Annotated in this window: 54 protein-coding genes and 3 pseudogenes (1 of these 57 running past the window's edge); 35 read left to right on the forward strand and 22 right to left on the reverse strand. The window is 38.5% G+C overall.

The window, feature by feature from the left end; all coding sequences use genetic code 11:
• Positions 1–155 precede the first annotated feature (155 nt).
• Entirely contained in the window at positions 156–1,154 is a 999-nt protein-coding gene (gene cysK / locus ACTJJG_RS11775) for a cysteine synthase A (protein WP_005065649.1), read from the forward strand.
• Positions 1,155–1,209: 55 nt separating this feature from the next.
• Here the strand turns inward: cysK and ACTJJG_RS11780 are convergent, their stop codons facing one another.
• The 4 genes from ACTJJG_RS11780 to ACTJJG_RS11795 form a co-directional block, all read right to left on the reverse strand.
• Positions 1,210–1,818, reverse strand: coding sequence for a lytic transglycosylase domain-containing protein (locus ACTJJG_RS11780; protein WP_080630986.1), 609 nt, complete (start codon positions 1,816–1,818; stop codon positions 1,210–1,212).
• A 280-nt stretch (positions 1,819–2,098) separates the two neighbouring features.
• A complete protein-coding gene (locus tag ACTJJG_RS11785; RefSeq protein ID WP_005065652.1) occupies positions 2,099–2,332 on the reverse strand; it encodes a DUF2798 domain-containing protein in 234 nt (77 codons plus the stop codon).
• A 4-nt stretch (positions 2,333–2,336) separates the two neighbouring features.
• Entirely contained in the window at positions 2,337–2,903 is a 567-nt protein-coding gene (locus ACTJJG_RS11790; protein ID WP_005065655.1) for a flavodoxin family protein, read from the reverse strand.
• An 18-nt stretch (positions 2,904–2,921) separates the two neighbouring features.
• Complete coding sequence (locus ACTJJG_RS11795; RefSeq protein ID WP_005065657.1) at positions 2,922–3,407, reverse strand: DUF2938 domain-containing protein; 486 nt, start codon at positions 3,405–3,407, stop codon at positions 2,922–2,924.
• 81 nt (positions 3,408–3,488) lie between these two features.
• On the opposite strand from ACTJJG_RS11795, the gene ACTJJG_RS11800 reads away from it, so the two are divergent.
• The 4 genes from ACTJJG_RS11800 to ACTJJG_RS11815 all read left to right on the forward strand — a co-directional run bounded on the left by ACTJJG_RS11800 (position 3,489) and on the right by ACTJJG_RS11815 (position 8,708).
• Positions 3,489–3,893 carry a helix-turn-helix domain-containing protein gene (locus ACTJJG_RS11800; protein ID WP_005065659.1) on the forward strand — a complete coding sequence of 135 codons (405 nt, stop codon included), beginning with the start codon at positions 3,489–3,491 and terminating at the stop codon, positions 3,891–3,893.
• Between the two features lie 150 nt (positions 3,894–4,043).
• Entirely contained in the window at positions 4,044–5,303 is a 1,260-nt protein-coding gene (locus ACTJJG_RS11805) for an esterase-like activity of phytase family protein (protein ID WP_025469756.1), read from the forward strand.
• A 211-nt stretch (positions 5,304–5,514) separates the two neighbouring features.
• Positions 5,515–7,893: a YgiQ family radical SAM protein gene (locus tag ACTJJG_RS11810; RefSeq protein WP_005065662.1), complete on the forward strand. Its 2,379-nt coding sequence runs from the start codon at positions 5,515–5,517 to the stop codon at positions 7,891–7,893.
• Positions 7,894–8,207: 314 nt separating this feature from the next.
• Positions 8,208–8,708 carry a DUF2726 domain-containing protein gene (locus ACTJJG_RS11815; RefSeq protein WP_002121669.1) on the forward strand — a complete coding sequence of 167 codons (501 nt, stop codon included), beginning with the start codon at positions 8,208–8,210 and terminating at the stop codon, positions 8,706–8,708.
• 147 nt (positions 8,709–8,855) lie between these two features.
• Here the strand turns inward: ACTJJG_RS11815 and ACTJJG_RS11820 are convergent, their stop codons facing one another.
• Entirely contained in the window at positions 8,856–9,209 is a 354-nt protein-coding gene (locus ACTJJG_RS11820) for a RidA family protein (RefSeq protein ID WP_002121652.1), read from the reverse strand.
• Between the two features lie 193 nt (positions 9,210–9,402).
• On the opposite strand from ACTJJG_RS11820, the gene ACTJJG_RS11825 reads away from it, so the two are divergent.
• Complete coding sequence (locus ACTJJG_RS11825; RefSeq protein WP_002121660.1) at positions 9,403–9,519, forward strand: hypothetical protein; 117 nt, start codon at positions 9,403–9,405, stop codon at positions 9,517–9,519.
• 4 nt (positions 9,520–9,523) lie between these two features.
• Here ACTJJG_RS11825 and dinB read toward each other — a convergent pair whose 3' ends face one another.
• The 4 genes from dinB to ACTJJG_RS11845 form a co-directional block, all read right to left on the reverse strand.
• Positions 9,524–10,579, reverse strand: a complete 1,056-nt coding sequence (gene dinB / locus ACTJJG_RS11830; protein ID WP_032070650.1) for a DNA polymerase IV — start codon at positions 10,577–10,579, stop codon at positions 9,524–9,526.
• Position 10,580: 1 nt separating this feature from the next.
• On the reverse strand, positions 10,581–11,339 hold the full coding sequence (locus ACTJJG_RS11835) for a glycoside hydrolase family 25 protein (RefSeq protein ID WP_016802737.1): 759 nt from the start codon (positions 11,337–11,339) through the stop codon (positions 10,581–10,583).
• 76 nt (positions 11,340–11,415) lie between these two features.
• Positions 11,416–12,807, reverse strand: a complete 1,392-nt coding sequence (gene mdtD, locus ACTJJG_RS11840; protein WP_032070649.1) for a multidrug transporter subunit MdtD — start codon at positions 12,805–12,807, stop codon at positions 11,416–11,418.
• Between the two features lie 171 nt (positions 12,808–12,978).
• Positions 12,979–13,602: a TIGR00730 family Rossman fold protein gene (locus tag ACTJJG_RS11845; protein WP_002062375.1), complete on the reverse strand. Its 624-nt coding sequence runs from the start codon at positions 13,600–13,602 to the stop codon at positions 12,979–12,981.
• 326 nt (positions 13,603–13,928) lie between these two features.
• On the opposite strand from ACTJJG_RS11845, the gene ACTJJG_RS11850 reads away from it, so the two are divergent.
• The 6 genes from ACTJJG_RS11850 (at position 13,929) to ACTJJG_RS11875 (ending at position 22,498) form a co-directional block, all read left to right on the forward strand.
• Positions 13,929–15,518 carry a TerC family protein gene (locus ACTJJG_RS11850; RefSeq protein WP_032070648.1) on the forward strand — a complete coding sequence of 530 codons (1,590 nt, stop codon included), beginning with the start codon at positions 13,929–13,931 and terminating at the stop codon, positions 15,516–15,518.
• A 72-nt stretch (positions 15,519–15,590) separates the two neighbouring features.
• Positions 15,591–16,058 carry a YchJ family protein gene (locus ACTJJG_RS11855; RefSeq protein WP_005065674.1) on the forward strand — a complete coding sequence of 156 codons (468 nt, stop codon included), beginning with the start codon at positions 15,591–15,593 and terminating at the stop codon, positions 16,056–16,058.
• Positions 16,059–16,103: 45 nt separating this feature from the next.
• The gene (locus tag ACTJJG_RS11860; protein ID WP_002121256.1) at positions 16,104–16,748 is read left to right on the forward strand and encodes a trimeric intracellular cation channel family protein; all 645 of its coding nucleotides are present in this window, start codon (positions 16,104–16,106) and stop codon (positions 16,746–16,748) included.
• 82 nt (positions 16,749–16,830) lie between these two features.
• Positions 16,831–18,150: a niacin transporter NiaP gene (niaP, locus tag ACTJJG_RS11865; RefSeq protein WP_005065676.1), complete on the forward strand. Its 1,320-nt coding sequence runs from the start codon at positions 16,831–16,833 to the stop codon at positions 18,148–18,150.
• Between the two features lie 151 nt (positions 18,151–18,301).
• Positions 18,302–20,521 carry a DNA topoisomerase IV subunit A gene (gene parC, locus ACTJJG_RS11870; RefSeq protein ID WP_005065677.1) on the forward strand — a complete coding sequence of 740 codons (2,220 nt, stop codon included), beginning with the start codon at positions 18,302–18,304 and terminating at the stop codon, positions 20,519–20,521.
• Between the two features lie 297 nt (positions 20,522–20,818).
• Positions 20,819–22,498 (forward strand): long-chain-fatty-acid--CoA ligase, encoded by a 1,680-nt coding sequence (locus ACTJJG_RS11875; RefSeq protein ID WP_002121274.1) that lies wholly within the window; start codon positions 20,819–20,821, stop codon positions 22,496–22,498.
• Between the two features lie 40 nt (positions 22,499–22,538).
• On the opposite strand, the gene ACTJJG_RS11880 is transcribed toward ACTJJG_RS11875, so the two are convergent.
• Positions 22,539–22,931, reverse strand: coding sequence for a hypothetical protein (locus ACTJJG_RS11880; protein ID WP_005065679.1), 393 nt, complete (start codon positions 22,929–22,931; stop codon positions 22,539–22,541).
• A 106-nt stretch (positions 22,932–23,037) separates the two neighbouring features.
• On the opposite strand from ACTJJG_RS11880, the gene ACTJJG_RS11885 reads away from it, so the two are divergent.
• Together ACTJJG_RS11885 and ppa are read left to right on the forward strand one after the other, a co-directional pair.
• Entirely contained in the window at positions 23,038–23,436 is a 399-nt protein-coding gene (locus ACTJJG_RS11885) for an MAPEG family protein (protein ID WP_005065682.1), read from the forward strand.
• Positions 23,437–23,563: 127 nt separating this feature from the next.
• Positions 23,564–24,088 (forward strand): inorganic diphosphatase, encoded by a 525-nt coding sequence (gene ppa, locus ACTJJG_RS11890; RefSeq protein WP_002121243.1) that lies wholly within the window; start codon positions 23,564–23,566, stop codon positions 24,086–24,088.
• Positions 24,089–24,194: 106 nt separating this feature from the next.
• Here the strand turns inward: ppa and ACTJJG_RS11895 are convergent, their stop codons facing one another.
• The gene (locus tag ACTJJG_RS11895) at positions 24,195–25,481 is read right to left on the reverse strand and encodes an OprD family outer membrane porin (RefSeq protein WP_002121245.1); all 1,287 of its coding nucleotides are present in this window, start codon (positions 25,479–25,481) and stop codon (positions 24,195–24,197) included.
• Between the two features lie 736 nt (positions 25,482–26,217).
• On the opposite strand from ACTJJG_RS11895, the gene ACTJJG_RS11900 reads away from it, so the two are divergent.
• Together ACTJJG_RS11900 and ACTJJG_RS11905 are read left to right on the forward strand one after the other, a co-directional pair.
• A complete protein-coding gene (locus ACTJJG_RS11900; protein ID WP_002121272.1) occupies positions 26,218–26,406 on the forward strand; it encodes a hypothetical protein in 189 nt (62 codons plus the stop codon).
• 38 nt (positions 26,407–26,444) lie between these two features.
• Positions 26,445–27,257, forward strand: a complete 813-nt coding sequence (locus ACTJJG_RS11905) for a TorF family putative porin (protein ID WP_002121202.1) — start codon at positions 26,445–26,447, stop codon at positions 27,255–27,257.
• A gap of 41 nt (positions 27,258–27,298) precedes the next feature.
• On the opposite strand, the gene ACTJJG_RS11910 is transcribed toward ACTJJG_RS11905, so the two are convergent.
• Both ACTJJG_RS11910 and ACTJJG_RS11915 read right to left on the reverse strand, forming a co-directional pair.
• The gene (locus ACTJJG_RS11910; protein ID WP_005065685.1) at positions 27,299–28,177 is read right to left on the reverse strand and encodes a dihydrodipicolinate synthase family protein; all 879 of its coding nucleotides are present in this window, start codon (positions 28,175–28,177) and stop codon (positions 27,299–27,301) included.
• Between the two features lie 15 nt (positions 28,178–28,192).
• A complete protein-coding gene (locus tag ACTJJG_RS11915) occupies positions 28,193–28,969 on the reverse strand; it encodes an aldolase (protein ID WP_005065687.1) in 777 nt (258 codons plus the stop codon).
• 111 nt (positions 28,970–29,080) lie between these two features.
• On the opposite strand from ACTJJG_RS11915, the gene pdxR reads away from it, so the two are divergent.
• Positions 29,081–30,514, forward strand: a complete 1,434-nt coding sequence (gene pdxR, locus ACTJJG_RS11920; protein ID WP_005065689.1) for a MocR-like pyridoxine biosynthesis transcription factor PdxR — start codon at positions 29,081–29,083, stop codon at positions 30,512–30,514.
• A 24-nt stretch (positions 30,515–30,538) separates the two neighbouring features.
• Here pdxR and ACTJJG_RS11925 read toward each other — a convergent pair whose 3' ends face one another.
• Complete coding sequence (locus ACTJJG_RS11925; protein ID WP_005065691.1) at positions 30,539–31,084, reverse strand: NADPH-dependent FMN reductase; 546 nt, start codon at positions 31,082–31,084, stop codon at positions 30,539–30,541.
• A 103-nt stretch (positions 31,085–31,187) separates the two neighbouring features.
• A pseudogene (locus tag ACTJJG_RS11930) lies at positions 31,188–31,838 on the reverse strand (ATP-binding protein); the annotation flags it as partial.
• 114 nt (positions 31,839–31,952) lie between these two features.
• Between ACTJJG_RS11930 and ACTJJG_RS11935 the strand changes: the two are divergent.
• The 6 genes from ACTJJG_RS11935 to ACTJJG_RS11960 all read left to right on the forward strand — a co-directional run bounded on the left by ACTJJG_RS11935 (position 31,953) and on the right by ACTJJG_RS11960 (position 38,635).
• Entirely contained in the window at positions 31,953–32,648 is a 696-nt protein-coding gene (locus tag ACTJJG_RS11935; protein ID WP_032047828.1) for a heteromeric transposase endonuclease subunit TnsA, read from the forward strand.
• Positions 32,645–34,534 (forward strand): Mu transposase C-terminal domain-containing protein, encoded by a 1,890-nt coding sequence (locus ACTJJG_RS11940; protein ID WP_032047827.1) that lies wholly within the window; start codon positions 32,645–32,647, stop codon positions 34,532–34,534. Before ACTJJG_RS11935 ends, ACTJJG_RS11940 begins: the two co-directional genes overlap by 4 nt.
• Entirely contained in the window at positions 34,531–35,382 is an 852-nt protein-coding gene (locus ACTJJG_RS11945; protein ID WP_000073961.1) for a TniB family NTP-binding protein, read from the forward strand. Before ACTJJG_RS11940 ends, ACTJJG_RS11945 begins: the two co-directional genes overlap by 4 nt.
• A 19-nt stretch (positions 35,383–35,401) precedes the next feature.
• A complete protein-coding gene (locus ACTJJG_RS11950) occupies positions 35,402–36,493 on the forward strand; it encodes a TniQ family protein (RefSeq protein ID WP_000622362.1) in 1,092 nt (363 codons plus the stop codon).
• A 19-nt stretch (positions 36,494–36,512) separates the two neighbouring features.
• Positions 36,513–37,928: a hypothetical protein gene (locus ACTJJG_RS11955; RefSeq protein ID WP_004777765.1), complete on the forward strand. Its 1,416-nt coding sequence runs from the start codon at positions 36,513–36,515 to the stop codon at positions 37,926–37,928.
• 68 nt (positions 37,929–37,996) lie between these two features.
• The gene (locus ACTJJG_RS11960) at positions 37,997–38,635 is read left to right on the forward strand and encodes a Cap15 family CBASS effector (protein ID WP_000530048.1); all 639 of its coding nucleotides are present in this window, start codon (positions 37,997–37,999) and stop codon (positions 38,633–38,635) included.
• Here ACTJJG_RS11960 and ACTJJG_RS11965 read toward each other — a convergent pair.
• Positions 38,624–39,727 carry a hypothetical protein gene (locus tag ACTJJG_RS11965; RefSeq protein ID WP_001289337.1) on the reverse strand — a complete coding sequence of 368 codons (1,104 nt, stop codon included), beginning with the start codon at positions 39,725–39,727 and terminating at the stop codon, positions 38,624–38,626. The two genes, ACTJJG_RS11960 and ACTJJG_RS11965, sit on opposite strands and share 12 nt — an antisense overlap.
• A 574-nt stretch (positions 39,728–40,301) precedes the next feature.
• Here ACTJJG_RS11965 and copM point away from each other — a divergent pair.
• From copM to ACTJJG_RS12020, 11 genes are all read left to right on the forward strand, one after another.
• Positions 40,302–40,895 carry a CopM family metallochaperone gene (copM, locus tag ACTJJG_RS11970; RefSeq protein WP_131229822.1) on the forward strand — a complete coding sequence of 198 codons (594 nt, stop codon included), beginning with the start codon at positions 40,302–40,304 and terminating at the stop codon, positions 40,893–40,895.
• Between the two features lie 90 nt (positions 40,896–40,985).
• Positions 40,986–41,327: an ISC system 2Fe-2S type ferredoxin gene (fdx, locus tag ACTJJG_RS11975; RefSeq protein ID WP_023188003.1), complete on the forward strand. Its 342-nt coding sequence runs from the start codon at positions 40,986–40,988 to the stop codon at positions 41,325–41,327.
• 84 nt (positions 41,328–41,411) lie between these two features.
• Positions 41,412–41,855 (forward strand): hypothetical protein, encoded by a 444-nt coding sequence (locus ACTJJG_RS11980; protein ID WP_023188002.1) that lies wholly within the window; start codon positions 41,412–41,414, stop codon positions 41,853–41,855.
• A 49-nt stretch (positions 41,856–41,904) separates the two neighbouring features.
• The gene (locus ACTJJG_RS11985) at positions 41,905–43,104 is read left to right on the forward strand and encodes a TolC family protein (protein WP_440608947.1); all 1,200 of its coding nucleotides are present in this window, start codon (positions 41,905–41,907) and stop codon (positions 43,102–43,104) included.
• Positions 43,105–43,114: 10 nt separating this feature from the next.
• Positions 43,115–44,584, forward strand: coding sequence for an efflux RND transporter periplasmic adaptor subunit (locus ACTJJG_RS11990; RefSeq protein WP_078390278.1), 1,470 nt, complete (start codon positions 43,115–43,117; stop codon positions 44,582–44,584).
• 17 nt (positions 44,585–44,601) lie between these two features.
• The gene (locus ACTJJG_RS11995; protein WP_440608948.1) at positions 44,602–47,736 is read left to right on the forward strand and encodes an efflux RND transporter permease subunit; all 3,135 of its coding nucleotides are present in this window, start codon (positions 44,602–44,604) and stop codon (positions 47,734–47,736) included.
• Between the two features lie 12 nt (positions 47,737–47,748).
• On the forward strand, positions 47,749–48,081 hold the full coding sequence (locus ACTJJG_RS12000; RefSeq protein WP_023187998.1) for a hypothetical protein: 333 nt from the start codon (positions 47,749–47,751) through the stop codon (positions 48,079–48,081).
• Between the two features lie 40 nt (positions 48,082–48,121).
• Complete coding sequence (locus ACTJJG_RS12005; protein WP_023270952.1) at positions 48,122–48,835, forward strand: HupE/UreJ family protein; 714 nt, start codon at positions 48,122–48,124, stop codon at positions 48,833–48,835.
• A gap of 10 nt (positions 48,836–48,845) precedes the next feature.
• Positions 48,846–49,535, forward strand: coding sequence for a hypothetical protein (locus tag ACTJJG_RS12010; protein WP_023187996.1), 690 nt, complete (start codon positions 48,846–48,848; stop codon positions 49,533–49,535).
• A 76-nt stretch (positions 49,536–49,611) separates the two neighbouring features.
• Complete coding sequence (locus ACTJJG_RS12015) at positions 49,612–50,919, forward strand: MFS transporter (protein ID WP_023187995.1); 1,308 nt, start codon at positions 49,612–49,614, stop codon at positions 50,917–50,919.
• A gap of 94 nt (positions 50,920–51,013) precedes the next feature.
• The gene (locus tag ACTJJG_RS12020; RefSeq protein WP_023187994.1) at positions 51,014–51,202 is read left to right on the forward strand and encodes a heavy-metal-associated domain-containing protein; all 189 of its coding nucleotides are present in this window, start codon (positions 51,014–51,016) and stop codon (positions 51,200–51,202) included.
• Between the two features lie 64 nt (positions 51,203–51,266).
• Here the strand turns inward: ACTJJG_RS12020 and ACTJJG_RS12025 are convergent, their stop codons facing one another.
• The 3 genes and pseudogenes from ACTJJG_RS12025 to ACTJJG_RS12035 all read right to left on the reverse strand — a co-directional run bounded on the left by ACTJJG_RS12025 (position 51,267) and on the right by ACTJJG_RS12035 (position 52,755).
• On the reverse strand, positions 51,267–51,695 hold the full coding sequence (locus ACTJJG_RS12025; protein ID WP_228136303.1) for an EamA family transporter: 429 nt from the start codon (positions 51,693–51,695) through the stop codon (positions 51,267–51,269).
• Positions 51,696–51,743: 48 nt separating this feature from the next.
• A pseudogene (locus ACTJJG_RS12030) lies at positions 51,744–52,139 on the reverse strand (DMT family transporter); the annotation flags it as partial.
• Between the two features lie 25 nt (positions 52,140–52,164).
• Positions 52,165–52,755, reverse strand: a complete 591-nt coding sequence (locus ACTJJG_RS12035; RefSeq protein ID WP_023187992.1) for a pyridoxamine 5'-phosphate oxidase family protein — start codon at positions 52,753–52,755, stop codon at positions 52,165–52,167.
• 167 nt (positions 52,756–52,922) lie between these two features.
• Here ACTJJG_RS12035 and ACTJJG_RS12040 point away from each other — a divergent pair.
• Positions 52,923–53,795, forward strand: a pseudogene (locus ACTJJG_RS12040) (LysR substrate-binding domain-containing protein).
• 55 nt (positions 53,796–53,850) lie between these two features.
• Here the strand turns inward: ACTJJG_RS12040 and ACTJJG_RS12045 are convergent.
• The 3 genes from ACTJJG_RS12045 to ACTJJG_RS12055 all read right to left on the reverse strand — a co-directional run.
• Positions 53,851–55,443 (reverse strand): hypothetical protein, encoded by a 1,593-nt coding sequence (locus tag ACTJJG_RS12045; RefSeq protein WP_023187991.1) that lies wholly within the window; start codon positions 55,441–55,443, stop codon positions 53,851–53,853.
• A gap of 133 nt (positions 55,444–55,576) precedes the next feature.
• Entirely contained in the window at positions 55,577–56,035 is a 459-nt protein-coding gene (gene cueR / locus ACTJJG_RS12050; protein WP_023187990.1) for a Cu(I)-responsive transcriptional regulator, read from the reverse strand.
• Positions 56,036–56,045: 10 nt separating this feature from the next.
• Positions 56,046–57,671, reverse strand: partial view of a heavy metal translocating P-type ATPase gene (locus ACTJJG_RS12055; RefSeq protein ID WP_023187989.1) — the 3' portion only. The gene runs 861 nt beyond the window's last position; 1,626 of the gene's 2,487 nt are visible here — the last part of the coding sequence; the start codon falls outside the window, past its right edge — the gene reads right to left on this strand; the stop codon is at positions 56,046–56,048.

The following is a 57,671-nucleotide window of genomic DNA, read 5'->3' on the forward strand; positions in this document are numbered from 1 at the left end:
GTTACCCATGTGAGAGTAAGTCATCGCCAGCTCATTATTCTAAACACCCCCGTTCCAATGAATGGGGGTGTTTTTTTATTGGGGGAATTTGTATCGTCAATTCTTTATATGATTATAATGGAAGAAATTCATATCAAGTCTAATAAGGATATAACATGTCTACCGATCAACAATTCCCAACACCCAATAATTTAGGTATTGCAGTTTATACAAATAATGCAGAAGCTATTGGTAATACTCCTTTAGTTCGCATCAACCGTTTAATTAAAACTGGTGCAACTGTATTAGCGAAAGTAGAAAGTCGTAATCCTGCCTTTTCTGTGAAATGCCGTATTGGGGCTGCACTTATTGCAGATGCAGAAAAAAGAGGTGTGTTGAAAGAAGGCATGCATATAGTTGAACCAACTAGTGGTAATACAGGGATTGCATTGGCTTTTGTTGCGGCAGCGAAGGGGTATGCAATTACTTTGACTATGCCAGCCAGCATGAGTCTTGAACGTAGAAAAGTATTAAAAGCTTTAGGTGCTAATTTAGTTCTAACTGAACCGGCGAAAGGGATGAAAGGGGCGGTTGATGAAGCGGTACGATTAGCAACTGAACAGCCAGATGTTTATTTTTTGCCACAACAATTTGAAAATCCAGCCAATCCACAAATTCATGTGGACACAACTGGCCCAGAAATTTGGCAAGCAACAGGTGGGCAGGTTGATATTTTAGTTGCTGGCGTAGGTACTGGAGGTACGATAACGGGTATTTCTCGTTATTTTGAACAGGTCCAAAATAAGCCATTGTACTCAGTAGCAGTTGAACCTGCTGAGTCTCCAATTATTACTCAAACTAAAAATGGTGAAAGTATTACGCCTGCACCCCATAAAATTCAGGGGATTGGTGCAAACTTTATTCCAAAAAATCTTGATTTAGATTTGGTTGATGAAGTCTTACCAGTGAGTAGTGAAGAAGCAATTCAATGGGCGAGAAACTGTGCAACTCAAGAAGGTATTTTGGTAGGTATCTCAAGTGGAGCTGCCTTGGCTGCTGCAGCTAAAATTGCAGAGCGTCGTGAAAATGCTGGTAAAACAATAGTTGTTATTCTTCCTGATAGCGGAGAACGTTATTTATCTTCTGTTTTATTTGAAGGTTTATTTGACGAATAAAATTAACTATGTAAAAAAGCCCATTAATAGATGGGCTTTTTTATTTGATCTGAATTTATAATGCACTTTTTAAATTTTTCTGATGACGTTTCACAGATCGAGCATATTTTTTTGCTTTGTGTCGTGTCCAGAAGCTTCGCTCATATCCAGTCGGTCCCACATTATAATAAGCTGTTGCTTTGAACCAACTATCAGCTGACTGATAATAGTGATTTAAGATATAAGCCCCACATTGGATATTAGTAGTTTCATCATACAAATTCCCAGCACAAGTTTGTTGCCAATAACTCGGAATAATTTGAGTTAAACCGACAGCACCAGTAGGAGAGCGAGCATTACTATTGTAACTAGACTCTTGCCTGATGACTGCTGCGAGTAAAAGAGGGGGGACATTATATTGGTCAGCACTTTGAATAATCATTGGAGATAGCCGATTGGCTGTACTCGCTGGAACAGAATAAGCTTTTTGTAAGCCAGACGAGAGTTTATTGGAGCGCCAAGAAAATGAGCCACTGTTAGGTCCTAAGCTTGTACACCCTGTCATTATTGTCATCAATGCAATAATAAAAAATTTGAAGCTAAGGCGGTGTAATTCTGATGGTTCAAAATGATCTTGAGCTAAAGATGAGGTAAGCAAAATACAAAACCAATAATCAAATTTCAAATAAAATGATGGTATTCAGCCGTACTTATCGGATCAATATAAGTTCTGTTGCTCAGCACATCTATAAAGTAAGAATTTTGTATAATTAAAATGAAAAAACCCCGACATCCTGTCGAGGTTTCTTCGTATTCAGCTTTATGTAGTTAACTCCTGTCAACTACCGCTTCCTGCGTTCTTATTCTTCTTCAATGAGACATCCTGTCTCTCTATGATTTATATACTATGAAAAAATACTAAAGCTGAATATCCGCAAATCACCGCAAGTTTTGTACGTTTTAACTTACAGTCGTTTTTTTTCAACTTTCTTAGATATGATGTCGACTAATTTCTGGGCTATAGGAGCACAAATCAATACACTTGGGAAAGCTAATATCCATGCAATGATCCAAGCCGATAACCATAATGAAACGAAGTGATGATTTAGCCCTACAGCCTTGAAAGTTGAAATACCTGAAACTATAAAAGACATCATTCCTGATAAAATTAAGAGGAATAAAAGTTTCTGTGCTTTCATGGCCTTATATTCCTTGATAAGCATTTAAGGTCAATGCAAAATTTTCTCCAAATTGTTGAGCAGTTTTAATATCTCCTTCATCAAAACCATCTGCATTACTGCCATGTTCAGCTTGAGCCATTAAGCCTGACCATGAACCGAGACGGTTGGCTGCTTGCGTATAAGGAATGCCTTTGTGCTGTTCAGGCATGATTGGATTACCGACCCATAACATGCCGTGTTGCATACAAAAGGTGAAAATCGAAATTAACGTCGATTGTTTATCACCAGCAGGAAGGGAGGAAACGGTAAATCCAGCCGCTAATTTTCCTTTAAAACTTTGTTTTTTCCATAATGGACCAGTTGCATCCATGAGTTGTTTTAATTTGGAAGATACACCACCTAAATAAGTGGGGGATCCCCAAATTAAGCCGTCATATTGGATGAGAATTTCTGGGCTGTTGATAATATCTTCAGTATTGAGTAAATCTGCTTTCATATTTTTATGGCTCAAAATACCAGTTTGAATTTGCTGAGCAATAAATTGGGTGTGGCCTTGGCGGCTATGGTAAATGATGGCAATAGTTTTCATGAGTAGTCTCCTCTTTATTTAAATTTGAAATAGTTTTGCAGTGAGATATAAGCCACAACCAAAAACAATATGGTTCATCAAACTTTTTAGACAGTTTAAAAAAGGATGAGGTGTTTTTGATGAAGCAAAGCCACCACCCATCGCAGGTTGCATAATAAAAAATGGAATGAGGACGGTGACTACACCAAATAGAAGTGCTGAATAAAACTGAGGTTGGCTAAGCCAAGTTGAACCAATAATGAAAAGAAAACTCAATGCAAAGATAATCCCAACACTATAGTGAGCAATCCAACCCAATAAATACTCATGCTTAATTGAGGGGCTTTTTGCAATAGATTGATGAATAAGTTTCCCTTGAAATATCCAACCAACCCAGCGACCGAGGAAGGCAAAATTTAAGGTCGGAATTTTGAATATCTTTAATATGAACAGCCAGATATCCATAAATATAGTTGCACCAATACCAAGACATAAAGCTTGAAAGAACAACGTAGAGGTATTCATTTTTACACCTTGCTTTTATACGTATGAAACGTGATAAATTTATTGTGCAAGTTCAAGTTCACTTGAAGTCAAGAGGTTATTATGGATATTGGTGAAGTTTCTAAGAAGGCAAAAGTCACAACTGCAACGCTACGCTTTTATGAAGAGAAAGGACTAATTAAATCGATAGGGCGGCAAGGCTTACGTCGACAATATGGCAAGAAGGTAATTGATCAATTGGCATTAATCTCTTTAGGTCGCGCTGCGGGTTTTTCTTTAAATGAGATCGCTGCAATGTTTGGACAAGATGGTAAGCCTGAGCTTGATCGGCAAAAATTAAAAGATAAAGCTGAACAATTAGAGCAAATGGCAAAACGATTGCATTTTATCAGCCAAGGATTAGAACATGCTGCTGTATGTCCTGCTGAAAATCATATGGAATGTCCAACTTTCCAAAAATTTTTAAAAGCAGCAATTGCTGGAGAATATCAGCCAACAAAACTTTAATCAGTTTTCAGCAAAGAAGTCGAATTTTTAAGGTTGTATTAAATAGTTAGTCTTGTCATATTTTTGCCATAAAGATTTCATCTTTTTGAAGTAAAAATTTCATATAAGCTTGATTAAATTTGCTTAATTTTTTACCAAATGTATAAAACCATGAGCAAAAAAACATTAGCGGTATTATTATGCTGTGCCAGTTTAGGATTGGCGGCATGTAATGATGATAACGACCACGAACAAACTTCACCTACTGAAAACGTTACCGAACCAACCTTAATTTCTTTTGCTAAGTTACCTGTAGAAACTTATGCTGCTGGTCCAGACTCTGGCGCATATGTGAAAGGTGCAAATGGAATTTATCCTCCATTTAAAGGTCAACCTGTACAAGGCTTTTCTGCTGCATTAAAAAATGAAGATGGCAGTTATATGGCAATGGCCGATAACGGTTTTGGCACTCAAGATAATTCATCAGACTTTTTACTTCGTATTTATAAAATAAAGCCTGATTTCAAAACTAAAGCTAAAGGCACGAGCCAAGTTACTGTACAAAGCTTTATCCAACTGCGTGATCCGAATAAATTAATTCCATTTAATATCATCAATGGTAATACACCTGAGCGTTTATTAACGGGTGCTGATTTTGACCCAGAGTCGATGCAGCGTACTAGTGACGGGACCTACTGGATTGGAGATGAATTTGGTCCATATTTACTCCATTTCTCAGCAGATGGCGTGTTATTAGATGCACCGATTGCTCTGCCAAATCCGTTAAATCCGACTCAAGAATTACGTTCACCACAAAATCAGTTTAATAAAGCACAAATTAATTTTGTAGAACCTCTAGTTCAACAAAGTGGCGGTTTTGAAGGAATGGCGATTTCGCCAGATGGGCAGTATCTTTACCCTCTTATAGAAAAGCCAATTAAATCAATTCGAGAAACGGAAAGACAATTATTGATTTCTCAATTTGATGTGAAGAAAAAAGCGTATACAGGAAAATATTATTGGTTCCAGTTAGACAGTAAGGCAACCAATATTGGGGATTTCCAACTCTTTAATAATAATGAGGGTATTATTATTGAACGTGATGCCACGCAGAATAATTTAGGAGGTTATAAAAAATTAATTCGTATTAAATTAAATGAGTCAGGCCAGCTAGTCAGCCGCGAAGACTTAGTCGATTTAATTAAAATTGCTAACCAGAATATGTTGTATGGCACAGCTAGAGCAGGGGATATTGGTACGGGACAGGTTTTTGCTTTTCCATTTGAAACCATTGAAGATGTGATTATTGAAAATGGCACAACGCTGACGGTTTTCAATGATAATAACTTCCCTGGTTCGACAGGACGTAACGCAAAACTGGCTGACGATAACGAGATTATTCAGATCCGTTTGCCAAAAGCTTTGTTCTAAGTTCTATAAATAAAAATTAAAACTGCGGCGGATTTTGGTCCGCCGTATTTATTCCAAGAAAAAATATTGAATAAACTTTAATCAAATTAATTTCTATATTGTTGTTTTCGCATGTTTTATAAACAGGGAAAATGAATGAAATTCATGTTAAAATGATCGGCTTTCATCTTTAGATGTCTCTCCTTCATCTGCTAGCCGAGATTCGCAAGCCATGTCTACTGCCTACACCATGCAGACTGCGCCCAAAGCGCTGTTTGATTACGACAAATATTGGGCGTCGTGTTTTGAACCCGCACCATTTTTGCCGATGTCACGAGAAGAAATGGACCAACTCGGCTGGGATGCGTGTGACTTTATTTTAGTCTGTGGTGATGCTTATATTGACCATCCATCATTTGTATCAGGTGTGATTGGACGTGTGCTTGAGGCACAAGGTTTCCGTGTCGGAATTATTGCGCAGCCAGACTGGACCAATGTTGAAAGCTTCCGAGTTTTAGGTAAGCCAACAATTGCTTGGGGTGTAACCGCAGGTAATATGGATTCGATGATTAACCGTTATACGGCAGATCGTAAAATCCGTTCGGATGATGCATATTCTCCAAATAATGAACCAAATAAACGTCCAGACCGCGCAGCAACAGTTTATTGCCAACGTTGTCGAGAAGCATTCCCTGATGTACCTGTGTTATTAGGTGGTATTGAAGGCAGTTTACGCCGTATCGCACACTACGATTATTGGTCAGATAAAGTCCGTCGTTCGATTTTGATGGACTCAAAAGCTGATTTGCTGATGTATGGTAATGGTGAGCGCGCCATTATTGATGTAATGCATCGTTTGGCTAAAGGTGAGAAAATCCACGAGATTACAGATGTTCGTGGTACGGCATTTATTATTAATAAACATAACAAAGCATCAAAAGCAAAGTTTGTTGAAGTTGCGAGTAATGATGTAGATACGGTTGGGCGTGTTGATCCAATTATTAACCCATATGTCATGACAGAAGATATTGATGGCTGTGAGGTTGAAAAAGAAAAGGGTAACTCTTTAGCTCAGTATCAAAATTTCCAAAAAGAGATTGTTGCAAATCCGATTGTGCGTGAAGGCGACAAACTTGATGACGACACTCAAATCGTTCAATTAAAGCCGGCACCGTCAAAAGCGATTAAACACAAATTGCCACCACGAGAGTTGGCGGTTATTCGCTTGCCTTCTTTTGAAGAAGTGGCAAATGATCAAGTGCTTTATGCGCATGCAAACCGTATTTTGCACCTTGAAACTAATCCAGGTAATGCTCGTGCACTCGTTCAACGCCATGGTGAACGAGATGTGTGGATTAACCCGCCTCCAATTCCTCTAACTACAGAGGAAATGGATTATGTGTTTGATTTACCTTATGCACGTTTGCCACATCCTACTTATGGTGATGCTCGTTTCCCTGCATTTGATATGATCAAATTCTCGGTCAACATTATGCGTGGCTGTTTTGGCGGCTGTACATTCTGTTCAATTACAGAACATGAAGGGCGTATTATTCAAAACCGTTCGGAAGACTCGATCTTACGTGAGATTGAAAAAATCCGTGATACTGCACCAAACTTCACCGGTATTATTTCAGATTTAGGTGGCCCAACAGCAAACATGTACCGTTTGCACTGTAAAGATCCTGAAATTGAGAAAAACTGTCGTAAACCTTCTTGTGTATATCCGGGTGTTTGTCAAAACTTGCATACGGATCATGCACCTTTAGTGCAGCTTTATCGTAAAGCGCGTGCCATTAAAGGTGTAAAGAAGATTCTGATTGGTTCAGGTTTACGTTATGACCTTGCGGTACTCAACCCTGAATATGTCAAAGAATTAGTACAGCACCACGTAGGTGGTTATTTAAAAATTGCTCCTGAACATACCGAGCAAGGCCCGTTATCTAAAATGATGAAACCGGGTATTGGTACGTATGATCGTTTCAAACAAATGTTTGACCGTTTCAGTAAAGAAGCAGGAAAAGAGCAATATTTAATTCCTTACTTTATTGCAGCACATCCGGGTACTTCAGATTATGACATGATGCATCTTGCAATTTGGTTGAAAAAGAATGGTTTCCGTGCCGATCAGGTACAGACTTTCTATCCATCGCCAATGGCAACTGCAACAACCATGTATTATTCGGGCAAAAACCCACTTGCTAAAGTCGCTCGCTATACTGAAAAAGTTGATATTGTAAAAGGTGAAAAACGCCGTCGTCTGCATAAAGCATTCTTGCGTTATCATGATCCAAACAACTGGCCATTACTTCGTGAGGCCCTAAAAGAGATGGGTCGCGCAGATTTAATTGGTAATTCGAAGCAGCATTTAATTCCGACTTATCAGCCAAAAGGCACAGAAGGGGAATATAAGTCTGCTCGCAAGAAAAATTCGTCTACAGCAGGTGATTCGGTTAAACGAAATAACCAGCAAACGAATAATCATTCGAATCAAAAGCGTCCACAAAAAGGACAGGTTCTAACGCAACATAATGGTTTACCTCCCCGTGAAACAGGAGAAAAAAGACCGTTTGGCGGGAAAAGTAAACCTAAATCTAAAGTTCGTGGATAATGATAAAACAGGCTCTTAAATAGAGCCTGTTTTGTTTTTTATAACTCTATTTAAATCGTATAATGAGATTTTTGAGGATTTAAAGTACAAAAAACGTAACGAATAATGATAAATAGCCAAAATCTGACGAGCTGCACTTGATTGTTATTGATTCTATGATTATAAATAATGTGAGGGTGGCTAAATTTAAGCCAAGCTTGATAACTACAAGTGAAATTACTAAGTGAACCTTTTAAAAAACGGCTGTGTCGTTATCAATTAAAACAAAGTGTGATCTAGCAAAATCATTATAAAAAACTTAAAGGATTAGGCCCATGTATTATTTAATCACGATCTTATTATTATTTCTGGTTGTTGTTATGGCAGTGAAAAGTCTGTCACGAAGGCATCAACATGATAGTGCTTTAAAGCGCCGTGCAGTGTTAACTAGCCATGAGCAAATGACCTTAACCAGACTACAAACTGTTTTGCCCAAATTTACCGTATTAGCGCATGTATCTTTTGATGCACTTCTAACAACAAAATACGCGCATACACGTCGTAAATATCAAAATATGTCAGCTGATTTTGTTGTGCTTGATCAAAATTATCAGGTAATTGTAGTCGTTGTTCTAGGGGAAAACGGTTTACGCCGAGCGCATCAACAATATGAGCGTCGCCTATTACAATTGGCTGGCTATCGTGTGCTTCATTATAGTAGTGTGCCTGATTATCATGACTTAAGAAGAGACTTATTGAGTCCTGAATCAGAATTAGCAACTTTGCATGCGACACCCCAGCTAGAAAGAATGTCAAACGCTTTTGTGAAGCCTTAAAAATTCGACATTAGCAGAATTGATTTGAGAGCTCATTTAAGAAGATTTGAATAAAATGCTGAAATTCAAAATTTTAAAATTATTAAAAAATTGAGCAATATCACCCAAGATATTGCTCAATTTTACATAGATTTATAATTATAAAAATTATGGAAGTACCGCAACAACCGTCATTTCTACAAGTACATCTGGTGCATAGAGTTTTGATTCTACACATGTACGTGCTGGTGGGTTCCCTTCGCTAATCCATGCATCCCAAACCGCATTCATAGCTGCATAATCTTTTTCAATATCTTTTAGGAAAATCATGACAGAAAGGATATGGGTTTTATCTGTTCCAGCTTCTGCTAATAGACGATCAATATTATCTAAAGTTTGTTGAGTCTGCCCTGTGACATCTGCGCTTGTATCATCGGCGAGTTGCCCAGCTAGGTGTACTAAATTACCTGAAATCGCAACTTCGCAATAGCGTGAAGTAACGTGTAAACGCTTTACCGTCATAAAAATGCTCTAAAGTGGCTTTATTTAATAGTTTTGATTTTATGAAGAGTTGCTAGGTCGGTGCAAGCAAGTAGAAAAGAATTTCAGTAGATTATTGTGAGGAAGGGATATCTAAGCCATGTATCAGAAGAGCCCTGCAATATTCGGATTTGGTCGTCACGCCAATCACAGGACGATATGCCGAAAGTAAAGGTTGCTTTGGCATGTTGCAAATACATGGGTAATGAATATGCGTGGATTAGGTTACTCTAAAGTTTCAGTAAAAGGGAGTCTATTTTGTTTAAAAGTTGCTCTTTTGAGTGAAAAGTAGTCAATTACCAGAGGTTAAGCTGGAAGTCATCCGCTTGGGTTTGTAATTGATAAACGCCTATACCAATCAGGCGAAACTGGAAATGTTCGGGTATCTGCATTTCATTTAACAATAAAAATAAAACTTGGATTAGGTCCTGTAGCGACTGGATCGGCCTTTTAAAGCTTTTACTATGTTGTAGAGTCTGAAAATTCTTGAGTTTAAGTTTGATATTGACACCACGTGCATTAAGCTGTTTTTTCTCTAGTGTTTGCCACACTTTTTCGGCTAATCCCTGCCAATAGGGCTGACATTGAGCCAAAGTAAAATCACTGTCAAAAGTTGTCTCTTTCGAAATTTGTTGGCGAGCTCTTTCAGCTTGAACAGGTCTATGGTCAATGCCCTGAGCATATAGATAGAGTTGTTGTCCATATTTACCGAAGTGGTGAACCAAAACAGCTTCTTCAATTTTCTGTAAATCACCTAACGTATATAGCTGAAGCTGTTGTAATTTTTCCTGAGTGACTTTACCCACGCCTGGAATCTTTTTAAGCGGAAGGTCTTGAATAAAAGTAGCAACTTGCGAAGGTTTGATTACACATAAGCCATTAGGTTTGTTCCAATCCGAAGCAATTTTTGCCAAAAACTTATTTGGTGCCACACCAGCTGATGCGGTCAATCCGGTTAATCTAAAAATATCTTCCCGAATATGCATGGCAACTTCAGTTGCACTCGCAATCTGTTTTAGGTTTTCAGTGACATCTAAATAAGCTTCATCTAAAGATAAAGGTTCAATAAGTAGTGTATATTGCTGAAAGATTGAGTGAATTTGAGCGGAAACCGTACGGTATTTTTCAAAATTTGGTTCAATAATGACAACTTGAGGACATAGTTTTCTTGCCTGACTCATCGATATGGCAGAACGCAAACCAAATTCACGGGCAGGATAGGAGGCAGCAGCAATCACAGCTCGCGGATGATGCGAAGAAATAACGACGGGAAGATGCTTTAGATCAGGACGCTCTCGCAATTCGACCGATGCATAGAAGGCATCCATATCGATATGAATGATTTTGCGCATATTATTGTGCTTTCACGATGCCTTGCTGCTGTAAAAAATGATGCCATTCTTTGACTGAACCCTCATAAACATTTAAGTCTACTGGTTTTGTCATGCCTTCAATTTTACCTTGATTACTATGCTGCCAAAAGAGCCATTTTCTTTTGTCTTTTAGCTCAGGTTTTCCTTCGTAATCTCTGACCCAAAGTGGTGTATTAGGGAAACTTCCTATTAATACAATGTGGTAAAAAGTTTTGGAAATATAAAAGATAGGCTGTTTGCCATAGTGCTGTTTTAAGCGGGCATGCATGATGCCTATTTCTTTAAGTAATTGTTCTTTGGTGTGAGCATTAATACAGTTACCGTCATATTCTAGGTCGATAACAGGAGGAAGGGCATCGGCTTTGTTGGGTACAGTCGCAATAAAGTTATCCGCTTGCGTTTTACCATCACGGCATAGACGATAAAAGTGATAAGCGCCTACATGAAAACCATGTTCACGTGCCTTGAGCCAGTTTTCCTGAAATTTTGAATCTTTGTAATCGCCGCCTTCAGTCGCTTTTAAATAGACGAATTGGAATTTTTCCGGTGATATTTTTTTCCAGTTAATATCACCTTGATGATGAGAAACATCGAACCCTTGCACCGGATAATCCTGCGCAACAGCTTTTTGTTGATAGAACAGACCAAAATAAGCTAAGACTCCCATAACACAAGCTAAGCCAATTCCGATTAGAGTATTGTGCCGTGATGTGAAAAAAGTTTTAGCCAGTTTGCTCATTCAAAACTCGTTAAAATTTGAAGTCGACATCATAGCGTGATTCGCGAGCGAGAAACCATGCTAAAAATGCAACCGCTTATACAGACGTATCCTTTGGAATTTGCCAGAAAATAAAAGCAGTAATGACATTGATACAACCGAGACAAATGAGAGTGACATGAAACGCTGTTGTCACGTGGTCTGCACCATAATAATTAGTAAAAATATTAATGAGGGTACCTGCCAGTGCTACACCAATACTCATTGATAGCATCATGATCATTGATAGGAAACTATTACCGCTACTTGCATCTTGTTGAGGCAAGTCTTTCAAGGTTAATGTATTCATGCCAACAAATTGCAGTGAATTTAATGTGCCAAATAAGAAAAAGTGCAAGGCTCTAAACCAAGTTGGAGTATCGACGGTCATGATTGCAAAAGAGGCAATACATAGCCCAACTAATGTTGTGTTGATGAGTAAAAAACGTCGATAGCCAATTTTTTGAATAATAGGCCTGACAATTGGCTTTGAAAATAATGAGCCCAAGACCAATGGAATCATCATTAAACCTGCAATAAATGGTTCAAAACCAAAAGCGACTTGTAGCATGAGTGGTAAAACAAAAGGTAAGGCATTACCACCAAAGCGAGCAAAGAAATTACCTAAAATACCAATCGCATAAATTTTGTTTCTAAAGAGTCGGCTGCGGAATAATGCATTTTGATGAGTATGTGAATGGTAGGCATACCATAGTGTTGCGATTATTCCGACGACTAATAGCGAAATACTAAACCATTTTGAATATTCAGGTGAGGCTAGATGTTCGATCCCTAAAGACCAGCCAATCATGGCCACGACTAATAAGATAAAGCCCCCCAAATCGAATGTTTTGACTGAGGGTTCTTTTACATTTGGCATGACTTTTAGTGTCATTAGTATACCAAGTATGCCCATAGGAATATTGATAAGAAAAATCCAGTGCCAAGTTGCAACTTCAACCAACCATCCGCCCAAAGTTGGACCAGCCAAAGGTCCGAGTAAACCTGCAAGGCTCATTAAGCTCATCGCAGCTAAGAACTGAGTTCGAGGAATAATTTTTAAAAGTGATAATCGGCCAACAGGAAGTAGTAAGGCGCCGCCTATGCCTTGGATGACTCGGAAAAATAACAGCTCATTGAGACTCTGAGAAAGACCACAACCTAAAGAAGCCAGAGTAAAAATTACGATTGCCGACAAGAAAATATTTCTAACACCAAAGCGGTCTGCTAACCATCCACTTAGAGGAATACAGGCAGCAACCGATAATACATAGGCCACCACTACACTGTGCATGCGTAAAGGGTCTTCATTTAGATGATGAGCCATTGCAGGAATAGCAGTATTTACAATGGTTGTGTCCAAGGCCTGCATAAAAAAGCCAATAGAAACCAAAAGAACGAGTAAGCGATATTCGGGTTGCAAGGCTTGGTGAGTCGGCGTGGCATTCATAACATTTGAAAATTAACGTTTTGGTCTAGTGTAAAACAAATTGAATTTAAAAGAAGTAAGCCAATGTTGAATACCCCTTTACTAAATCCAAGTTCTTTTGAAGGCAGAGGTGAAAATAGTTAAAACAAAAAAAGCGGCAGAACCGCTTTTTTAAATAGAGTAGGGGAACAACTAGACAACAAATCTTTTTGGCATTTTTAAGTTTTTAATGACGTTATAAATTTGATCAACATCATCACATACAATTAATTTAGCTCGGTGCTGAAGGGGAAGGAAACCTTCTTGAACTGCATGGTCTAATTGGGCAATAAGTGCGTTATAAAAGCCATTTACGTTATATAAAATCATAGGCTTTTGATGTTGGTTGAGTTGGCCCCAAGTGGCTATTTCCAATATTTCTTCAAATGTTCCTAAGCCACCCGGTAACGCAATAAATGCACTTGCGCGCTCTGCCATCATGGCTTTACGTTCATGCATGGTTTCTACGACATGTAATTCAGTTAGGCCTGCATGTGCGACTTCATAATCAAGCATAAATTCAGGGATCACACCGACAGCTTCTCCGCCGTTTGCGAGAACGCTCTCTGCGACTTGTCCCATTAAACCGATACTGGCACCGCCATAGACTAATCCAAAGCCTTGTTCAGCGATTCCATGAGCAAGTTCAATTGCTTTTTCTCGGTAGATTGGGTTATTTCCTGCACGTGAACCACAATATAATGCAATAAGAGGTTGTTTTGTTTTTACAGCTGTTATTGGTGAATCATTTACTGCCATTGTTAATACGCTATTCATTGTTTTATTTTTACCTTATCACGTTCATATTTCTTGTCTACAGTAAGCAAAAGATATGACAACTTTATAAGCAGATTTATAAGAAAGATTCATGTTTTGTATGGGTTTGGTGAATGCTGGTCATGAACAAATAAAAATGATGAATTTATGTTAAATCTTGCCTATACTAAAAATTCGTTTAACAACATATGAACAAATATGGGTAGTGGTTGTAGTCGCTCCGTTTTAATTTCTTGTCTTAAAAAAACATTTTCCCCCCTTTGTATAGGCGCGCCTGTTGTGTTGCCAAATAAAGATAAAATCCAAACAACACAGGAGCAGGATCAATGATCTTTGAATGGATGTCTGATCCCTCTGCTTGGGTGGGTTTAGCAACTTTAATCGTTCTTGAAATTGTATTGGGGATCGATAACCTCGTTTTTATCGCGATTTTGGCTGAGAAATTGCCGCCAGAGCAACGAGCTAAAGCACGTATAGTCGGTTTGGTACTCGCATTAGGAATGCGCCTTGTACTCTTAGCCTCGATTGCTTGGGTCGTGACACTGACTGAGCCACTCTTCCATATTTTTGATCATCCATTTTCTGGTCGTGATTTGATTTTGTTATTCGGTGGTGTGTTCTTATTATTTAAAGGCACCATGGAATTGCATGAACGGATGGAAGGAAAACAACTTCATAAAGAAGATAATCCTGTTCATGCTGCATTCTGGATGGTTATTGTCCAGATTGTTGTGCTTGATGCTGTATTCTCGTTAGACAGTGTGATTACAGCTGTAGGTATGGTGAAAGAGCTGTCAGTGATGATGGTTGCGGTTGTTATTGCTGTCGGAATCATGTTGTGGGCATCAAAACCACTCATGGACTTCGTCAATAAACATCCAACAGTTGTCATTCTGTGTCTTGGCTTCTTGATGATGATCGGTTTCTCTTTGGTGGTGGAAGGCTTTGGTTTCCATATTCCGAAGGGCTATTTATATGCTGCAATTGGCTTCTCGGTTTTGGTAGAAGTTATCAATCAGAGCATGCGTCGCAATCAGGAAAAGCTAGTTACCACTACAGATTTACGTTATCGCACTGCCTCTGCGGTTTTACGTATGTTAGGCAGTAAAAATAGTAGTTCTTCAGATACTCAATCTTCTGATAAAGAAGATGTATTAGCGACGCAAGCTTTTGCTGATGAAGTTTTTGACGAAGAAAATGGTGCTTATCACAGTGTGCTTGTACAAGGTGTGCTTGGTTTATCAGAGCGTCCTGTAAAATCTGTTATGACTCCACGCCCTGAACTTGAGTGGATTGACTTAGACGATGAACCTGAAGTTTTAAAAGAACGTTTAATGTCGATGACACATTCTCGTTTGATCGTTGCACGCGGTGAACTTGATAATATTGAGGGTATTGCACTTACGCATAAAGTTTTAAACAACTTTATTGAAACAGGTGTAGTTGATTTCCAAAAGCATCTACGTGAACCTGTGATTGTGCATGAAAATGCTCAAGTGCTTATGGTGATGGAGCAATTGCGTCAAGCACCTTTACAAATGGCTATCGTATTAAATGAATATGGTTCCATCGAAGGTATCGCAACACCAATTGATATCTTAGAAGCGATTGCTGGTGAATTCCCTGATGAAGATGAGTTAGACGCTGCTGCTGAAAGCTTGGCAGACGGTTCATTAATGCTTGAAGGTTCAACTGATATTCGCCATGTATCACTTTTATTAGGTCGTGATCTCGTTGACGAAAGTGAACAGTATTCAACTTTATCGGGCTACTTGTTATTCCATTTAGGCCGTTTACCGGAAAATGGTGAAGCTGTTGAGGCAGACGGTTATCGCTTTGAAGTGATTACGATGGAAGGTCATAAAATTGAGAAAGTTCATATTGTTTCTATCGAACAAGATGAATCAAAAGATTAAATGACGTTTTAAGTCTAGAAACATCATAAAATAGCTCAACTCTGAGCTATTTTTTTATTTGAGACACACCAAATGACCCAACAAACTTGTCCATGTGGAAAAGGCCGCTATATAGAATGTTGTGAGCCTTTACATTTAGGCACAGCCAAAGCACTAACGGCAGAGCAGCTTATGCGTTCACGTTATAGCGCTTTTGCATTACAGCAAATTGATTATATTGTGCAAACGACTGCTTTAGGTCAGCAAACAGCTCTTGATAAAGATGCTATCGCAGAGTGGAGCAAACAAAATCAATGGTTGGGTTTAGAGGTGGTTAACGCCAACGAAAAATTAGATAAAACTCATGCACAGGTTGAGTTCAAGGCTCATTATCATGATGGGCAAAAAGCTCAAATTCACCACGAGGTTTCACATTTTGTTTATCACCAGCAAAAATGGTTTTTCCTCGACCCAACGGTCGATATGCAGGTCACCATGAAACAACCTTGTATATGTGGTTCAGGAAAAAAATTTAAGCAATGCTGTGCACAATTTCTGTAAGTTTATCTTAAAATACGCCCACTGTTTGGCCTGAGGGAAAGGGCGATGTTACTCACCGTTATTTATATTATTGCGATTACTGCGGAAGCCATGACAGGAGCATTATCTGCTGGTCGACGGAGTATGGACTGGTTCGGTGTCGTACTGATTGCCTGTGTGACTGCTTTAGGTGGTGGTTCGGTGCGAGATGTATTGCTTGGTCACTATCCTTTAACTTGGGTAAAACATCCTGAATACTTAGTTCTGACCTGCTGTGCTGCATTTGTCACGATTATTATTGCCAAATGGATGCGTCATTTACATAACATCTTTTTGGTGCTCGATGCTTTAGGCTTGATTGGTTTTACGATCATTGGTTGCCAGATTGCCTTACAAATGGGACATGGTTTTGTCGTCTCAGCAGTAGCTGGAGTGTTGACTGGAGTATCTGGTGGTATTTTACGTGATATTTTATGTAACGATGTCCCGTTCGTTTTCCGCCGTGAACTCTATGCGAGTATCTCTTTTGTGGCAGTCATCTGTTACTGGGTTTGTCAGGATTTAGGATTAAGCCTAGAGTTAACCGTTATTTCAACTTTAATTTTTGGCTTTACCTTACGTCTGATTGCAATCTATTTTGGCTTAGAAATGCCTAAATTTATTTATAAAGATGATGATGCAGAATCGGCTTCTTCAACTGACGAACATTAATCATGCAGAATTCGATGTGAGCATGATATAACAATTAAATATATTGTCTTGCTCACTTATTTTTTCCAGTAGAGTTTTTCCTATGGATCTGGTTTCACGTATACAAAATCTTCCAATTGGCAAATTTCACTACACATTACTGTGGGTGGTTGGTTTAGGTTGGATGTTTGATGCGATGGACACCGGTATCATTGCTTTTATCATGACAACGCTTGTTAAAGACTGGGCATTAACACCAGCCGAAAGCGGTTGGATTGTGAGTATTGGTTTTGTAGGAATGGCTATTGGAGCTGTTTGCTCAGGAGCTTTAGCAGATCGCTTTGGCCGCAAGACAATATTTGCAGTTACCATGGCCATCTATAGTATTGCGACTGCCTTATGTGCTTTTGCTCCAGATTTGAAGTGGTTATTAATTTTCCGTTTTATTGTTGGTCTTGGGCTTGGTGGACAGTTACCCGTTGCAGTGACATTGGTGAGTGAATATATACCTGCCCATGTACGTGGTCGTTTTATCGTCCTACTCGAAAGTTTTTGGGGTTTGGGCTGGTTAGTTGCCGCACTCATTTCTTATTTTATTATTCCTAAATTTGGTTGGCACATTGCATTTCTTATGGGTGGCCTCCCACTGATTTATATTTTAGTAATTTGGAAAAAACTCCCTGAATCCATACCTTACCTGATTAACCGTGGACGTGTTGAAGAAGCACATGCATTGGTTCAAAAATTAGAAGCTCAAGCAGGCGTTCAAATTGTTCACCATATTGAAGTCGTGCCTGTAGCCATGCGACAAAAAGTCTCTTTTAAACAACTTTGGAGTGGTCAATTTGCTCGCAGAAGCTTAATGCTTTGGCTCATCTGGTTTGGAATTGTGTATTCCTACTACGGGATCTTTACATGGCTGCCAAGTTTATTAGTGAAACAGGGCTATGACATCGTTAAATCTTTTGAATATGTTTTGCTTATGATTTTGGCGCAGCTACCAGGCTACTTGGCAGCGGCATGGTTTGTAGAGCAGTTAGGTAGAAAAATTACACTCGCTGCATTTATCGGGTTTTGTGCGTTGTCTGCATATTTCTTTGGACAAGCCGATAGTGTAAATAGCATTATATTTTGGGGTTGTCTCATGTCCTTCTTTAATTTGGGTGCATGGGGAGTGTTATATACCTATACACCAGAGCAATATCCAGCCAACATTCGGGCTTTTGGTTCGGGCTGGGCATCGGCAATGGGCCGTTTAGGTGGAATTTTGGCGCCGATAGTCGTCACTCATATGATGGTTTCCAAAAATGGATTTAGCCATGTTTTTATGATGTTTACTATTGTTTTACTTTTGGTTGCAGCTGTAATTTTAATATTAGGTGAAGAAACCCAAGGTAAAAGACTAGAGTCGATAGGTCTCTAGTTTGCCTAACTTTATAGCAAGTAACTAAAAATATAGAGAGATGAGACATAATTTGACGCTCAGGTGACAGAGTCCCTCTTGTGTCTGTAACATAGCCCACTTAGCATAAGACTCACTTAAAATAACGACTGATTTGGAAGATAAGCTGACTATGACCAGCCTTGCGCATCAAGCGACAGAAAACCGCTCTGTGGCCGAATTTACTGAACAGGCTTACCTGAATTATGCCATGTACGTCATTATGGACCGTGCATTGCCGCATATCAGTGATGGCTTAAAACCTGTACAGCGCCGTATTGTCTACGCCATGAGCGAGTTGGGCTTAAAAAGCAGTGGTAAGCCAAAAAAATCGGCCCGTACTGTAGGTGACGTACTAGGTAAATATCATCCTCATGGTGATTCGGCATGTTATGAAGCCATGGTGTTGATGGCTCAGCCGTTTAGTTATCGCTATCCTTTGATTGAAGGTCAAGGGAACTGGGGTTCACCAGATGACCCTAAATCCTTTGCAGCGATGCGTTATACCGAGGCAAAACTTTCTGCCTACAGTGAGTTATTACTAAGTGAGTTAGGACAAGGCACGAGTGAATGGCAAGATAACTTTGATGGTTCATTAAAAGAACCGATTACTTTGCCAGCACGAGTTCCTAATATTCTGCTGAATGGTACAACTGGTATTGCGGTTGGTATGGCGACTGATATTCCGCCACATAATTTGCGTGAAGTGATTAAAGGAACAATTGCCTTAATTCGTAATCCGCAAACATCAGACGAGAAATTGGCTGAATATATTCCAGCGCCAGATTTACCAACCAAAGCTGAAATTATTACTCCGCCTGAAGAATTACTCAAAATCCAGACGACTGGACGTGGTAGTTACCGCATGCGAGCGGTTTATACCATCGAAAAAAATGAAATCGTGATTACCGAATTGCCGTATCAAGTATCGGGTTCTAAGGTGATCACTCAAATTGCCGACCAAATGCAGGCCAAAAAGCTACCATTAGTGGTGGATGTGCGTGACGAGTCGGATCATGAAAACCCAACACGACTCGTGATTGTACTTCGTTCTAACCGTATTGATGCTGAAGCGGTGATGAGCCACTTATTTGCGACTACCGATTTAGAATCAAGCTACCGTGTTAATTTAAACATGATTGGTGAGGATGGTCGTCCTCAGGTTAAGTCGATTCGACGTATCTTGCTTGAGTGGATTGAGATCCGTAAAAAAACGGTTACTCGCCGTTTGGAATATCATTTAAACCGAATTGAAAAACGTCTACATATTTTGGCAGGCCTTTTAATTGCTTATCTCGATATTGATACGGTTATCCGTATTATTCGTGAAGAAGATCAGCCTAAACCTGTATTGATGGACCATTTCAAAATTGATGAGATACAGGCAGAAGCAATTTTAGAACTCAAGTTACGTCATTTAGCAAAACTTGAGGAGATGGAAATCCGTCAAGAACAGGATGAGCTCTCAGCAAAAGCAGCGATTATTCGTGAACAATTAGAAAACCCAGAATCTTTAAAAAACCTGATTATTGGCGAATTAAAAGAAGATGCGAAAAAGTTTGGTGACGAACGCCGTTCTCCAATTGTTGCACGTGCTGAAGCTGTTCAAATTAGAGAACAAGATTTAATGCCGGCTGAAGCAGTAACGGTAGTTTTATCTGAGGCGGGATGGATTCGTGCTGCAAAAGGTGCGGATGTTGATGCAGAGAATTTAAACTATCGTGCTGGTGACCAATATTTAAGTCATGCGGTGGGTAAAACCAATCAACGAATTTATTTCCTTGATGAGACAGGGCGTAGTTATGCCTTGCCTATTAGTAGTTTGCCATCAGCAAGAGGTTTAGGCGAGCCATTAAGTTCGAAACTTGCTCCTGCAAGTGGAGTCGCGTTTATTCAGGTCTATTTAGATGATGAAGAGTCAGAACTTATTGCTGCTAGCTCATCAGGTTATGGCTTTAAAACTCAAGTCAAACAGTTAGATACTAATGCCAAGGCAGGAAAAAGCTTCTTGTCGGTACCTGAAAAGTCAAAAGCGCTACCGTTAATATCTGCCCAAAACATGACACATTTGGCTGTACTCAGCTCAGCAGGTCGACTCTTGATTATTGATTTGTCAGAACTGCCAAATTTAAATAAGGGTAAAGGTAATAAGTTGATACAACTTGAAGCGGAAGAGCAGATTTTATCCATGACAACCCTGAACTTAGATGAAATAATTCAGGTGGTTGCAGGTCAACAACATCTAAAACTAAAAGGTGATGATCTACAGAAATACATGGGTAAACGAGCTTCAAAAGGGCACCTCTTACCACGTGGATATCAAAAAGCAAATAAACTGTTGATTCAGAGATAAAGCTAGCGTCGAGCAACATAAATACGCTATATATGGCAATAAGTTCAAGCAATGAACTGAACTTATTGGTATTGGATAATGATTAAAAGGACAGCAATTTGGAGTACGCAATTTGTACTCCATGCAAAAAATTTGACAGGGTCAAATTGTCAAAACTTCTGTCTCATAATCTTGTTCGAAAGTGTCATGAATGTGCCAATAAGTTTTAAATATGTTCTGGCACCAAGAAGCTAAAGAATAGCTGGGGCATTGAATAACAGTTATTACTAAGGATTACGAATCGGAGATAATGGCATTATGGAAAAGATTTGGTTTGCAGAATACCAAAAAACAGGGATTCCAGAAACAGTAGCATTGCCTGCGGAAAATACCTCTCTTGTTGATATTTTTGAGAGTAATTTCCAAAAATTTGGTTCTCGTGATGCCTTTATCTTTATGGATAAAGCGATGTCATTTAACGAGTTGGAACTTGCAAGCCGTAAGTTCGCGACCTATTTGCAAAATTTGGGGTTAGCAAAGGGAACTCGTGTGGCAGTGATGATGCCAAACGTATTGCAATATCCTGTAGTTGCATTAGCTGTGTTACGTGCAGGCTTAGTATTAGTGAATGTAAACCCACTTTATACTGCGCGTGAGCTTGAGCATCAATTAAATGACTCGGGTTCAGAAGTACTCGTGATTATCGAAAACTTTGCCAGTGTTTACCAAAGCATTTTAGGTAAAACTCCTGTGAAGCATGTTGTAGTTGCGACAGTAGGAGATATGCTTGGTACGCTTAAAGGTACATTAGTAAATTTTGTATTACGTAAAGTACGTAAGCAAATTCCTGCTTGGAATATTCCAGGGTACGTTAAATTTAATACAGCATTAAATAAAGTAAGTCCGAGTAATTATAAGCGTCCAAATTTAACTTTAAGTGATACTGCCGTGCTTCAATATACGGGTGGTACTACAGGTGTTTCAAAAGGTGCGGAATTAACACATCTTAATTTGGTTGCCAACCTTTTACAGTGTGATGGTATCTTCCAAAGTAAATTTGGTGCAAATGATGGTGCTAAAGGCGACCGTATTGTTTGCGCATTACCGCTTTATCATATTTTTGCGTTCATGGTTTGCGCGATGTACGGTATGTATAAAGGTCAGGCAAATATCTTGATTCCGAACCCACGTGATTTACCAGCGGTAATTAATGAATTACGTAAATATCAGCCATCATTCTTCCCAGCAGTAAATACATTATTTAATGCTTTAGTAAACAATGAAGAATTTAAACAACTTGACCATAGCAATTTAAAAATGGCGATGGGCGGTGGTATGGCAGTTCTACCTTCTACAGCAGAAGCGTGGAAGAAGATTACTGGTACAACCATTATTGAAGGTTATGGTTTGTCTGAGACTTCTCCGGTAGCGACTGCAAACCCTCCTGCATCTACTGAATTTAGCGGCACTATTGGTATTCCGTTACCTTTAACTGAAGTTGCTATTTTAGATGATGACGGTAAAGAAGTTGCCTTAGGTGAGCAAGGTGAAATCTCTATTCGTGGTCCTCAAGTCATGAAAGGCTATTGGAAGCGTCCTGATGAGACTGCGAAAGTCATGACTGCAGACGGTTTCTTCCGTACTGGTGATATCGGCGTTATGGATAGCCGTGGATATACTAAAATTGTAGACCGTAAAAAAGATATGATTTTGGTTTCTGGCTTTAACGTTTATCCAAGCGAAATCGAAGAAGTTATTGCTAAACATCCAAAAGTATTGGAAGTTGCAGCAATTGGTGTTCCTGATGAAAAATCAGGTGAAGTGCCAAAACTCTTTATCGTGAAAAAAGATCAAAGCTTAACGACTGAAGAAATTTTGAACTTTGCTAAAGAAAACTTAACAGGTTATAAACGCCCTCGTTATGTTGAGTTTATGGATGAATTACCTAAATCAAACGTAGGCAAAATCTTACGTAAGGACTTACGTAAGCCAGCCTAAAAAGTTAATAAAAAAGCGCCTTAGGGCGCTTTTTTTGTTTTTACATTTTGTTGTGGCTTTTCATAAACCAGCGGTCTATGTAAGGACGACCAATTCCTACCATCCCAACAAAAACTAGCATTGTGCCCAATTGCAAACGCAAATGAGTTAAATCGAGCTGACCATAACTTAAATAATTATCTACTAGGCAATATAGGGTAATCACAATTAACCAATGCCATAAAGGAAGCCGTTTAATACCGACTGCAATAAAAGTAATTGTTAAAATAACAAAGGTGCCCAATGTCGATTGCCAATTTAGATTTGCACAAATCACACTCAATAAAAAAGCGACAATAGGAAATACGATTTTTAATATACGGTCTACCTGAAGCTGATTTTGTTTTTGCTTGTCTAAGACGTCAAACAATTCTTTTTGATCAGGTTGTTGCATACATGGCCCTATTAATCAGTGATGACAAGTGATTGCATAAAATTTCAGGTAAAAACGCAATGTTATGATAGCATGATCAACAGTATTTTCAGTGATGGATGGCACTATGCAGGGCATCAGCGGCATTATCTATATTATTTTAGTGGCATGTTTGCTGCCATACGCATTTACCGTAATTGCAAAATTTACAGGTGGTTTTCAGCCCGTCGATAATCAAAACCCAAGAGCTTTTTTGGCTAAAACAACAGGTCTTGCTGCTCGCGCTAATGCCGTACAACAAAATAGCTTTGAAAGCCTACCTTTATTCTTAACTGCTATTTTAATGGCTGAATATATGGTTGTTCCGGAATATTTTATTCTGAGATTAGGTTGGGCATATATTATTTTAAGAGTTATTTATGGTATTTGCTATTTAAGTAATTGGGCAACTTTGCGCTCGATTGTTTGGTTCTTATCTATATTGTGTCCAATCTTATTACTTGTGGTCACGATTAAACTGACTTGAGTGTCATTCTGTCATCATTCATATCAACTTTCGCGTGTGCCCATTGTATAATCGGCATCATTTTGATGATATCCACGCTATAATCGAGTGGATTTTACATCTGACTTCATAACGAAAGAGTATTGATATGAGTTACAGCAATATCCCAGCAGGTAAAGATGCGCCAAATGACATCTATGTCATTATTGAAATTCCTGCAAATGCAGCACCAATTAAATATGAAATCGATAAAGATTCTGATGCATTGTTCGTAGACCGTTTCATGGGTACAGCAATGTTCTATCCAGCGAACTATGGTTATGTTCCAAATACTTTGTCTGAAGATGGCGACCCATTAGACGTACTTGTTGTAACTCCTCATCCTGTTGCTGCTGGTTCAGTCATTCGTTGCCGTCCAGTGGGCAAATTAAATATGGAAGATGACGGTGGTATTGATGCGAAATTAATCGCTGTTCCACACGAAAAATTATCTCCACTTTATAAAGACGTGAAGGAATATACAGATCTTCCTCCGTTATTGATTAGCCAAGTTGAGCATTTCTTCAGTCACTATAAAGATTTAGAACCAGGTAAGTGGGTAAAAATCAGTGGTTGGGAAGGTGCTGATGTTGCTAAAGCCGAAGTATTAAAAGCAATTGAAGCTGCTAAATAAGCTTTAATTTATAAGCTCAGAATGTCTCAATTGATATTTTGAGCTTAATAAAAAACCTACATCTGTTACCAGACGTAGGTTTTTTTATGCTTGATAGATTTGTGAATTAGAATAATTTCACAGGAATATCAAGGAATAAACGCCATTCATTGGTATCACCAATGTACGCACCTTGGTATGAGTCGCTTGCACGATAATACGAGTTACGGATACGGAGGCTTGCATCTTTAGCGAAACCACTTTGAACTGTGTATTTCACTTGGTTAAAGAACTCACGTTCTTGAGCATCATCAGTTACATTTTTAACTTTGATGTCCCAACCATATACAAATGCAGTTGTCCAGTTTAGACCAGGTAATACACCTAATTTACCAAAATCGAGACTGTACTGGATTTGTGCAGATTTTTCATCATTACCGATGAAGTCAGACATGTAAGAGTTTGGCAAATAGATACTTTGGAAGCCGTCAGCATTTTGACCATAGTCATAACCAACATTACCGCTGTTTTGTTGGTAAGCAACCATGATGTTATGTGGGCCCGTATTATAAGCCGTAGAGATAGCCCAAATGTTATTTTGACGATTAGATAGATCATCAGTAGTTTGAGAATAAGTAAAAGCACCTTCATCAAACTTAGTATGATAACCGCTGAAATCATATGTTAATGAACTGTCATTCGCCAATGGCTGTTTAAAGTTCACATTTACATAATGGCGATCAAGCTTATTCTTGCTGTCTAAACCATAGTAAGATGCATTTAAATTATCATCAAACTTGTATTTAGCACCCCACACAATTGCACGATCAAGACCCTTACCATTTACGTCAGCATCGGTATTGATTTGATCAGACATTTGGTTTTTAGTAAATTTACCAGCAACAACTTCAAGATTCTTGATTTCATGGCTAGTTAATAAAGTACCTGTAAAATATTCAGGAACCATACGTCCAGTATTACTTGCAAGAACAGGTAGGTCGAGTACTTGAGTACCGTAACGTACTGTTGTATTCGAGAAACGTGCTTTAACGCTACCACCACCACGAGCCCAGTGATCATAAGCGGAGCCATCATTATGTAATGGGATCATTTGGTTACCGGCATTTTTATTTTCACCGATCTTAAATGAACCATCACCCACAGCGCCAACACCGAAACCAATAATACCAGGGGTAAAGCCAGAATCAATACTTACAATTGCTGATTGAGCAAATGAGCTAGTATCTTTTGCGCCCTGTTTTTTGTCACGGTTGATGTAACCTGTACGGAAGAGAATAGAACCGTTCGCATCTTCAACAAATCCTTTTGCCTCACTTTGCTCGCTTGCCTGAGCTGAGGAAATTATTGCCGCAGAAATGAGAACTGCTAATGTAAGTTTTTGTGCTTTTAGCATATTTAAAGAACCTCATAAAAACGATAAATCCTGTGCCTTGTTATTGTTCAGGGCCTAGGATTTCCATCAATTGTATAAGTAATCTGTAAAAAAGATATATTTTTGTTCATTTTATTTTATATATGCTATGCAGGATTTGATTAATGTGGTAGGGGTTGTTTAATAAATTTATAATTCGTCTTTTATACTTAATCTATTGTTTAAAATAAAAAAAGTAATTTAATTTTTAGTGGATTTTTACCATTTATTTTGTATTTAAAGTTCAAAAAATAGTTGATTCTTGTGTTCATTTTTTACTCTTTTTTGTTGGATATGTTTACTTTTTAATCTTATTTTAAGTTTCTTTTTTCATCACTTTTATTTTTATACCCTTTAAATTGTTACTATATAACGTTATTTTAAAAATGGAATGTACAAAAATAGATCACTACTGGCGGATAACAAAATATGTTTAGATTGATCAAATTTAGTGCAATAAATTGCTTGTATTTTGTGCACTACTCTTTTTATCCATATTATTGCTTAAAAAAGACCCAAAATAGTACATCTACTTTAAACAAGTAATAAATAAACAAATCCAATGAGTAGAAATGCGCAATCACAGATCATTACAAGCATTGTCTTCCAGAAATTTACATACTTTTTATATCTCGCCTCTAAGATTAAATAGAAAATTTATGTGCAACAAATGAATACTTCACGCCTCGCTCATTAATTTCCGATAAGGGGTTTTCGTATGTTTAGTATTTTTTATCGCATAAGAATTTTATTTTATCGCTATGTTTTTTATGGATATATTTTTATAAAAATTACCCAGAAATTTTATAATAAAGTGAGTTTGATCTCAAAATTAATGAAGAGAACTGATAGCAAATTCGTACTTGGCACAGCAATTGCTAAAGCTCAAGTAACACAATTTGTTTAATTCCTATAAATCGTGCGTTCATTGTGGGGGAGATCAAAATGATGAAATTTGCACTTAAGGCAGTAACTCTTGGTATCTTTGCAGCAGGGTCAACTATGGCTATGGCTGAAGATGCTCCATCTTTTTATGGAATCACGGCAACAGGTAGTGTGGCAGCGACCACAGACTACCGTTTCCGTGGTGTTACCCAATCGTCAAATAACCCAGCTATTCAAGGTGGGTTCACCTTTTCTCATAAGTCAGGTGCTTATGTTGCGCTTTGGGGGTCAAGCGTAGACTTTAATACACCTGGCGTTTCAACTGAAACCGATATCTCTTTAGGTTATACAAATACATTAAAATTGTCTGATACGCTTGCACCAACGTATGATGTGGGTGTAATTCATTATGGCTATATTGGTTCTGACTCAAAATTTACTAACCCATACAATGGTGATACTGGCTTCGACTTCACCGAATTTTACGGAAAATTAACGTTTGCAGACTCTTTGTTTAAAGGTGATGCACTTAGTGTGGGCGTAAGCTATTCAGATGATTACTGGGGCCACTCTGATGAGTTCTGGTATTTCAACGTTGGTTATTCAGCACCAATTGCAGATACAGGATTTACTGGACTTGCTTCAGTTGGTTATAACAAACTCAAAAACAAAGATTCTTTACTTGTAGTTGCAGGTGGGCCAGGTGAAGACGATAGCTATATCGATTATAAAGTTGGCGTCAACTATAACATTTTAGGTATTGTTGCTGAGCTAGATGTTGTTGGTACAGACATTAGTACTTCTGGTATGACTGATGCTCAGAAAAAACCTTATGACACAGGTTTAGTGTTTAGTTTAACTAAAACATTCTAAGTTTGAGTTTTAAAAAAGCGGGTGAGTAACCCGCTTTTTTATTAGTTTTCTATTTCAGAAAATAGCTGTTTTAACTGGTTAAGCTCAATATCCGTAGCTTTAGATAATGGCTTGCGTGGTAAGCCCGCAGAGACACCTTTTAGTTGTAAACCAGCTTTAATCGTTTTAGGTAAACCACCATTTACAATAAAGCGTAGTAGAGGAAGTTGCTGATAAAATGAATTTTGGGCGTGTTCCAATTCACCATTTTTCACATGTTCAATAAGCTGTTGAGGTCGCTGACCTAACAGGTTCGGTGCTGCTGTACACCAACCGCTTGCTCCCGCACATAAAGCTTCTAAAGCTAGAGGGTTACACCCGTTATAAAAAGGGAGTTCTCCTTTTGATAGCTCATAAATTTTATGCATGCGCTGAATATCACCGCTACTTTCTTTCACCATCGTAATATTTGCAATGCTATTAAACATACGCACAATTAACTCTGGAGACATATCAACACCGCTAGTCGCGGGGTTGTTATAAATCATAATTGGTAGAGTAGTTTCTTTGGCAATTGCTTGATAATATTCAAAAACCTCTTGGTCTGTTAGCTTCCAATAAGATATAGGAATCACCATAAGTGCATCTGCACCATAGCTTTGCGCGATTTGCGCCTTTTTGATGGCTTGATCCGTCGTGAGTTCTGAAATTCCAATAATGACAGGCACGCGTTTATTAATACTTTCAATTGAAGTTTTCGCGACTAAGCACCATTCATCCCATTCAAGATAAGCGCTTTCGCCTGTACTGCCTAAAGGCGCAATCGCGTCGCAACCGTTTTCAATAAGCAAATCCAGCATCTGTTTTAAAACAGGAAGATTAATGGTGTTTTCATCAGAAAATGGGGTAACAGGATAGCCAATAATGCCGTTTAGTTTCATGGTGGAAATCTCTTTTTAAATACAGTCAGAATGTTTTTTCAAAGCTTTACGTGCGTAGTAGGTAAAGTTCACTTTGTTGCGTTTATCGGTAGAAACCCAGTCATGAGCTTCTTTTGCTAAAGCATGGGGGATGGGCTGGATTTGTCCGGCAGACATGGCTAGCAGTTGCAGTTGAGCTGCTCGTTCAATTAAAAGAGCCAAGTTGCAGGCTTCTTCAATGGTTTTTCCTGTAACCAGTTGGCCATGATGAGACAACAAAACAGCACGGTTTTTACCAAGCGCAGAAGAAATCAAAATACCTTCTTCATTACCTACAGGGACACCTGGCCAATGACCTACAAATGAGCAGTCTTCGTAAAGTGCACAAACGTCCATTTGGGAAATCATAAGTGGAACCTGTAGCATCGATAGGGCTGCTACATGGGTAGGATGAGTATGGATAATGCAGTTCACTTCTGGATGTTCTTTATAAATCCATGTGTGAAAACGATTGGCTGGGTTTGCCATTCCTTCTTGGTTGATAGGTTCTAAATCTTGATTCACCTCAAGTAAATTTGAGGCAGTAATTTCATCAAAACCTAAACCAAAACGTTGGGTAATAAAGGACTCTTTATTTTCACTACGGCAGGTAATTTGGCCTGCTAAACCAGCATCATGGCCATGGTCAAATAAAATACGACAAGTGAGTGCAAGCTTTTGACGATCAGTTAAATCTGAGTCGCTAATCCACTTTTGCATGTCTTGCTGTGCATGTTGCATCAGGTCTTGTTTGTTTACAGCAGCAGTTTTCATCTCTTCTCCAGTCCAGTTGACCAAATTAAGTAGGTGAAGGCAGAATAGAAAACAACTGGGTTAATAAATACATCCAGTTTATATAAGTTGTATGGTCCAGATGGAGCAAATATGCTAAGACCTTGGCAAGTAAATTTTCGTATCGATGAAAGAGAAGAAAAAACGGTTTTTCTAAAACTGACTAACTTGATTAGTCAGGAAATTTTATGTGGCCGTTTAGTGCAGGGGACGATGCTGCCGGGGTCTCGTAGCTTGTCAAAAGAACTAGGAATTAATCGAAAAACCGTACAAGCAGTCTATGAAGAGTTAGAGGCACAAGGATGGCTTGTGACCCGTCCCCGAAAAGGCACATTTGTGGCGGATGTTTTGCCGGAAAAACAGCTTCAAATAGAGCCAGTATCTGAGCGAACAGTTAATGATAAACCAATCACTCAAGAAGTGATTCAACGCCCACATAACGATGGTGTGCCAGATCCGAGGCTTATTCCCTACGAACTATTTTCGCGGGCATACCGGCATGCACTGATTAAAATTACGCAAAACCAGTACATGGGATATGGTGACCCACGAGGGATGGTTGAGCTAAGACAGGCTTTACAACAAATGTTGTCAATGGAACGTTTTATGAATGTTGCTGAAGATGAGATTTGTATTGTACGTGGTAGCCAGATGGGAATTTTTCTTGCCTCTCGAGCATTACCCAATCGGCAGGGCGTTATCGTTATTGAGGAATTGTATTATCCATCTGCTTTTAAAGCATTTCAATCAAATGGCTTTCAAGTGGTTTCTGTCAAATTAGATGAACAAGGTATCGTCATTGACGACCTAAAACGGATTTTACAAGAACATTCGGTTGCTGCTATTTATACAACTCCACATCATCAATATCCTACAACTGTCACCATGACCATGTCTCGCCGTCTTCAACTCTTAGAGCTTTCAAAAAAATGGGGGTTTCACATTATTGAAGACGACTATGACCACGAATTCCACTATGACAGCCGGCCTATGCCACCCTTAGCAAGTTTGCCTCATTCTGAGTTGGTCATTCATGTAGGTTCATTGTCTAAGGTCTTTGCACCCGGTGTCCGATTGGGATATATGGTAGCGTCCCCAACAATCATTCAATCCATTACTGAAGATATTTTATTGATTGATCGGCAAGGCAATAACATTACGGAACTTGCTTTAGCAGATTTAATGCAGCGAGGGGAGATCAAGCGACATATCCGTAAAATGAAAAAAATATATCAACTACGCCGAGACCATGCATTAACTGAGTTCAATCGAATTTTTGCAGAGAGTGTTCAGATACAGCCACCCGCAGGTGGAATGGCTTTGTGGGTGAAATTCCAGAAACCATTTACTCAAGATCAGCTTATGAAATTAAAAGAACTCAACATTGATACAGAGCAGAAGTTTAAACAGGGGGAGCCTTCTAACCATTGTGTTCGTTTTGGCTTTGCTGCTTTATCAGAAAAGGAAATCACTGCTTTAATCGAGAAGCTAAATGAGATTCTTAATAAAAGAACAGTGAACTCATAATCCGCTCTTTTATTTTAAGAAAGTTCACTCTAATTCATTTCTACATTTTTGAATCTCTGAGACAAAGGTAAGCAGAAAGGGAGTAATTTGTGACTTATATTTTTCGGTTTGTAGCATCTCGCTAATTTGTTCAGGAGATTTGCCGATGAGAGAAATCCTTAAAAATAAATCTTCAAAGAAATTGCTACTAACAGTCGACAATACTCTTCTTAAAGAAACTAGCATGTCGTCGCCGCGGCTAGATGCATGAACCAGGACAATAGGTATATCTATAATTTCGGTACGGGAAACCATCCAATCAATTGCATTCTTGAGACCACCTGGAATACAACGGATATATTCTGGACTTGAGATGATAATGCCATCTGCATCAGAAACAGATTTGATGAAATCTTCCACTACAGTAGGCGTTTTTTCTCCTTCATTATCTGGAGAAAAGACAGGCAGATTATTAATATGATCAAAAACTGTCAATTCAATGTCGGACGGTGCTATATCCTTCATTGCTCTTAATAGAGCAGTATTTGTAGATTCTTTTCTTGCACTACCTGAGATAGCCAAAATTTTCATAGCATCCTCTTTACTTGTATTAATACATAGGGAGTAATAAATTCTCTTATTAATAACTTCTATAAATATTAAAAAAGCGGACTCATCATCCGCTGTTTTTATTTTAAGAATGATTGCCTCGATAAGAGAGCGCTTCTGTAAGATGAGGACTTTGGATCATCTCACTTTGCGCCAAATCGGCAATGGTACGAGCAACCCGTAAAACACGATGATAAGCACGAGCCGACAGATTCAAACGTTGTTGAGCCATTTCAATCATTCGTTGAGAAGTACTATCAAGTACAGCATATTGCTCAAGTTGTTTCGGTGAAAGTGCTTGATTTAAACAATCTTGTCTTTGCATTTGTTGTTTATAAGCATAAATCACACGCTGTCTTACAGCCGTAGAGTCTTCAGCAGGCGTTGGATCTTGCAGTTCTTGAGCTTTTAAAGGCGGTACATCAATATGTAAATCGATACGGTCAAGTAATGGTCCTGATATACGGTTTTGATAGCGCTTAATACTCTCTGGCGAACATTGGCAACGGCTGTCTTGATTAAACGCATAACCACATGGACAAGGGTTCATTGCTGCAATGAGCTGAAAGTTTGCAGGATAGGTAATTTGCCGAGCTGCACGTGAAATAATGATTTCTTTTGACTCAAGCGGCTGACGTAAGACTTCTAGAACTTTTCTGTCAAACTCGGGGAGTTCATCTAAAAACAAAACGCCTAAATGAGATAAGGTAATTTCACCCGGTTTAGGATGTGAACCGCTGTCATTTCCAAAGAACTATGCGACAATATGAGCTAGGGTCAATGACTTAGACTGCCTTTTACAAATAACTATGCGACAAATTTTATAAAGAACTATGCAACGGAACCCAGAATGAACAATCAATCATGCGACACCGTTAACATCGTACCAGCTCGAAGAAAAATTGGTAATACACGGATTAGTGTATCTGGTTTATACCCTTTTAAAAAAGATTCGGCAGTGGCCTTTGAATCAACACTGGAACGCGATTTTCTCATTCGATTAGAGGTTGACCCTAATGTTCTTGCTGTTGAATCTCAACCCTTTACGATTGAGTATTTTGATAATGGGCAGAAACGAGTTTACACCCCTGACTACCTGGTAACTTATAAGCATGATGATTTTCTTCCATTTATTGCACCTAAACTGGTTGAAGTAAAACCTACAGATGAATTGCAACTTAATTTACATCTATGGAAAGCTAGATATCGTGCTGCCATGAGGGTATGCAAAGAAGAGGGTTGGAAATTTCATATTGCACATGAGGGTCGTATTCGGGACCAGTTATGGTCGAATGCCATGTTTTTACAAAAGTACCGAAAGATGGAATTTCCCCCTGCTGATTCAAAGCACTTATTGGATTATGTGAGAGATCGAGAAGTAGTAACTTTTGAGACTCTATTAGCCAGACATTTTCTTGGCAAATGGGACCGAGCAAATGGAATTAGTCAAATCTGGTATTTAGTTGCTCATGGTTATCTGGTTTGCGATTTAAGTGCACCTTTACAGCCATCTACTGAACTCTGGGTAAGTGGGAGTTTGTCATGAATGATAGACGTGTGAATATCAAAATAGCTGCTGGGGAACCTGTTCAGATAAAAGGGATTCCTCATACGATTATTGAAGTCATTGACCTGAAATCAGTTTTTGTTGAAAACAATAATACAGGTAGGAAAAATATTGCGGCTATCAGTGAATTAAGGCCGTCAATAGCTGTGGAACAGCATGAAGATCTAGAGCTCATCGCTGATAAAGACTGGATTGAGGCTGAAAGACGTTTCAACATCATCCGTCCTTTCATTGAGGGAGGCGTGAGTGGTCGTAAGGAAGTAGAGTTACGAGCCCAAGAACATGATATTAATCCAGCCACTATCTATAGATGGTTAAAAATCTATAAGGCATATGGAACTATTGATGGATTGCGGCCCAGAAAAGAGGGATTGCCACAAGGCAAGAAGATAATTAATAAACATGCTGAAGCAATCATTGAAAAAGCCATCAAGGATTTATACCTAACTAATCAAAGAATAAGTGTTCAAAAAGTTGTACTTGAAGTGAAACGCTTATGTCATGAATACCATATCCTAGAGGTGCCTCATGCCAATACAGTAAGAAATCGTATTGCAGCGATTAGCCAGAGAGACTCTCTTCGTAAGAGGGGACATAAGGAAAAGGCCGATAACAAATTTACACCTGCCGCAGGGAAATTCCCTCATGCTGATTATCCACTTGCCGTCGTACAGATTGACCATACGCCTGTTGATCTTATTCTGGTTGATGATTTTAGCAGGTGTCCTATAGGACGACCTTTTCTTACGTTGGCAATTGATGTGCGTTCAAGGGTAGTTGTGGGATATTACTTATCATTAGATGCCCCCTCTGTTATGTCTATTGCAATGAGCGTTTCTCAAGCTGTACTGCCCAAAGAGAAATGGCTAGCTTCGCGCAAGATTCAAGCTGAATGGCCTGTCTGGGGAATTATGAACACCATTCATGTCGATAATGGACCTGAGTTTCACTCAGAAACTTTCAGAAATGCTTGTATGGCACATGATATTCGTCTGGAATACCGACCAGTTAAAAAACCACGTTTTGGCGGGCACATTGAACGTTTGATGGGAACATTTGCAACCGATATTCACGCAGTTCCAGGAACAACTTTTTCAAATATTTTTGAAAGAAAAGGCTATAACTCAGATGCGGAAGCAGTTTTCACATTCTCCGAATTTGAGGACTGGCTGATTGATTTTATCTGTAATGTTTACCACAAAAGGAAACACTCTGCTTTAGGTACTTCTCCACTACATGCTTTTGAGTTAGGTATCTTTGGTGATAAAAACACGTTAGGTTCTGGGGCTGCTAGATTGCCTGCAAATGATCATAATTTCTTTCTTGATTTTCTACCAAGTTTTGAAAGGACGATTCAAACAACAGGTGTAACAATTGATGGTCTTGCTTATTATGCTGATGTACTAAGAGGTTGGATTAATGCTGTAGACCCTGATAATCAAAAGGAAAAACGTAAATTTATCTTTAGGCGTGATCCAAGAAATATTAGTGAGATATGGTTCTTTGATCCCGAAATCAAAAATTATTTTAAGGTTCCTTTAGCGGATCAAAGTATTCCACCATTTAGTATTTGGGAACACAAAAAGATTCAGGAACTGAAAAAGGAAACTGGCGAATATCTAAAAGATCATGAACTTGGACAGGCTCTAGCTAAACTTCGGGAGCGTGTTCAGGAGGCAAGTACTAAAACTCGACGGGCTCGCAGATCACATCAGCGCAGTACCCAACATCAACAGAGTGTTAACCCTGCTTCAATTCAGGGCAAAAAACCTCAACAAGAGAGTACGATTTTGGAGCAACAGCTTGAAAACGTATATGGTTTATTGCCTCTCGATGAGCTGGAAAATGATGAGGATATTTCATGAGTAACTATTCACATGTTTTTCAAGAGTTTCGCCCTATTGTGGAACAGTCTAATGAGGACAGACTCTACTTCCTGGAAGAGGACCGATGGATTGGGTATCCAGCAGCCAATGACTTGTTAGACCAATTGAAAGGATTCCTGACACTTCCTAAGCGGAGCCGTATGCCCAACTTACTGGTATTGAGTAAGCCAAATAATGGTAAAACCTCAATTATTAACCAGTTCTTTAAGCTGTATGGGGAGGGTTATGTCAATGCAGAAAATAATGCAGTAAAACCTGTAATCATTGTACAGGCACCTGTTTCCCCTGATGAAAAAGCTCTGTATATGGCTATTCTTGATAAGTTCTGGGTTCCTTTTCGAGAAAGAGATCCCGTTGCGAAGCTACGTTACCAAGTGGTCCATTGCCTTAAACTTTATGAGGTAAAGCTCCTCATTATCGACGAAATGAATTCTCTATTATGTGGCAGTCCGATTAAGCAAAGAACAGTAATGAATGCGATTAAGTATTTGTGTAATGAAACACAGATACCCATTGTTGGGTTTGGTACAGAAGAAGCAATTAGTGTTCTGCGTACTGATCCACAGCATGTCAGCCGTTTTCGTGTGGTTAATTTGCCCTTATGGAAACTAGATAAAGACTTTCAAGCTATGGTAAATAAATTTGAGAAAGTTCTTCCCCTCAAACAGGCTTCAAAACTGGCTGAACCAGCAACAGTAAAATATCTGCATGATATTACAGATGGAAACTTAGGTAATCTGCGAACGATTTTACGGGACGCCGCAAAGAAAGCTGTTGTTTCTGGTCAGGAGTTTATCGACCGTAGCTTGCTAGAAAGTGTGAAATAAGCAATGTGGAGGACTAGGTATGATAAGTGCAACAGAAATCCATTCATGGTTTATTCCCACGGACTTAAAGCAAGATGAGGCATTATCTTCTTGGTTGATACGTGCCGCACTTGACAGTGGTTGTGACCCATTAAGTTTAACTGGAGTACTTTGGCCCAAATGGCGAATCTGGTCTGTAGATGTAGATCGTGGTTTAAGTGCAGAGCAAGTACAGGTATTGATCAATACGACAAAAATTGATGAAAGCCAATTTAATTCTGCTACGCTTCGCAATTTTTTAATTAAATATAATCTGGATAATCAAACTCTTGATGCATGGTACTTGGTATTAGGTACAAGAAACCGTAAGCATCGAGGTGGCTGGCAATATTGTCCTGAGTGTCTATCTGAGGATAATGTTGCCTATTTCCGTCTGCCTTGGCGTTTTGCCTGGCATACAGGTTGTATAAAACATAATCAGCATTTACATGATCAATGTCCTCATTGCCATAATGCTATTCAACCTAGACGTCTTGAAGCCCCTGATCAGGTTATGACTTGCTGTTCAATATGTAAAAAAAGTCTATTGGAGGTTAATAAAAGCCTTGTGGATTGTCATGCCTTGGCATTCCAAAAAATCTTTGATCAATTCCTGGAACAAGGCTGTGCAACCTATCAAGACAAGTTGATTTCAGTAACTGATTGGTTAACGGTGATTAAGTTATTTTCACAATTTATTAGAAAAGCTTTAGCTGGCTCAGTAAATGGAAAAGGATGGGCTTTTCTTGAACAACTCAGAATTCAGGTGCCCCATCCTGAGCTTATATCGAATGGATTGGCTGTTAACCAACTTCCAGTTACCGAGAGAGAACGGCTATTTTCCTGTATTTATCAATTACTCATTATTCCCCAGGAAAAGTTTATTGAAACAGCAAAATCTTTAAATATGAACAGGTCTTCATTTTGGGATAAGAGAAACCAGTTGCCAGCCATATTAAGGCCTGTTGAAGAACAATTAGGCTCGATTTATCGGAACTACCCTCCAAAGAGAGCATTGGTAGCTACCTTTAAACCTAAAAGTAAGGAGACTGTAATACGCAAGTTTTTAAGATTAAAAAGAAAACTAGGGTAACTTTTGGGGGGACAACACCATGCCTCAGTGTGATGAATGTGGTGATGCGGTTGAAAAGATACACCGACTTTATAAACAGCGTAACTATTGCCATAAGTGCTATGTACGAGTTTTTAAAAAACAGGATTGTCCGTCGTGTGGTAAAAGTTCCAGATTATATAAAGCTGATAACTTGGCCGTTTGCCAACAATGTGAAACCAATAGACCTTGCATTAGATGTCAGCGTATTGATTACCCTATAGGAAAAATAACGGAGCAAGGCCCTGTTTGTAATAGTTGTTCAGTTTATTTTAGAGAGTTTCAAGCTTGTGAACGGTGTGGTGTGACATCACAACGCTTATCTCGTATCAGCCGTTTTGGAGATAATTTAAGAGTTTGCCCAAAGTGTGCAACCCGTGATTACCAGACATGCCAAAGTTGTAGAAGATATAGGTTGATTGAACAGGATGTTGTGTCAGGCAAAATGCTTTGTAAGAAATGTTTGACCTGTCCACCACTTCAATGTCTAACTTGCCAGCAACAGATTCCTGCTGGATATGGGAAATACTGTGAATTATGTACATGGCGAAGAATATTGGGGAATAGGATTAAGGAACTGGTTAATACATTAGTAAATCCAAGCCTCAAAGGTTACTTTAAAGATTATATGAATTGGCTTGATCATGAGGTTGGACCGCATAAGGCTGCATTACTAATTCGTAAACATATTCATTTTTTTGAAAAGACCAGTGATCTTTGGGGAGATCAGATCCCAGACAATGACTCTTTATTACATAGACTAAGAACAAGTGGTTTACGCAAATATGAGCTGCCCATCCGGTGGTTGGTTGCAGTACATCACCTGCATATAGATACCCAATCTAAAGGCCACTGTTCTGAATTTGACCAACTGAGAAAACTGGCGAACTCATGTCCTGGTTCATCGCTTTCAGCCCAAATTCTTCAGAACTATTATCAGGTTTTAATAAATAAAATGGATTTAGGGAAAACGAGTATACGTTCTGCCCGTTTAGCCATGAAACCAGCATCTGCTTTAATGCTGTTGGTAAGTCAATCACGATTAGATTTACCAACAATGTGGCATGTAAAATATTACTTATTTAAGTCCCCTGGACAAGCTTGCGCTATTGTTGGCTTTCTTAATTTTTTAAACAAGAATTATGATACGAACCTTGATACGTCATGGGTACTAGATGAAAAAATAACAGAAAAAAGTAATATGAAGAAACTGGAAAAACAATTGTTGGCCATCATGAAAGCCCCAGAGGAAAATTTTAATGAACTAGAGTGGATAAAGTTAGGATTGATGTATTTTCATAATTTGGATAAATCCTTTTTTAATCAAATGGATAGTATTAATTATAGGGGGCTGAATGATGGCTTTGAAGTGAGGTTTGGTGATCAGCAATATTGGATACCTAAATTGCTTGTATAACTGGACCATATAACGCTAATGTAGCTACATAAAGTTAAAACTGAATTTTGGGCTTCCAGAGGGTATGTATGGGGCAATTAGGTCATGAATATTGTGTTCATAATGGATTCAATAGGTCTCATGCAGGGAAATATGTTTATTCACTTGCTACGTTTATATCTTGGATATTGATTTACTTTTTACTGAAGTTCTTGGGTGGATTGTCTCCTTATTGGAATGTCATCATTTCTAGTGCTATCACTGCTTTATTATTTCTTACTTTTTATTTTCTATTTGATAAATGGATATGGAAAACAGGTTTATTTTTCAAGATTCTGAAATATCCTGATATTTCGGGAGAATGGTCATGTAAAGGTATCTCTGATTACCAAGAAGAAAATTCTGAAATGATTAAGCACAATAGAGAGTGGATTGGAAAAGTAACAATTTTACAAAGTTGGGATAAAGTAAGAATCAGATTAGAAACAGAATTTTCCACATCTGACAGTATTTCTGCTGCAATTATTTATGACGAAATTGAAGAATACAAAGTTCTTTATAGTTATGAAAACAAACCAAAAGATTTAGATCATGAAGAGTTACGTATCCATCGAGGATTTGTAGAGCTGACACTTCATAAAGACAATAAAAGTGCCAGTGCTAAATATTATAATGTTACTGGTCGAAGAACCATGGGAACAATGTTATGGGAAAAATTAGATAACTAATGGATAAGAGCCAATGGTTTCGTCATATAGGTAACCCAAATCTTTACGTATTTCCGTAACGAGTTTATCTAAGGCAATGCTCATTGTTGTGAGAGAGGTTTCTTTCTGATAACTATCAAATATTTTTCTGGTCATATCAGGTGTATATAAGCTATTTCTATAGTTTGGGTTATGATACAGATAATCAAAAAATCTTTTTGTTTCAAGAACTATTGCTAAAGCATTTGTTCTACCTTTCTTTAAATTTTCTAGATTGGAATGATACATAATAGAGGCTAGATCAAAACTACTTAAGTAAATTACTTTGCCCTCTTCAACTAAATCGGCTTTTATTGTTTTACAAAGGCGGATAGATTTTTTCAATCCTCCATCAGCATAGTATTTACATTTGTAATCTATATAAAAAATATGCTTGAAAGGTAAGTTCATCAATGTAGTAGGAGTTTTATTATCTAGAATATTGACTCCTCTTAAATAAAGGTGCTTTTGTTGTTGGTACTCATATGTTTCTACCCAATGAGAGGGTACAACATCTACATCCCGAGGAAGTGATCCACCTGTTAAAGTTATAGATTTAGCACCAGTAGTATCAATTGTTACGGCAGGATATGCTTGTCTTAATTCATAAGTGCACGCGTTCCTGAGTTCTCTTAATATTTTTATATCATCATGACGTAAAGTACCTAAATAACCCTCTGTACGATAATGTGATTTGTTAAGTACAAGTAAATCAACATCACTTACACCTTTGATATGAATATTTAGGGGAACTGACCCTTGTAATCTGTATTCTGTGACAATGTTATGATTATTTAGTAGCCTAGGCTCTAATTGTTTTTCAATTCTTTTAGCAGTTTCAATACTGATTTCTGTGTAACGTTTACTAACTTCTTGCATTGCTCCTACTGCATAACGGATAGATGGTTTGTCTGATACAATCTGCCATTTTTCTATTGTACGTTTTAATTCATCAAACTCATTAAATGAAGTTACGCCTGCTGTTACACTATCAAAAGCATTGTATGTAAGGTCAGTACCTTTTCGTCTTTTCTCTAATCTGTTCAATCTTTTATAAAAATCAATTTCAGACATTGTGAAACTCAAAAAATAGTAGTTATGGTTAAAATAATTATACCTTAATAATTATTTTAAGGTTTTAATAAATAAGGTTTTATTGTCATAAATGCTCAAATTTAAGATGAGAAGTAAGATAATTTTTAAGTATAAAGTTTGAGAATGTTTGTAGTCTTTTGTAGTGCATCCAATAATCAAATAAATAATTGTGAAACCATGAAAACACATATCACATTTATATTTATATAAAAATATTATTTGTGATTGGAGGTGATTTTTTTAATTCTATTGATTATTGTGACTCACTACGGAGTTAATTGTATTTAAGTATTTGTTTTTAATTGTTTTATTTTTTAATTATTTTTATTTGATTAGGTGTTGACCTTACCATAATTGGAAAGAATAGAGTTACTACATCAAGGGTAATGATGTACCTGATAGGAAAGAATAACTTCCGAGCTTATTACCCATTATTTTTTCATAATTGTAGTAAGAGGATAACTCCATGAAACGCTTTGTTCCAATGTTAATGATCGGTGCGATTGTATTTAGTGCGGGGTGTTCCTCTTCTGACGCTCCAAAGGATAATTCAATGAGTGAGAATAAACATGAAAGCCATTCAATGCACCATGATATGAATGGTTCAGCTAAAACAGATAATCCATCTACAAATGCCTATATGGAAGTAAATACTCGTATGCACAGCGGAATGGGTATTGATTTCACGGGAAATGCAGATACTGACTTTATGTTGGGTATGATTCCTCACCATCAGGGTGCGGTTGATATGGCAAAAGTAGTTCTTCAATACGGCTCTGATCCAAAAGTGCGTCAGCTTGCTGAAGATGTTATCTCTGCCCAGGAGTCAGAAATCAAGATGATGAATGAATGGTTGGCAAAAAATAAAAATCATTCTGACAGCAAAAATGAAGATAGCCCATCAACTCAAGCATACATTAAGGTCAATGATGAAATGCACGCAGATATGATGGTTCCATTTACAGGAAATGCTGATGTTGATTTCATGAGAGGCATGATTCCCCATCATCAAGGTGCAATTGATATGGCTAAAGTAGTTCTTCAATACGGTTCTGATCCAGAAGTGCGTCAGCTTGCTGAAGATGTTATCTCTGCCCAGGAATCAGAAATCAAGATGATGAATGAATGGTTAAGTAAACATAAGTAGATACTTCTCTATTCGATGTTCTTTTAAATGAGGGGCTTTTTAAAGCCCCTTGTTTTATCTATAAATTTGATGAATTGAGGATTATGTTATATGCCAAAAATTATAGTTCTTCCGCATGAAAAGATTTGTCCACAGGGTGCGGAACTTGAAATTGAAAGTGGAAGTAATTTATGTCGAAGTTTATTGGATCATGGCATTCCCATAGAACATGCCTGCGATTTATCAGGTGCATGTACAACATGTCATGTTGTCGTGAAAAAAGGGTTTGATAGTCTGGAAGAAATGGATGATGTAGAGGCTGACTTACTGGATCGTGCTTGGGGGCTTACGGCTGAATCAAGACTATCTTGTCAGGTTAAAGTCCAAGATGAAAACTTGGAAGTAGAAATCCCCAAATACACGGTAAACTATATTTCAGATCATCATGAATAAGTGTTTCTAGTTTGTTTTTAAGACATTTACTTTTGAAACTTGATTAAGTATTCTTGGTACAGATAAAAGGTGAATCTGGTCAGTATGTCAAATAATAAGTTCATAAAACTTATTCTTGTATTTGTCCTGTTTTTGTTTTCAATAACAACTACGGGTGTTTATACATGGGCGCCTGTAATTGCTAAAAATTTAGACCATCACCATGATCTAAATATTTCTATTGTGTCTGGAGATATAAGTCACTGGACTCTAGTTCATCATGATAATCAAATTTCTCAGGAAGATACAAAAAATCATAATTGGAAAAGTTATGATCAATCTGCTTTACAACATTCAGTTAAGCCTATTACGATTCAAGAACATTTTGCTCTTGATCCTGTATTCTTCTTGAGCTTTGCCCTACCTCTTATACTACTTTTTCTTAGTTTTTTTGAAATACCTATTAGGTCTTTTGGATTTAGGAAAAGGCAATCTTTTATTAGTAACTCTTATACTTATACAAAAGCTTTAATCGTTTTACGTAATTGATTTTTCTATACAAAAAATAATTTTTCATTTTTTTTGTATAGGTAAAGTCATGTCTAAAATTTATCAGATATTTCTTACCTGTGGTTTGGTAGTCACGGCAGCACCTGCTTTTGCAAAGCAAGATTATGCCCGACTACAACAACAGGTATTAGCAAACGATGCAATTCTCCAGAGTTTGCAGCAATCGCAGTCTGCGTATGATGTTAATCAACAATATGCTGGGCGATTGAACAATCCAACTTTTAATGTGGAGTTGGATAATTTAGGAAATTCCAAGCTAAAAGAGCTTGATGGCCCTACCACCATGATTGGGCTTTCTCAAGATATTCCCTTGAATAATAAGCTACATTTACGTAAACAACTGGCAGGGTTTCAGGGTAGCAATAACCAGTTTGAGATTGTCAAACGTCAGGCAGAACTTAAATCAGAATTAAGGACTTGTCTATCAAACTGGTATGTTGCAACTCAACGTGCTGAAATTTTTTCAACCGAAAGTAATTTGTATAAACGACAAGTGAATGTACTCACTGAAAAGTTAAAGTACGGTCGTGTGATTCCCTCTGATGTCCAGTTAAGTTCGGCGTTGTCAGCAGAATCAGCTTTACGTTATCAAAATGAGTTAAAGAAGATTCAATATCAGAAAAATCTTTGCTCTAAGTATCTTCCTGATTTGCCAAATCAAGCCATTGAAGTGCCTTTGGATAGTAACTTTTCCAATCGTGTCAGTTTATTGGAGCAGGAAAGTGTCTTAAAAACACAGTTGGCAAAAACGCAACTTGAATTGGCAAAAAAAGAGGCTGTACCTGATATTACATTGGGTGTTGGTGTCCGAAATTATCAGGAAACCAGTGACAAGGTATTTTTAGTTTCCACCTCAATTCCACTCGCTGTCTTCAATCGTAATAAAGGCAATATTGCCATTGCTCAAGCAACCCAAGCCAATGCGGAAACTCAATCTGTCTGGGCAAATCGTAACGCTAAAATTGAATTGGAAAATAAATCGGTTGAGATTTCAAACCTGATTGATGCAATCAAGCAATATGACAGCACGGTATTACCCGCAGCCAATGAAAGTTTACGTATTGCTGAACTGGGCTATCAGGCAGGCAAGATTTCTCTATTGGAATTTAATAGCAATAAGCAAATCTGGTTGGATAAACAGTTAGCCCGTTATGACCTGTGGTTGGCTTTGCAAAATCAAATTGCAGAGATTGAAAAAAACTACGTCACCAATTTAGAGCAGGAATAGGGGGAACAACATGAATAAAACCACCAATACTTTAATTGCAACAGGTGTTGTTGCATTACTGATTATCCTGTGTGCGATTGCTTGGTATAAGACAGGTAATAAACCACAGGCGAGTTCAGGTGAAGCGGTAGAGGAAAGCGTTACGGTTGCAGGTGATGAAAAAGGCCCACATGGTGGACGCTTATATCGAGATGGCGATTTCTCTACGGAAGTTAAGATTTTTGAGGAAGGTGTTGAACCTCATTTGCGTGTATATGGCTATTTCAAGGATAAGCCCTTAAAGCCTCAAGAACTTACAGCAAATATTTTCATCAAACGTCTTGATGCGGAACAGAATATTCGCTTTGTTCCTGAAAGTGACTATCTGATTGGAAATGAAGTGATTTATGAACCACATTCATTCTTGATGATGATTAATGTTGAATATCAAGGCAAAAAGCATACATGGCAATGGGACACCAAAGAAGGTCGTGCCAATATTCCCGATGCCAGTCTAAAAAGTAGCGGACTGGAATTATTAACGGTTCAACCGATGATGTTTGAAAATAGCTTACAGCTTAAAGGTGAGCTGAAATTTCCAGACAATTTTGAGAGTTTTATTACCCCAAAAGCAAGCGGTACACTGGTTAAAACCTATCGTACCATTGGTGATAAGGTCAGTCAGGGTGACTTGTTGGCAACCGTACAAAGTCAGGATGTGATTCGTTTAAATGCGGAACGTACCATTGCTCAGGATACCTTGCAATTTACACGTAAAAAAATGGAGCAAGAACGGGCTTTATGGCAAAAACGTGTTTCCCCTGAAATTGACTATATTAATGCCAAACGTGAATTTGATAATGCTCAGGTCCGTGTCAATGAGTTAAATAACATGATTAGCTCATATGGTGGTTCTAGCAATGGAATGATTGAAGTACGTGCTGGCATGTCAGGTACAGTGTTGGAAATCCTCAGTGCCATTGGTACAAATGTTAATCCATCTACCCCGATGTTTAAAATTGCCAATACCTCACAGCTTTTGGCAGTGGTGAATATACCTGCTGATCAATTGAATGTGGTGAAAGCAAGCAATAAAGTCACCATCAAGTCACAGACAGCAGATTCAGAAGAAGCACTGGGGCGTATTAAATATATCAGTGATGTGATTGACCCTAAAACTCGTACCGCTCAAGCCTTTGTTGAAATTCCCAATCAGTTTAACTGGCGTTCAGGTCAGTTGATTTCAGCACAAATCTTTGAAAGTCAATCCATGAAACCGATGGTGGTGCGTGAAGATGCACTACAAACCTATCGTGACTGGGATGTAGTTTTTCTTCGTGTTGGTGATGACTTTGAGGTTCGTCCACTCGAATTGGGGGAAAAATTCAATGGCTTTGTTGAAGTCAAATCGGGTTTAAAAGTTGGACAAAAATATGCAGCAGGTAATTCTTATCTTATAAAAGCAGAGCTGGGTAAATCTGGCGCTTCTCATGACCATTAAAAGCAGGAGTAGCGAACATGTTTGACCAGATTGTAAAACTGTCAATCAAGAACCGTTGGTTGGTATTGATTGTATTTTTGTTTATCGGTGCATTTGGTGTCTATAACTATTTCAAACTGCCAATTGATGCAGTCCCTGATATTACCAATGTTCAGGTACAAATTAACAGCGAGGCTCAGGGACTCTCGCCACTGGAAATGGAAACTCAGGTGACCTTTCCAATTGAAACAGCCCTAGCAGGTATCCCCAATCTTAACTATACGCGTTCGGTATCAAGATATGGATTATCACAAGTCACTGTTATCTTTAAAGAAGGTACAGATATTTATTTTGCCCGCCAATTGGTGAATGAAAGGATTCAAGGTGTTGTACCAAGTCTGCCAAGTAGTATTTCCACTTCAATGGGACCTGTGTCTACAGGACTTGGCGAAATCTTTATGTATACCGTTGAGAATACACCCAATAATCCAAATCCAATGTCAGCTACGGATTTAAGGACATTGCAGGATTGGGTGATTAAGCCACAACTGCGAAATGTTGAGGGTGTCAATGAAATCAATACCATTGGTGGCTATGTAAAACAATTTGTGGTACGTCCTAATTATCCTTATTTGCGGAGTATCGGCTTAGACCAACAGGTAATTGTTGAAGCTATTTCAAAAAATAGCATGAACAAAGGTTCTGGTTATATTGAAAAAAATGGTGAGCAATATCTACTGCGTTCAGATTCACAAATCACATCAATTGAGCAAATCAAGAGTATTCCAATTACGACAAGTAATGGCTATATCCTGCGTTTAAATGATGTTGCAGAAGTATCTATCGGAAGTGAATTGCGTACAGGTGCAGCGACCAAGAATGGTCAGGAAATTGTATTGGGTACAGCATTCATGCTCATTGGAGAGAACTCTCGTAGTGTCGCCCATGCTGTAGATCAAAAATTACAGGAAGTCCAGAAGTCACTACCAGAAGGTGTGGAAGCGAAAGCTGTTTATAACCGTACTACACTGGTTGATGCAACAATTGAAACCGTTAAAAAGAATCTGTTAGAAGGTGCAATCCTTGTGATTGTGGTTCTATTTATCTTTCTTGGGCATTTCCGTGCCGCACTTATTACAGCAATGGTCATTCCATTATCCATGTTGATGACCATTACAGGCATGGTCAATCAGAAAATCAGTGCCAATCTAATGAGTCTTGGGGCATTGGACTTCGGGATTATCGTTGATGGTGCTGTGGTTATTGTCGAAGCATCTCTGGCAAAACTTGCTTTAAAACAGAAAGAGTTAGGGAGAGTACTAACTCGACAGGAACGATTTGCCACAGTATTTGATGCCACCAAAGAATCTAGAAAAGCCATTCTTTATGGTCAGCTTATCATTATTCTGGTTTATCTACCTGTGATGACGCTGACAGGTGTTGAAGGAAAAATGTTCACGCCAATGGCAGCAACAGTGGTGATGGCATTACTTGCAGCGATGATTCTCTCGATTACTTTTGTTCCTGCCATGATTGCATTGGTGACTACAGGCAAAGTAAAAGATGAAGAATCTAAAATCATTCATGGCATTAAGAAGTTTTATAACCCTGTTCTGAACTGGTCACTTAATCATCGAATGGTACTGGTTGCTTTTGTCGCAGGTTTCTTGGTCTTTAGTGCCAGCTTATCTAGTCGTCTTGGTTCAGAGTTTATTCCATCACTGGATGAGGGGGATGTGGCATTACACGCATTGCGTATTCCTGGCACGTCTTTAACTCAGGCAATCGAAATGCAATATGCACTTGAACGAGAGATTAAAAAGATTCCAGAGGTCAAAACCATTCTTGCCAAAATTGGTACGGCAGAGATAGCAACTGACCCTGTACCGCCAAACGTGGCAGATAACTATGTCATGTTAAAACCCCGTAGTGAATGGCCAAATCCAAATAAGGAAAAAGCTGATGTCGTGGCAGAAATTGAACGAGTTTCAAAAGGTGTTTATGGCAATAACTACGAGTTCACCCAACCCATTCAGATGCGTTTTAATGAGTTGATTTCTGGTGTACGTACGGATGTTGCTGTAAAAATTTCAGGTGATGATTTGGAACAACTGTTGGAACTTGGCAATGAAGTCGCAGATATCCTTGAAACTGTTAATGGAACTGCCGATTTAAAAGTTGAACAAATGTCTGGTCTACAAATGGTTTCTATTGAACTTAAGCGGGACATGATTGCCAATTATGGTTTAGATGCTGAAGATGTTCAAAATAAAGTATCTAGTCTGATTACTGGGCAAACCGCAGGCAGAATGTTTGAGGGTGATAGAAAGTTCGATATTGTCGTTAGAATGGAAGAAAGTGCGGTCAGTAATCTGGAAAAACTCTATCAAATTCCAATGCGTTTGCCAGATGGGTCAAGTGTACTGTTGTCCGATTTGATTGAGTTAAAAACCATTCAAGGTCCAAACCAGATTTCTCGTGAAAATGGTAAACGCCGAATAGTCATCACTGCCAATGTACGTGGAACAGATATGGGTAGTTATATTGCTGAAGCTCAAGCCAAAGTAGATTCCCAATTCAAATTACCAGAAGGTTACTGGATGTCTTGGGGCGGTACATTTGAGCAGATGCAGTCTGCTACTAATCGTTTGATGATTATTGTACCTGTAGCACTATTATTAATCTTTACCATGATTTACATGGCATTAGGGAATATTCGTAATAGTTTATTGGTCTTTACTGGTGTGCCATTTGCATTAACTGGTGGTGTCATCGCTTTAGCATTAAGGGATATTCCACTTTCAATCTCTGCTGCTGTGGGCTTTATTGCCCTCTCAGGTGTGGCGGTATTAAATGGATTGGTCTTAGTCACCGCAATTCAACGCTTGCAAGCTCAAGGTCAAAGTTTGGTTGATGCGGTAAAGCATGGTGCTTTAGAAAGATTAAGACCTGTATTAATTACGGCTCTGGTTGCTTCTCTGGGATTTATTCCAATGGCGTTAAATGTCGGCATTGGTTCAGAGGTTCAACGCCCAATCGCAACTGTAGTTATTGGCGGGATTATTTCTTCCACATTACTTACATTGATTATTCTGCCTACCTTGTATGTCTGGTTCAATCAAAGAGCCAAGCGTAAAGCAGAAGTAGAAAATTTCTCTGAGCAACAGGTTTAGGGAAGAAATGAAATGATAGGCATGGTGCAAGATAAAAAGTTTAAAGGAACAATGATGTGGCTTGTCTGCATCCTTAGTCTTGCATTGTGCCTGCATTCTAATACACATGTAACTGAAATCAGTTCATTTCAGAACGCACCTTATGCAGAAACACATCCACATGAAGTGAATCAACCGCATATACATAGCCACCAAGATACTTATCATGAACATTTTGTTGGTTATGATGTTGGTCAAAATATTAGTTTTATTGTACTGATTTTCAATTCTCAAATTATTGACAGAATCAAACACTATACCCTTTTAGTGATGAGTCGCATTTTTAAACCGCCAAAAAATGAATGAATTATCAATTCATCATTTAATTTTTTGGAGTTTAATTTATATGACAAGTTCTTTCTTGCAGTGGGTGAAATCAAGAAGCCGCTTAAAACTGATAGTAGTATTAAGCCTATTCTTGTTTAGCCCAATGTTATTTGCGCATGGTGTTTCGGAAGGTGACAAAGGTTACATTCAGGAAATCTACGGTGTCCATATCATCCCATTTATCTATTTGGGAGCGAAACATATGCTCACGGGATACGACCACCTATTGTTTCTCGTTGGCATTATTTTCTTCCTATATCGAATAAAAGATATAGGCTTATATGTCAGCCTTTTTGCCATTGGTCACTCAATCACCATGCTGATTGGTGTGTACTACAACATCTCAATGAATGCCTACATTATTGATGCAATCATTGGTTTCTCTATTGTTTATAAAGCCTTAGATAATTTGGGTGCTTATCAAAGATGGTTTGGGTATCAACCCAATACCAAAATTGCAACCTTAATTTTTGGTCTGATACATGGTTTTGGTTTAGCCGTCAAAATTCAGGAATATGAAGTCCCTAAAGATGGCCTATTGGCAAATTTAATTTCATTTAATGTCGGTGTTGAACTCGGTCAGCTCATGGCACTGTGCATCATTTTGCTATTTATGACCATGTGGCGAAAAACCCCTTACTTCTTTAAAACAGCTTATCAAAGTAATGTCTTTTTGATGTTTCTTGGTTTTTTATTGGTCGGCTATCAGCTTACTGGCTTTATCACACAATAAGGATTGAATTATGTACAACACTGAAATTCCAAAAAATATTCAACTTCCATCTTCCAAAAAGTTGATTAAATCAACAGTAATTGCAGCCATAAGTGCGGTAGTTGTATTAGTGACATGTGTGATGCCCGCTGAATATGGTATCGACCCAACAGGTATAGGAAAAGCCATTGGTTTGGTTGAGATGGGAGAAATTAAACAGTCTTTAGCCAAAGAAGCTGAACAGGGATTGGGCGAAAACACTGGCGGTTTTGCAGAAGAGTTTGATATTTCTGGACAAGATACTAGTGTTTCAGAGGCAACCCAAGCTCTAGGACAAACAGAAGCAAATACAAAGGTTTCAAATGAAAGTGAACCAGCCAAAATGATACCTGCTGTGACCAAAGAATCTATTTCGATTGACCTCAAGGCTGGTCAGGCAACAGAAGTGAAACTGGCAATGCCTAAAGGTGCAAGTGTTAATTTCGACTGGAAAACATCAGGTGGTGGTTTGAATTTTGATACACATGGAGACCCAGTGAATGCCCCGAAAGATTTTTATCATGGTTATGGCAAAGGTCGAAATGAAACTCAGCAATCAGGGACTTTAACGGCTGCATTTGACGGTAAACATGGTTGGTTCTGGCGAAACCGTAACAAAGAATCTGTCACAGTAACTTTAACAGTTGAAGGACAGTTTAGTGAAATAAAACGGATTTTTTAATCTATTTAAGGACATTTAAGGGCAATGCTCTTAAGTGTCCTATGGATAAAGCAGGTGAACTAGGAGAGCCGATAAAATGTTTACAGTATTAAAAAACACAACATATAGACATCTATTTCTTGCACAAGTGATTGCATTAATTGGTACTGGCTTAATTACGATTGCATTGGCTTTACTTGCGTATGATATGGCTGGCGAAAAAGCGGCACAGGTTCTCGGTATTGCACTGGCAATTAAAATGATTGCTTATATTGCCGTCGCACCTGTTGCCTCAGCTTTTGCAGAACGTTTACCCCGAAAAAAGGTTTTGGTTGGATTAGATATTATTCGGGCATTAACAGCACTTTGCTTACCATTTGTAACCCAAATCTGGCAGATTTACCTGTTAATTTTTATTTTACAATCCGCATCAGCAGCATTTACCCCTACATTTCAGGCAACGATTCCAGATGTATTGCCTGATGAAAAAGATTATACCAACGCCTTATCATTGTCCCGTCTAGCTTATGATTTAGAAAATATAATTAGCCCGATGTTAGCAGGGCTGTTATTGACAGTTATTAGTTATAACAATTTATTCTTAGGTACAGTCATTGGCTTCATTGGTTCAGCATTATTTGTTGTCAGTGCAAAACTACCTGTAGCAAAAATTCCTGAATTTAAAGGTATATATAGTCGAATCAAACAGGGGGCAAAAATATATTTTAATACTCCACGATTGAAAGCCTTACTTGCATTAAATCTAGCCATTGCTTCGGCAAGTGCTGTAGTTATTGTCAATACAGTGGTACTGGTTCAATCAACCTTTAAACTGACAGAACATGCAACAACTTGGGCGTTTGGTCTATTTGGTCTTGGTTCTATGCTTTCAGCATTTATATTGCCTAAAGTTCTTGATAAATTTAATGATAGAACCGTGATGTTAACAGGTACAACCATACTGACCATTGGCTTGTTCTCTGGCTATTTTATTCATTCCTATGCTTGGTTATTGGCATTGTGGTTTATTTTAGGTGTGGGCTATTCAGTGGCTCAAACACCAACAGGGCGATTAATTCGTAAATCAGCATCCAGTGAAAATAGAACAGCTTTATTTGCAGCACAATTTGCGTTTTCTCATGCGTGCTGGTTGATTACTTATCCATTAGTTGGGTGGTTGAGTACCAATGTGGGAACATTACAGACTTTTATACCTATGGCAGTAATTGCCGTTATTTCACTCATACTTGCGATGCGTGTATGGTCAGCTCAGGACGAAATGTATTTGGCTCATAATCATGATGATTTACCACCAGAACATGAGCATTTGCAACAACATCTGGTCAATGGAATCCATATTCATGAATATGTAATTGATGATTACCACCAGAAATGGCCAAAATAACTACTTTTTACTTAATTAAATTTTAGTAAGACTTGACCTTACAATTATGGCAAGGTTTATATTAAATAAATCTTGAATAATAGTGGAGATAAATATGGAATTTCATGTTGAAGGTATGACCTGTGGCGGTTGTGCCCGTGGTGTCACCAGAGCAATTCAAGCAGTTGATGCTAATGCAAAGGTAATTACTGATCCTCCAAATCGCAGTGTGAAAGTTGAAACAACTGCAACTCAGCAACAAGTGGTTGAGGCTTTAACAGAGGCTGGTTTTCCTCCTCGCTAAGAGTGAACAAAATAATAAAGCGACTCAAAGTAGTCGCTTTTTATTTCCAATAAAAAGCTAAAACTTAAGTATTTTTGGGAAGTTGAATTAACACCACCCCTCCAAGAATCAAAACTAATGCCAATAATTCAATTACTCCTATACTTTCTCCAATCATAGCGCCAATGATAACAGCCACAATTGGGGCAATATATGTAGCCCCAGCAGCTTTTACTGGTCCAAGCTTTTGAATGATGTAGTAATAAATGAAGAAAGCACCTCCCGTTCCCAACATCCCTAGGCCAATAATCACCCCCCATAGTGTATGGATGTCCGATGTAATCGCAGTAATATGGTCAAAGTCTGTTAGAAGCAACAATGTAAGTGTTGCGATGCCTGACTGCCATGTTGCTAATGCCACTGGAGGTAAGTTTAAGGGAGAAAGAAAATATCGGGCATAAACAAAAGAACATCCAACACTGAGTGTTCCAACAATCATCCATACGATACCCATCAAAGGGATCTCCTGTGTGCTTTCCCATGGTCTGGCACTTAAGATGATGCCTAGGAATCCTAGTATAATTCCAAGGGTCATCCGCTTTGTAGGTTGTTCCTCACGAAGAAATATGATGGAAGCCAAGAACGTAAAAATGGGAATAGAGCCACTAAGCAGTCCAGCGATACTGGTGGGAAGAAGAGCTGTTCCAGCGACAAACCCATAATAATAGAGTGTCGTTGCCAATACTGACATCACGGTGAAATGAGGGAGATAACGTAATTGCTGGCGATTGATTGCCCTTGTATAAATAGCAATCACTAAAAGAGGAAGAAATCCAAATAGGACTCGCAGGAATACGGTTTGTGAGGGGGAAATAAGGATAGTGGCCCATTTCATATAGATAAAATTTGTTCCCCAAATGATTCCAAGTAGAACTAGTGCGACATAAGCGCGAAGCATCTTATCTGTATCCTATTGAGTCAGTTTAGGGGTTAATCCAATGGCTATTCATCAAATTTCCATCGTTGTCATAAGTGAAATATGCACGCTGGTTGTTTTGGTGCTGCAATTGAAACCAGTCTAAAATCTCAATCTGGACAGAAATAACACCAAAACATGAATATCCATCTTGTCTTTCATCACTGTCTGTTTCTAGAAGTGAGTGGCAACCAGTGGTAAAAGCACACTCATCTCCTGGTGGTCCACCCGTATAGGTTCTCTGTGTCCATATACTCAATGATTGCCATGCCTGTTGAGCAACTTCAGTACCAGAAGCATGAAGTGTGGCAATACCTTTTAGGCGAAGCTGCAAACGCGTCTTTGAGCAAAACCCCAGAATGGTCGTAGATGGGTTTGCCAAGAGTTCATTCCATTTTGGACTGCGAATATCGGTATGGATCTCAAGAATACGTTTTAATTGATTTACATGTCTTAGCACGACCATTCTGGCCTGTGGCGTATCCTCTTTATCTACCGAGCATAGATTGATATAGCGGAAACCTGATTCAGGGGTGATAGTTGCCAATTCAAGTTCTTTCCAGGCCAAAGTATTAATTTGAATAAGATCATTTGCCATAACAGACACCTCAGTCAGGATAATTTTCCAGTCCTATACTTTATTTTCTAAAGGAAGACTCAGCATAAAAATTGCTTTTATTAGGACATTATTTCAACTAGTTGAATGACTTGCACACGATTAATAAACGCATTAGAGTGTAGAAAAACTACTGTCTATTTGGTTCTATGTTATCTCGTCGGAAACTCCCATCTTTAAATGCTTTGCGTGCTTTTGAATCGGCAGGACGGAAGTTGAGTTTCCGTGCTGCTGCGGATGAACTGGGAGTTACCCAAGGTGCGATTGCTCAGCAGGTCCGGGCATTGGAGGAACATCTGGGGGTTACACTATTTCAGCGTCTTCCAAGAGGACTGGCTTTGACTCCAGAGGGAGCTAATTACTTGGTCAATATGACTCATGCCTTTGATATTCTTACAGAATAAACGGAATCGATTTTGGATCAACCTGATAGCGTAACCATTAGTGTAACTCCGACGATTGCTGCCAAGTTGTTGATCCCTCTTTTAGGTAAACTACATACATCATTGCCTGATATCAAGCTGCATACATTAGCTACTGAAGCTGTATCAGATTTTGATCGGGATCAGGTTGATATTGCTGTACGCCTTACTAAAAAGTCATTTCCAGAGAATTTGGAAGCGCAGTTATTGTTCCGTCAGGAACTGATTGTTGTGGCAAGTCCTTTTCTTGTCCAAGATTTAACTCTTCCTTTAAAGCCTGAACAATTAATATCAATGCCACTTCTACATGATGCTCACGATAACTGGCCCAAGTTCCTAAATACAAATGTTAAGTTATCTGGACTTGTTTTTAGTCAAACCACTCTGGCATTAGACGCTGCTTTGTCAGGGCAAGGCATTGCGTTAGCATGCCGAGCCTTTGTAGATGAAGAGATTAAATCAGGAAAACTGGTACAGGTTGTTTCGGAAATAATGACCATTGAACCAAGTTATTATCTTGTACGGAAAAAATCCTCACACTCTAATACTACTGTGAACAAGATTTGGCAGTGGTGTATAGAATATCTTGGTACTAATTAAAAAACTCTTTAAGTAATTGACTTATATATTCTTACTTTATTGGTTATATATGTGGTCATATAGACATAACCTCTTTTTCATTTGCAGGTGTTATTGGAGTTAATGTGGTCATCCTTTTATATCGACCAAGATGGTGTTTGTTATCTGCTTTGATTTTGTAAGTATAATTTTTCTTGGATTTAGTATTATTAATTACAGATAAATTTGGATTAGTGAATGTATGTCTTATAAAAACATCTTTCTTTATATTCTCTTTGAATACATTGTCGAGCTCTATAATTATATTCTGTTGGATAATAATCTCACTACTTCCCATAAAGGTGCTGATAGATAGTAGAGAGTCCCTAATCAAGGTAAAAGTACAAGAAAATTTATTATTGATCTGAACTGCTTTTATTGCCTTGGCAGTTTCAAAAACATCGCGGTATTCTTCAATACTAAACGTAATGTCACTTTTGAATGGTAATTCGATATGAAGAACATTACAAATGAGTCTGCAATAATAAGTATATGATAGTAAAGGTAATAGTCTGGAAAAATAAGTTTTTCCAATTGAGGTGCTTGAAGAGAATACTTCTAAACCATCTATATATATGATTGCTTTGAATTCTTTACTATTTGACAATGATTTATAAAATTTAAAAATTTGATCAAAGTAAGGTAATTTAGATAAGTTTTTGTTATCCCATAACTGGAAGTTTAAATCCAGATTAAAACCATCCTTTATAGGTTGTCCAGAATATGGAATTTTATTGATTTTAAAACTTAGAAGATGATTATATTTCATGGAGGAAAAGGAAAAGGTTTCTTTTCCTAATATCAATTCATCTTCAAAACTCATAAGCGTTTCACCCTCTTCATCCTGTATCTCAACAATGGCAGTTCTTTTATTATTGGGCTCAATAATCAGGATGCCATCCTTTAGGTTCTGGGGAAATATTGAGTCTAGCCCTAATGAGTTGGTGGTTACCTTGGCAATATCACATGAGAGAGTTTGGCCATGATCTATTAAGTCCGAAAATTTTTCATTATATTCAGATGGATCAATAGGAATAAAGTTGATGATAACAGGATCATCTGTATCTTCTTTAACATTGATCTCAAAGTGGTTAGAACCATTGATAAAAGAGTATTCCACATCTAGCCGTGGGTCTAATTTATGAATATATGATTTTACAGCTCTTGCTACTTCTGAGATGGAAGTCTGCATTCGATCAGATAGGTTTACTCCTATACCTTGTAATAAGGTACGATGAACTTTGTAGTCTGCCTCATTCTGCGTATAAAGCCTTGAGTTTGAATTAATTTTTATTCTATGTTCTGCTTCTTTCTTCCAATGGTGCAATAAAGGGGCTGGATAAGCCTCTGGTTCCCTATCTATTTTTATAGAGCAATGTGCACAAAGCCAAATTGCATTATTGATGTCTTTTCTTTCTTCAGTTGTCATCTCTGCCTTATAGCGAGGACCACCGATAGATGCAGCACAAATATGTGCTGCTACACCTGTATCAATTACTTTTGTTGGATCAGTCGCTTGAGGCTCCACTGTTAGAACATAGCATTCAGGGTTTGAACAACAGTTTGATACTCTGCGACGTAGTGCATCAATTGTTCTTTGGGTGAAATTATCTCTTGTTCTTTTTGACATATATATTCATAAATGTAGTTAATTAATTAGATTTTGAAGAACTGATATTAGAAGTCAATAAGCTATATTGATTTATAAGAATTTTTATAGGTATGGCATAGGAGGTTATATTGATATAACCTCCCATTATTTGTCATTTCTTTCGGGTTAAAGGTGAAACGGAAAGCAGGTCATTATGATGGTGAACGTCCTTTATATCATTGTGGGGCTCTTGCAAACCTTCAAGAATCGGACAATCAGGTCTATTATCACCAGCACAGCAGTCGATTAAGTCCTTGAGAGTATTCGCCATTTGCTGTAGGTCATTGATACGTTCTTCCAGCTTTTCAATATGACCCTGAGCCAGGCGTTTGACATCAGCACTCTGTCTACTGCGGTTATTCCATAAATCGAGTAGGTCTGATATTTCCGCTACTGAAAAACCGAGTTCACGACTTCGTTTGATAAACTTTAAACGTTCAACATCATTTACTGAGTAAGAGCGATATCCTGCATTATTACGTCCAGCAGCGGGAATCAGGCCAATCTGCTCGTAATAACGAATCATCTTGGCGGTAACTCCTGAAGCTTTAGAGACTTTACCAATGTTCATCATATCCTCCTTAGCCTTGACTGACGGATGGTGACTGGAATCGACGTAAACGTAATGCATTACCGAGTACAAATACACTGGACAAAGCCATTGCACCTGCTGCAAAGATTGGGGACATCAGTATTCCATAGGCTGGGTACAATATACCAGCAGCAACAGGAATCAACATGGTGTTATAGGCAAATGCCCAGAATAAGTTCTGATGAATATTACCAATCGTTGCTTTGGACAAGGCAATCGCATTGGCAACACCTTGTAAGTTCCCTGACATTAACACGACATCGGCAGATTCAATTGCAACATCTGTACCTGTACCAATCGCAAGTCCCACATCAGCTTCAGCCAAAGCTGGCGCATCGTTAATACCATCACCCACAAAAGCGATATGGCCATATTTTGCTTTCAGCTCTTTAACCGCACTAACTTTACCCTCTGGTAAAACTTCAGCAATCACTTCATCAATACCCAATTGTTTGGCAATCGCTTGAGCAGTACGAACATTGTCACCAGTAACCATTGCCACCTTAAGCCCTAATTGGTGTAGAGCCTTAATCGCTGCTGGCGTTGTGGATTTGATTGGGTCGGCAACTGCAATAATTCCTGCTAGTTCGCCATCGACAGCAACATAAAGAGGGGATTTACCCTCATCACCAAGACGCTGAGCTGTAACAGCAAATGGAGCAACATCAATACCAAGTTGAACCATATAACGGTCTGCACCAATATTGATTTTTTCATTACCATTGATGGTTGCATAGACACCCATACCAGTGACTGAATCAAAGGTATCGACTTTAGGTAGAGCTAGGTTTTCACTTTTTGCCGCATCAACAATTGCTTTAGCAATCGGATGTTCAGAACGGGATTCGACAGCCGCAACCATGCCTAGAACATAATCACGCTCAAACAATTGGGTTACTTCAAAGTCAGTCAGCACAGGATGACCCTCTGTCAACGTCCCTGTTTTATCAACTGCAACAACTTTAGCATCTTTTAATAGTTGTAAGGCTTCACCTTTACGGAACAACACTCCTAACTCTGCACCACGACCTGTACCCACCATAATTGAGGTTGGTGTCGCTAATCCCATTGCACACGGGCAGGCAATGATCAGCACTGCCACAGCATTAACCAACGCAAAGGTTAAGGCTGGTGATGGACCAAAAATAAGCCAGACTAGGAATGTAAGTACTGCGGCAATCATCACCGCAGGGACAAACCATAAGGTAACTTTATCCACCACAGCTTGAATCGGCATTTTAGAACCCTGTGCTTGCTCAACCAAACGAATGATTTGAGCCAGCATAGTTTCGCCACCCACCGCCACAGCGGTAAAGGTCAACGTGCCATTCTGGTTAATGGTGCCGCCTACCACATCACTGCCGATGCCTTTCTCAACAGGGATTGGTTCACCCGTAATCATGGATTCATCAACAAAACTTTTTCCATCAGTGACTTGACCATCGACAGGGATTCTTTCACCTGGTTTCACAATGATAATGTCATCTGCAACCACTTGGTCTAGTGCAATATCTACCATTTGGCCATCGCGTAAAACATGGGCAGTTTTGGCCTGTAAGCTGACTAAACGCTGGATTGCTTCAGATGTTCGCCCTTTGGCTTTTGCTTCAAGAAA

The organism is Acinetobacter sp. 22512, assembly GCF_052044755.1.
In the GTDB taxonomy this organism is placed as follows: Bacteria; Pseudomonadota; Gammaproteobacteria; order Pseudomonadales; family Moraxellaceae; genus Acinetobacter; species Acinetobacter pittii.

Bases quoted from the DNA above. Each gene is read 5' to 3' on its own strand.
- cysK (WP_005065649.1), top strand. From the start codon at position 156: ATGTCTACCGATCAACAATTCCCAACACCCAATAATTTAGGTATTGCA.
- ACTJJG_RS12020 (WP_023187994.1), top strand. From the start codon at position 51,014: ATGGAATTTCATGTTGAAGGTATGACCTGTGGCGGTTGTGCCCGTGGT.
- ACTJJG_RS11895 (WP_002121245.1), bottom strand. From the start codon at position 25,481: ATGCTAAAAGCACAAAAACTTACATTAGCAGTTCTCATTTCTGCGGCA.
- ACTJJG_RS11900 (WP_002121272.1), top strand. From the start codon at position 26,218: ATGTTTAGTATTTTTTATCGCATAAGAATTTTATTTTATCGCTATGTT.
- ACTJJG_RS11790 (WP_005065655.1), bottom strand. From the start codon at position 2,903: ATGAAAACTATTGCCATCATTTACCATAGCCGCCAAGGCCACACCCAA.
- ACTJJG_RS11985 (WP_440608947.1), top strand. From the start codon at position 41,905: ATGTCTAAAATTTATCAGATATTTCTTACCTGTGGTTTGGTAGTCACG.
- ACTJJG_RS11880 (WP_005065679.1), bottom strand. From the start codon at position 22,931: ATGCAACAACCTGATCAAAAAGAATTGTTTGACGTCTTAGACAAGCAA.
- ACTJJG_RS11990 (WP_078390278.1), top strand. From the start codon at position 43,115: ATGAATAAAACCACCAATACTTTAATTGCAACAGGTGTTGTTGCATTA.
- ACTJJG_RS12000 (WP_023187998.1), top strand. From the start codon at position 47,749: ATGATAGGCATGGTGCAAGATAAAAAGTTTAAAGGAACAATGATGTGG.
- ACTJJG_RS11795 (WP_005065657.1), bottom strand. From the start codon at position 3,407: ATGAATACCTCTACGTTGTTCTTTCAAGCTTTATGTCTTGGTATTGGT.
- ACTJJG_RS11835 (WP_016802737.1), bottom strand. From the start codon at position 11,339: ATGAGCAAACTGGCTAAAACTTTTTTCACATCACGGCACAATACTCTA.
- ACTJJG_RS11845 (WP_002062375.1), bottom strand. From the start codon at position 13,602: ATGAATAGCGTATTAACAATGGCAGTAAATGATTCACCAATAACAGCT.
- ppa (WP_002121243.1), top strand. From the start codon at position 23,564: ATGAGTTACAGCAATATCCCAGCAGGTAAAGATGCGCCAAATGACATC.
- ACTJJG_RS11905 (WP_002121202.1), top strand. From the start codon at position 26,445: ATGATGAAATTTGCACTTAAGGCAGTAACTCTTGGTATCTTTGCAGCA.
- ACTJJG_RS11800 (WP_005065659.1), top strand. From the start codon at position 3,489: ATGGATATTGGTGAAGTTTCTAAGAAGGCAAAAGTCACAACTGCAACG.
- cueR (WP_023187990.1), bottom strand. From the start codon at position 56,035: ATGAACATTGGTAAAGTCTCTAAAGCTTCAGGAGTTACCGCCAAGATG.
- ACTJJG_RS11815 (WP_002121669.1), top strand. From the start codon at position 8,208: ATGTATTATTTAATCACGATCTTATTATTATTTCTGGTTGTTGTTATG.
- copM (WP_131229822.1), top strand. From the start codon at position 40,302: ATGAGTGAGAATAAACATGAAAGCCATTCAATGCACCATGATATGAAT.
- ACTJJG_RS11980 (WP_023188002.1), top strand. From the start codon at position 41,412: ATGTCAAATAATAAGTTCATAAAACTTATTCTTGTATTTGTCCTGTTT.
- ACTJJG_RS12025 (WP_228136303.1), bottom strand. From the start codon at position 51,695: ATGGGTATCGTATGGATGATTGTTGGAACACTCAGTGTTGGATGTTCT.
- ACTJJG_RS11850 (WP_032070648.1), top strand. From the start codon at position 13,929: ATGATCTTTGAATGGATGTCTGATCCCTCTGCTTGGGTGGGTTTAGCA.
- niaP (WP_005065676.1), top strand. From the start codon at position 16,831: ATGGATCTGGTTTCACGTATACAAAATCTTCCAATTGGCAAATTTCAC.
- ACTJJG_RS11935 (WP_032047828.1), top strand. From the start codon at position 31,953: ATGAACAATCAATCATGCGACACCGTTAACATCGTACCAGCTCGAAGA.
- pdxR (WP_005065689.1), top strand. From the start codon at position 29,081: ATGCTAAGACCTTGGCAAGTAAATTTTCGTATCGATGAAAGAGAAGAA.
- ACTJJG_RS12035 (WP_023187992.1), bottom strand. From the start codon at position 52,755: ATGGCAAATGATCTTATTCAAATTAATACTTTGGCCTGGAAAGAACTT.
- ACTJJG_RS11820 (WP_002121652.1), bottom strand. From the start codon at position 9,209: ATGACGGTAAAGCGTTTACACGTTACTTCACGCTATTGCGAAGTTGCG.
- ACTJJG_RS11940 (WP_032047827.1), top strand. From the start codon at position 32,645: ATGAATGATAGACGTGTGAATATCAAAATAGCTGCTGGGGAACCTGTT.
- ACTJJG_RS11885 (WP_005065682.1), top strand. From the start codon at position 23,038: ATGCAGGGCATCAGCGGCATTATCTATATTATTTTAGTGGCATGTTTG.
- ACTJJG_RS11855 (WP_005065674.1), top strand. From the start codon at position 15,591: ATGACCCAACAAACTTGTCCATGTGGAAAAGGCCGCTATATAGAATGT.
- ACTJJG_RS11925 (WP_005065691.1), bottom strand. From the start codon at position 31,084: ATGAAAATTTTGGCTATCTCAGGTAGTGCAAGAAAAGAATCTACAAAT.
- ACTJJG_RS11810 (WP_005065662.1), top strand. From the start codon at position 5,515: ATGTCTACTGCCTACACCATGCAGACTGCGCCCAAAGCGCTGTTTGAT.
- ACTJJG_RS11915 (WP_005065687.1), bottom strand. From the start codon at position 28,969: ATGAAAACTGCTGCTGTAAACAAACAAGACCTGATGCAACATGCACAG.
- ACTJJG_RS11965 (WP_001289337.1), bottom strand. From the start codon at position 39,727: ATGTCTGAAATTGATTTTTATAAAAGATTGAACAGATTAGAGAAAAGA.
- ACTJJG_RS11955 (WP_004777765.1), top strand. From the start codon at position 36,513: ATGCCTCAGTGTGATGAATGTGGTGATGCGGTTGAAAAGATACACCGA.
- ACTJJG_RS11910 (WP_005065685.1), bottom strand. From the start codon at position 28,177: ATGAAACTAAACGGCATTATTGGCTATCCTGTTACCCCATTTTCTGAT.
- ACTJJG_RS12015 (WP_023187995.1), top strand. From the start codon at position 49,612: ATGTTTACAGTATTAAAAAACACAACATATAGACATCTATTTCTTGCA.
- ACTJJG_RS11945 (WP_000073961.1), top strand. From the start codon at position 34,531: ATGAGTAACTATTCACATGTTTTTCAAGAGTTTCGCCCTATTGTGGAA.
- parC (WP_005065677.1), top strand. From the start codon at position 18,302: ATGACCAGCCTTGCGCATCAAGCGACAGAAAACCGCTCTGTGGCCGAA.
- ACTJJG_RS11875 (WP_002121274.1), top strand. From the start codon at position 20,819: ATGGAAAAGATTTGGTTTGCAGAATACCAAAAAACAGGGATTCCAGAA.
- ACTJJG_RS11805 (WP_025469756.1), top strand. From the start codon at position 4,044: ATGAGCAAAAAAACATTAGCGGTATTATTATGCTGTGCCAGTTTAGGA.
- ACTJJG_RS11960 (WP_000530048.1), top strand. From the start codon at position 37,997: ATGGGGCAATTAGGTCATGAATATTGTGTTCATAATGGATTCAATAGG.
- ACTJJG_RS11995 (WP_440608948.1), top strand. From the start codon at position 44,602: ATGTTTGACCAGATTGTAAAACTGTCAATCAAGAACCGTTGGTTGGTA.
- ACTJJG_RS11950 (WP_000622362.1), top strand. From the start codon at position 35,402: ATGATAAGTGCAACAGAAATCCATTCATGGTTTATTCCCACGGACTTA.
- mdtD (WP_032070649.1), bottom strand. From the start codon at position 12,807: ATGAATGCCACGCCGACTCACCAAGCCTTGCAACCCGAATATCGCTTA.
- ACTJJG_RS11860 (WP_002121256.1), top strand. From the start codon at position 16,104: ATGTTACTCACCGTTATTTATATTATTGCGATTACTGCGGAAGCCATG.
- ACTJJG_RS12010 (WP_023187996.1), top strand. From the start codon at position 48,846: ATGTACAACACTGAAATTCCAAAAAATATTCAACTTCCATCTTCCAAA.
- fdx (WP_023188003.1), top strand. From the start codon at position 40,986: ATGCCAAAAATTATAGTTCTTCCGCATGAAAAGATTTGTCCACAGGGT.
- ACTJJG_RS12005 (WP_023270952.1), top strand. From the start codon at position 48,122: ATGACAAGTTCTTTCTTGCAGTGGGTGAAATCAAGAAGCCGCTTAAAA.
- dinB (WP_032070650.1), bottom strand. From the start codon at position 10,579: ATGCGCAAAATCATTCATATCGATATGGATGCCTTCTATGCATCGGTC.
- ACTJJG_RS12045 (WP_023187991.1), bottom strand. From the start codon at position 55,443: ATGTCAAAAAGAACAAGAGATAATTTCACCCAAAGAACAATTGATGCA.
- ACTJJG_RS11785 (WP_005065652.1), bottom strand. From the start codon at position 2,332: ATGAAAGCACAGAAACTTTTATTCCTCTTAATTTTATCAGGAATGATG.